This is a genomic window from Sulfitobacter sp. PS-8MA, from assembly GCF_040933935.1.
Lineage (GTDB): Bacteria > Pseudomonadota > Alphaproteobacteria > Rhodobacterales > Rhodobacteraceae > Sulfitobacter.
The window spans coordinates 811,175-867,414 of the sequence record NZ_JBFQYJ010000006.1 but is presented as its reverse complement, the minus strand read 5'-3'; the positions used below and the strand labels follow the sequence as shown (position 1 = coordinate 867,414).

Below are 56,240 nucleotides of genomic sequence, written 5' to 3'. Positions count from 1 at the left end.
CGACCAGAACCACATGCGCTTGCACAATCGAGCCGCGCGCCTCGTCCGGGGCGGCCACCACGCCACATTCGCTGACGAAAGGATGGCTCAGCAGCGCCGCCTCAACCTCCGGCCCGGCGATATTATAGCCGGAACTGATGATCATATCATCGTTGCGCGCGGCAAAATGCAGATAGCCGTCTTCATCCATGGTGAAACTGTCGCCGGTGATGTTCCAGCCGTCCTTCACATAGTCCGCCTGCCTTGGATCGCCGAGATAGCGGCAGCCGGTCGGCCCGCGCACCGCCAGACGGCCCACTTCCCCGCGCGGCACCTCATGGCCCTCGGCGTCAATCACCCGCGCTTCATAGCCGGTGACCGGCCTGCCAGTACAGGCGGCGCGGTGGTCGTCGAAACGGTTGGAAATGAAGATATGCAGCATCTCCGTCGCGCCGATCCCGTCGAGCATCGGCTTGCCGGTCTTCTCCTGCCACTCATGATAGACCGGCGCGGGCAGCGTTTCCCCGGCCGAAACCGCAGCGCGCAGGCTGCTGAGGTCCGCGCCCTCTTCCATCGCCTGCAACATGGCGCGGTAGGCCGTGGGGGCGGTGAAACAGACGGTGGCCTTATACTTCTCGATGATCTCGATCATATTGGGCGGGCTGGCGGTTTCCAGCAGCGTCGCCGCGGCGCCAAAGCGGAGCGGGAAAACCGCAAGACCGCCAAGGCCAAAGGTAAAGGCCAAGGGGGGCGAGCCGACGAAGATGTCTTCGGGTGTCACGCCCAGCACTTCGCGGGCATAGCCATCCGCGATGATCAGAAGATCGCGGTGAAAATGCATTGTTGCCTTGGGGTTGCCTGTCGTTCCTGAAGTGAACCCCAGCAGGGCGACATCGTCCTGCGCGGTCTGAACCGCGTCAAACTGAACCGGCTTTTCCAGCGCCAGACGGTCCAGTTCTGCATCATGGTTGCTGGTGCCGTCAAAGCCCACCACGGTCTTGAGATATTTGGAGGATTTCGCACAGAGCGTCATCTCGTCCATCAAGCGCGTGTCGCAGAAAGCATGGCTGATCTCGGCCTTGTCGACCACCGCCGACAGCTCGCCCGCGCGCAGCATGGGCATGGTATTGACCACCACCGCCCCGGCCTTGGTCGCCGCCAACCAGCAGGCCACCATCGCCGGATTATTGGCCGAGCGGATAAGCACCCGGTTGCCGGGTTTCAACCCAAGGTCTTCGACCATCGCGCTGGCAAGGCGGTTGGTCCAATCCGCCAATTCCTTATAGGTCCGGCGGCGGCCGTTGCCGATCAGGGCGGTCCGGTCACCGAACCCTTTTTCGACCATGGAATCAGTAAGTTCAACGCCGACGTTCAAGCGCTCGGGATAGTCGAAACCGTCAAGGCTGAACTTTGGCCATTGATCCATCGGCGGCAGGTTGTCGCGGGTGAATGTGTCTTCATGTGCACTTTGATAAAGCTTCATCCCATGGCCCCCAAGGTCTGGCGTGCGATGACGACACGTTGCACGTCTGACGCGCCTTCGTAAATGCGCAAGGCCCTGATTTCGCGGTAAAGTCGTTCGACCGCCTCACCATGGCGCACCCCATCGCCGCCGTGTAATTGCACCGCCGTGTCGATCACCTTTTGCGCCTGATCGGTGGCAAAGAGCTTGGCCATGGCCGCTTCCCGCGTGACACGCGGCGCGCCGCTGTCCTTGGTCCAGGCGGCGCGGTAGACGAGCAGCGCAGCCGCGTCGACATTCAGCGCCATATCCGCGATATGGCCCTGAACCAGTTGCAATTCGCTCAGCGGTGCGCCCTGCACCTGCCGGCTGGTCACCCGCTGAAGTGCTTCGTCGAGCGCGCGGCGGGCAAAGCCCAGAGCGGCGGCGGCCACGGTCGAGCGGAAGACATCGAGCACCGACATGGCAATGGCAAAGCCGCGCCCCGCCCCGCCCAAAAGCGCCGAGCCGGGCAGTTTCACCCCATCGAAATGCAAGGTCGCCAGCGGATGCGGCGCCATGACGTCGAGGCGTTCCTCGACCTTCAACCCCGGCGTGTCGGCGGGCACGATAAAGGCCGACAGCCCCTTGGCGCCCGGCGCCTCGCCGGTCCGGGCAAAGACGGTGTAGACGTCGGCAATACCGCCGTTGGAGATCCAGGTCTTGCGCCCGTCGAGCACATAGCCGTCGCCCTCGGGCTTGGCGGTCATGGTGGAATTGGCCACATCCGAACCCGACTGCGGCTCGGTCAGCGCAAAGGCCGAGATCGCCTGCCCCGAACGGGTCTTGGGCAGCCATTCGGCCTTTTGCTCATCACTGCCGAAAAGCGAGATCGCCCCGGTGCCAAGCCCCTGCATCGCAAAGGAAAAATCCGCCAGCCCGTCATGGCGCGCCAAGGTTTCGCGGATCAGGCAAAGGCTGCGCACATCCAGCACCTCGTCGCCCTCCGCGCCGCTGTGGCGCAGCCAGCCGTCTTGACCCATCATGGTTACCAGATCACGGCACGCCCCGTCGGTGTCGCAGTGATCCACATTCTTCAGCTCCTGCCCGGCCCATTTGTCGAGCGCCAGCGCCAACTCCCTGTGGCGCGGCTCGAAAAAGGGCCAGTCGAGAAAACTTTTGTCAGCCATGGTTTATGCCTCCCCGCATAGTTTTCATTTGGCTTATTGTTCTTGGCTCAGTCCCCTTCGAAGACCGGGCGTTCCTTGGCGACGAAAGCGTTATAGGCGCGCTCGAAATCGCCGGTCTGCATGCAGATCGCCTGCGCCTGCGCCTCGGCCTCGATCGCCTGTTCGATCGACATCGCCCATTCCTGCGCCAGCATCGTTTTCGTCATCATATGCGCAAAATTCGGGCCTGCCTGAATTTTCTGCGCCAGCTTCAACGCTTCGTCTTCCAGCGTCTCCGCCGTCACCAGCCGGTTGTAAAAGCCCCAGCGTTCGCCCTCCTCAGCCGTCATGGCGCGGCCGGTATAGAGCAGTTCCGCGGCCCGCGTCTGGCCGATGATCCGCGGCAGGATCGCACAGGCGCCCATGTCGCAGCCGGCGAGGCCAACGCGGGTGAAGAGGAAGGCGGTCTTGGCCTCCGCCGTCGCCAGCCGCAGGTCCGAGGCCATGGCGATGATCGCGCCGGCGCCGACGCAGACACCATCCACGGCGGCGATCACCGGCTTGCCGCAGTTCACGATGGCCTTGACCAGATCACCGGTCATACGGGTGAAACGCAGCAGTTCCTTCATGTTCATCCGGGTCAAAGGCCCAATGATATCATGCACATCTCCGCCGGAGCTAAAGTTGCCGCCATTGGAGCCAAAGACCACCACATCGACGTCATCGGCATAGACCAGATCGCGGAACCAGTCGCGCAGCTCGGCATAGCTGTCGAATGTCAGCGGGTTCTTGCGGTCGGGCCGGTCGAGCCGCACGGTGGCGATCCGGTCTTTGATCTCGCACTGAAAATGTTTGACATCACTGCGCATTGCTATGTTCCTTTTCTTCCGTTTGGGCGGCGAAGGCCTGGAGGCGGTCCGCCATGGCGCGGGCGTCCTCAGCCGAGATGCCGCGCAGTTTTTCGTTGATCCACGCCTCATGGGCCTGCGCCTGACGCGCGAATTGCGCACTGCCCTCAGGCGTCAGCCGCAGCAGCATCGCGCGGCGGTCCCCCGGCACGGCGATACGCTCGACCAGCCCCTCTTCGCTGAGCCGATCCGCGATGCCGGTGACATTGCCATTGGACACGCGCAGCACCCCCGAAAGCTGGCTCATTTTCAGCCCCTCGGGGTGACGTGACAGGGCCGACATCACGTCGAAACGTGGCAGCGTCGTGTTATGCTCGCGACGCAGAATGTCGCGCAGATCCTGCTCCAGACCACGCACGACCTTCAGCAGCCGCAGCCAGAGACGCACACGATCCTTGGCCGCGTTGCTCAAACCTCGCCCCCTGAGAGCGACAGCGCATGGCCGTTCACCGCCGCTGCCGCGTCGGAGAGCAGATAGAGCGCGGCGGCCGCGACTTCGCCGGTGTCGACAAAGCGGTTCTGCGGGCTGGCGCGCTTCAGGATGGCGCGGGCTTCATCGGCGCTCTTGCCGGTGGTCTTAGTGATATTCTCGACCGAGCGGTCCAAGAGCGGGGTGTCGATGAAACCGGGGCAGATCGCGTTGACGGTGATGCCGGTGCGCGCCACTTCCAGCGCCAGCGCACGGGTGAGGCCGACGACACCGTGTTTCGCCGCGACATAGCCTGCCACATAGGGGTAGCCCTTGAGCCCGGCGGTGGAGGCCACGGCGATAAGCCGGCCCTGTTTTGCAGCTTTCATCTCCGCCAAAGCGGCCTGCCAGACGTTGAAGACCCCGGTGACATTGACCGCCAGCATGTCGCTCATGTCCTGCGCGGTGATCTTGTCGAAAGGCGCGGAATGGGCGGCGCCGGCATTGGCAATGACCCCGGTGATCGGGCCGTTCTCGGCCCGTGCGGCGGCAAAGGCCGCCTGCACGGCCTCCGGGTCAGTCACGTCGCAGGTCTGGAACGGCAGCCCCTGTTCGCGCAGCGGTCCCTCGCGGCGGCCCATGATGGTGACCTTTGCGCCGCTCTCGGCCACGGCGCGGGCAATCTCGGCCCCGACGCCGGAGCCGCCGCCGGTGATGACGATATGGCTCATACTTTCTCCATCTCCGCCGCGCGGTCTGCCAAGCGCCATGTCTGATCGCGGCCCGGGCCGTAAGGCAGCGGCCAATCGGCATGGCGGTCACCGATGGCAGCCGCGGCATGCAGCGTCCAATAGGGGTCGGCCAGATGCGGCCGGGCGAGGCAGACCAGATCGGCGCGGCCGGCCATGAGGATCGAATTGACGTGATCGGCCTCATAGATATTGCCCACGGCCATGGTCTTGATCCCGCCGTCGTTGCGGATGCGGTCGCTGAAGGGGGTCTGGAACATGCGGCCATAGACCGGCTTGGCCTGTTTCGAGGTCTGCCCCGCCGACACGTCGATGATATCGGCCCCGGCCGCACTGAACATCCGCGCGATTTCCACGGCTTCTTCGGGGGTTACGCCGTCTTCTTCAACCCAATCCGTGGCCGAGATACGCACCGCCATCGGCTTTTCCTCGGGCCAGGCATCGCGCATCGCTTTGAAGACTTCCAGCGGGTAGCGCATGCGGTTTTCCAGACTGCCGCCATATTCATCCTCGCGCTGGTTCGACAGCGGCGAGATGAAGGATGAGATCAGATAGCCGTGCGCCGCGTGCAATTCGATCATGTCGAAATTCGCGCGGTCCGCCATGCGGGTGGCCTCGACAAATTCATCGCGGATTTGGTCCATGTCCTCGCGGGTGGCGGCCTTGGGCACGGCGTTGCGCTCGGACCACGGGATCGCGGAGGCGGAGATGATCTCCCAATTGCCTGCTTTCAGCGGCGCGTCCATTTCCTCCCAGCCGACCTGCGTCGAGCCTTTGCGGCCCGAATGGCCAATCTGGCAGCAGATTTTGGCGTCGGTCTCGGCATGGACGAAATCGGTCAGGCGCTTCCAGGCGGCCTCATGCTCGGGCGCATAGAGGCCCGGGCAGCCCGGTGTGATGCGGCCCTGCGGTGAGACGCAGGTCATTTCGGTATAGACCAGCCCGGCCCCGCCTTTGGCGCGTTCGGCGTAGTGGATCAGATGCCAATCGGTCGGGCAGCCATCGACCGCCTTGTATTGTGCCATGGGCGAGACGACGATGCGGTTGTTGAGCCGCATGTCGCGCAGTTGAAACGGGGCGAACATCGGCGCGCGGATGGGGCCGTTGGTGTCGGCGCCTGCCTGTTCAAGGAACCATTTCTCGGCCCCTTCCAACCACTTGGGATCACGCTCGCGCAGGTTTTCATGGCTGATGCGTTGGCTGCGGGTCAGCATGGAGTAATTCAACTGCACCGGGTCGAGATCAAGATAGCGCTCCACATCCTCGAACCATTCGACCGAGTTGCGCGCTGCCGATTGCAGGCGCAGCACCTCAAGGCGGCGGGCCTCTTCGTATTTTTCAAAGGCGGTGCTGAGGTTCTTGTCGTCGGTGACATGTTTGGCCAGAGAGATCGCGGATTCCAGCGCCAGTTTCGTGCCCGAGCCGATCGAGAAATGCGCGGTGGCTGAGGCGTCGCCGAGAAGCACGACATTCTCATGGCTCCATTTTTCGCAGAGCACACGGGGGAATTTGATCCAGGCCGAGCCGCGGATATGGCTGGCGTTGGTCATCAGCTTATGCCCGTCGAGGTGGTCTTTGAAGATCTCCTCGCAGATCGCGATGGTCTCTTCCTGGGTCTTTTCGCCAAAGCCGTAGGCGTCAAAAGTGTCCTGGCTGCATTCCACGATGAAGGTCGCGGTGTCCTTGTCGAATTGATAGGCATGGACCCAGATCCAGCCCTTGTCGGTCTTCTCAAAGATGAAGGTGAAGGCGTTGTCGAACTTCTGATGCGTGCCGAGCCAGACAAAGGGGCAGCGGCGCACGTCGATGTCGGGTTTGAAACTGTCTTCGAACTCCATCCGGGTTTTCGAGTTCAACCCGTCGGAGGCGACCACCAGATCATAGTCATCCATATAGTCCGAGGCGGCTTTGACCTCGGTCTCGAATTGCAGGTTCACGCCCAGCTCGCGCGCCCGGTCTTGCAGGATCAGCAAGAGCCGCTTGCGCCCGATGCCGCAGAAACCATGGCCCGAACTGAGGATCGTGTTGCCCTTGTGATGCAGGGCGATGTCGTCCCAATAGGCGAAATGGCTGCGGATTTCGCGGGCCGAGACCGGGTCGTTGGCTTCAAGATTGTCAAGCGTTTCATCCGAGAGCACCACGCCCCAGCCGAATGTGTCATCCGCGCGGTTGCGCTCCAGCACGGTCACATCGGCATCGGGTTGACGCAGTTTCAGCGAGATCGCGAAGTACAGCCCCGCAGGGCCGCCGCCAAGACAGATTGCACGCATCGAAAATCCCTTCTGGTTCGGTTTGGGGGAAGCCTAAAACGGGTTTTGATTTCGTTCAAGGATAAATATTTCATGCTTAAAGCAATTCAGCGAAAGCGGGCTGAGGCGGGCTTGCGCATTGAACCCGGCGCGCCCGCGTCCTATGCCAGCCAGAGGTTTGGAGATGAAAGGCGACAGAATGGCAGAGCTGAGACAGGTAGACTGGCTGGCCGTGGAGTGGTTTGAGCGCCGCCTGTCGGTCTGGGCGATGCAGGGCGGCACGGCCTTGGAGGCCACCAGCGGCATGGTATCGGACGATGGGGAAGCGGGCTTCGACGCCGCGCTGGCCCAGCTTATCGCGCCTTGGGATCTGCCCGCGCGCCTGCCGGTCTTTGCCGCCGGGCTGCCGCTGTGGTCCGGTGCTGCCCCGCGGGCGGTGCCCTGCGATGCGGTGGCGGCAGAGACCGTGGCGCGGGCGACCGCTGCCTTTGATTTGCAGATCATCCCCGGCCTGCGACAGACCGCGCCGAGCGGCCTGCTGCAAGGGGCCGAGACCCGGATCGCGGGTTTCCTGAGCCTGAACAAGGATTGGGACGGGGTGATCTGCCTGCCAGGGGCCACGACCGCTTGGGCGCAGGTGAGCGCGGGCGAAGTGGTGAGCTTTCAGAATTTCCTGACCGGTGAGTTGATCGCGACGCTGGGCGATGGGCCAGCACCGGCTGACACCGCACTGGATGACACGGCCTTTGACGACGCGCTCAGCGATGGGCTGTCGCGGCCCGAGCGTCTGGCGGCGCGTCTGGCCTCGCTGCGCACGGAGCGTATGCTCGACACCCTGCCCGCCCCCACGGCGCAGGCGCAGCTTGCGGGGATATTGATCGGCGCGGAGCTTGCGGCGGCGCGGCCCTATTGGCTGGGTCAGTCCTTGGCGGTGATCGGGCCGGAGGCAGAGGCGCGCCTTTACATGCGGGCCTTGGGCCAACAGGGCGCCATGGTGACCGAGGCCGATGCCGCGCGCATGGCCTTGGCCGGGATTTCTGCGGTGCGCCGGGGGGAAGGCAAGGGCTGACCGCCCTACCCCTCAGTCCTTTTTGCGCATGTCCAGCGCCACGAGGTCTTCGAGCATGTCGAGCAGCTCTTCCATCCGCTCCTTGCCAAAGCGTGCTTCGAAATCCGCGAAAAGCGCGGCGGCGTCCTCGGCGTGGTCCTGCAGAATCTGACAGCCCTTGTCCGTCACCGTCACGATGGATTTGCGCCCGTCTTTCGGATCACTGGCGCGGGTCAGCAGACCTTCCTGCTCCATCGCGCGCAGCATTCGCGTCAGGCTCGGCAGCAGTAGACAGGTCGCCTGTGCCAGCGCGGTCTGCTCCATCGGGCCGGATTCGTCCAACACGCGGATCACCCGGAACTTCTGTTCGGAAATCCCGCTTTCGTTGAGGATTTCGCGGATCGGACCCATCACCCGTTCGCGCGCGCGCAGCAGGGCAATCGGCAGGGAACGGGCCGTGCGGCGCAGTGGGGGTTGGGTGGCCATTCTTGACGGGCTCCTGATCGCTACTTAACAAGTCAAAGGCCGCTCCAGATCGGTGCGGTATCAACAGCATATCCCCTGTGCGCGGAATCTTGAAGAGCAGAAGCGGGCGGCGGGGTCAGGGAGTGAGGGTGAGATGCGCCACGCGCGAGGGATGAACCGGTCTGAGGGGCTGCGATGAATTGGGAAGAGTTTCGCCACTGGGGCCGCCGCGCCGCCGATTGGGCCGCTGACTATCACGCGGGCCTGCGCAAACGCCCGGTGCGGGCGCAGGTGGCGCCCGGGGCGGTGCTCGCTGCCCTGCCCGACGCCCCGCCCGAAAGCGCCGAGGCGATGCAGGCGATTTTCGAGGATTTCGAGCAGACCATCATGCCGGGCATGACCCATTGGCAACACCCCCGCTTCTTTGCCTATTTCCCCGCCAATGCCGCGCCGGTCTCGGTGCTGGCGGAATATTTCGTCTCGGCCATCGCGGCGCAATGCATGCTGTGGCAGACCTCCCCCGCCGCGACCGAGCTGGAAACCCGCGTCTGCGACTGGATGCGTCAGGCGGTGGGGCTGCCGGGCGGCTTTACCGGGGTGATCCAGGACAGCGCCAGTTCCGCCACGCTCTGCGCGGTGCTGACCATGCGCGAACGGGCTTTGGCGTGGCAGGGCAACCAAGCGGGCCTGTCGGGCCAGCCGCGGCTGCGGGTCTATTGTTCGGCTGAGGTGCATACTTCCATCGACCGCGCGATCTGGATCGCGGGGCTTGGCGAAGACAATCTGATCCGCATCCCCACCCAAGGCCCGAACCGCGCCATGGATGTCGAGGCTTTGCGCGCCGCCATCGCCGCCGATCGTGCCGCAGGCCATCTGCCCGCCGGGATCATCGCCTGCACCGGCGGCACCAGTGCCGGAGCCAGCGATGACATTGCCGCGGTGATGGATCTGGCCGAAGCCGAAGGGCTCTACACCCATGTGGACGCCGCCTGGGCCGGGTCTGCCATGATCTGCCCCGAGTTCCGCACCCTTTGGGCCGGGGTGGAGCGGGCCGATTCCGTTGTGCTGAACCCGCATAAATGGCTGGGCGCGCAGTTCGACTGCACCACGCATTTCCTGCGCGCCCCCGAAGATCTGGTGCGCACGCTGGCGATCCAGCCTGAATATCTCAAGACCCATGGCGCGGATGGGATCGTGAATTACTCCGAATGGTCCGTGCCGCTGGGCCGCCGCTTTCGGGCGTTGAAACTGTGGTTCCTGATCCGCGCCCATGGGCTGGAGGGGCTGCGCGAGATGATCCGCAACCATGTGACATGGGCGCAAGCGCTGGCCGCGCGGCTGGAGACAACCGATGGGTTTGAGATCACCACCCCTCCGATGCTCTCGCTCTTTACCTTTCGGCATAGCCCTGCGGACACCCCAGACCTCGATGCGCATAACCAAGCGCTTTTGAACCGCATCAATGCCGACGGCCGCATCTATCTGACCCAGACCCGCATCGACGGCGCGCTGGTGATCCGTTTTCAGGCCGGCGCATTCACCGCCACGGCAGAGGATGTGGCTATGGCCTATGAGGTCATCACGGAACTGGCGGGGGCCGCCCCTAGGGCGTGATCAGCGTCACCCCCGGCATGGCGCGGATAACCTCGACATCCGCGTCATAGGCCGCGGTCATCTCAGCCACCAGATCTTCGGTCCACCCGGGCATGTCGATCTCTTCCTCGATCTCGTCTTCCAGCGCGAATTTATCGAGAAAGGCCGTGATCACCCGGCGTTTTTGCACCTCGGACATGTCCGGATGCGAACGCAGATAGGCCCGAAACCGCTGCATTCCCTCGGCAGACATGATCGCATGCAAGAGGTCAAACGCGCCCTTGATCTTGGTCTCCGAGGCGAGCCCGGCCATCTCGCGGATCAGCTCTGCCCAGATCAACGGGGCGTCTTCATTGCACCAGACGGTGATCGGCATCTCCGGCGCGGTCTCCCGTATCTGGGCGATGGTCTCGGACCAGCGCAGATCCTCCGGCCCCCTATCGCCCCAGCACCCTTCGGGGCTTTGATCGGCGGCTTTTTCAAACAGCATCGGCACCAGCGTCGCCGGGTTGCGGATCGCCATAAAGACGCGGATCTCATCCTCGGGAAACAGCCGTGCCATGCGCCGCATGCGAACCGGGGCGGCCGGATAGAGCATGCCGTGACGCAGGGCCGTGGCGGGCGAGCGAAAGAAGTTGGCGTCCGACAGGATCACCCGCTCGGCCCGCCCCTCATCGAGAATCGCATCCAGCAAAACATCGCGCGCCACTTCCGACGGCTCGGTCTTATGCATCGCGTTCAACGTGTCGCGAAACAGGGTGCGATAGGTGCTCGGCCCCGGCACACGGACCCCGGCTTCGGCAAATTCATCCTGATTGCGCAGCAAACACTTCAGCAGCCGCTCGTCTTCGGTGAAATGAACGCCAGTATGCAAAACGAGCTGCATGATTTTCCGATCAACTGTCCAAACCTGTGGGCTAAATAGCCCGTCGCGCAGCCCGTGTAAAATCCGAAAGAAAAGCGCATTTCCCCTCTTGCACCCCCGCGTGGGTTTCTCTAAATGAGCCCTCAGTGCCCCTATAGCTCAGCTGGTAGAGCAACTGATTTGTAATCAGTAGGTCCGCGGTTCGAGTCCGTGTGGGGGCACCACTTTTTCCACTTATCTATTTATGCAGGCTGGCTTTTTTGCCGCCCGATCTGGCGTGCCGCTGTGTGGCGATGCGCGAGAGAATGGGCCCCAGTGGCAATCCGCGTTTCGCGAAGGGCCGCCGGCAACGACCAGCACAGCCCTCTCAAAGTTCCTTCCAAAGCCCTTCTAAAAACGCCATGAATTCTGCCTCGGGTTGCTGGCGTTTGGGCAGCGACAAAAGCGCGTCGAGCGCGACCTAATAGGCGTCCATCTCAGCTATGGGGCGGGGCTTCCCCACTTCGTCGTTGTCATTGAAGAAGGGACTGCGCCCGGTGACATCGTTTAGATACTCATGGATCGGCACGAACCTCTCCGCCAAAAAGCTGCGCGCCTCCTGACCGAAGACGTTTACCGATTGCAGGCGACGGAATGGTGGGATTGCTCGCTCGAGACGCTGGCAGCCCTCAGCTAGCGCCCGCCCCCGGGCCCGCCGCCCCCCGCATAAAAAATGTCAGAACCCTCTTGACCCTCCAGTGACTGGAAGCCCCACATAGGGGGCAACTTAATGGAAGGGGTCCAAGATGGATGACCGTATATCGCTGACTTTTGGCGTGGAAAACATGAGCTGCGCCTCCTGTGTAGGACGGGTGGAAAAGGTGCTCGGCACCCTTGATGGGGTGCAGGCAGCGCAGGTTAATCTTGCGACGGAAAGCGTGACCCTTCGCGCGGCCCCGGGGTTGGAGACCGCGAGGTTGTCCGACGCCTTGGCGCAGGCCGGCTACCCGGCCCGGCTCGTCACCCGCCGGTTGCAGATCGCTGAGATGAGCTGCGCCTCCTGCGTGGGGCGGGTGGAACGCGCGCTTCTGGCTGTGCCGGGCGTGGTCTCGGCCCATGTGAACCTCGCCACGGAAGAGGCGCAGGTGCAGATGTTTGACCACCCCGATATGCTAAGCGCCGTGCAAGCGGCGGCGGCCAAAGCCGGCTATCCGGCCTCGATCGACAGCGGGGACACGCCGGTCGAGGACAGCGCCGCGCGCAAGGAGGCCGAAACCGCGCATCTGAGGCGCAATACGCTTCTGGCTGCCGTGCTGACCCTGCCGGTTTTCATTCTGGAGATGGGGGGGCATTTGATCCCCGCCTTTCACCATTGGATCGGCGCGACCATCGGGATGGAGACATCCTGGTTCATCCAGTTCATCCTGACCACCGTGGTTCTGGCCGGTCCGGGGCGGCATTTTTATCTCAAGGGTTTTCCCGCCCTGTCCAAAGGCGCGCCGGATATGAATTCGCTGGTGGCGCTTGGCTCGGGCGCGGCATGGCTCTTTTCGGTCACCGCGCTCTTCGCGCCTGCGCTGCTGCCCGAAGGCAGCCGGGTTGTCTATTTCGAAGCCGCGGCGGTGATCGTGACGCTGATCCTGCTCGGGCGCTTTCTTGAGGCCCGCGCCAAGGGCCGCACCGGGGCGGCGATTGCCAAGCTGATCGGCTTGCGCGCGCGCAGTGCACGGGTGGAGCGGGAGGGGGAAATCACCGAAATCCCCGTCGAAGAGATCGTCGCGGGCGACATCATCCATCTGCGCCCGGGTGAGAAGATCGCCACCGATGGGGTGGTGGTGCAAGGTCAGTCCTATGTCGATGAAAGCATGATCACCGGCGAGCCGGTCCCGGTCGAGAAGGCCGAAGGCGCGGATGTGGTCGGCGGCACCGTCAACGGCACCGGCAGCCTGACCTTCCGCGCGACCAAAGTGGGCGGCGATACCATGCTGGCGCAGATCATCCGCATGGTCGAAGAGGCGCAGGGCGCCAAGCTACCGATCCAGGATCTGGTGAACCGCATCACCCTGTGGTTCGTGCCTGTGGTGATTGTCGTGGCGCTGGTGACTTTTGGCGCCTGGCTGGCCTTTGGCCCCTCGCTGAGCCATGCGCTGGTGGCGGCGGTGGCGGTGCTGATCATCGCCTGCCCCTGTGCCATGGGTCTGGCCACGCCGACCTCGATCATGGTCGGTACCGGGCGGGCGGCGCAACTGGGGGTGCTGTTCCGCCGGGGCGATGCTTTGCAGACCCTGCATGAGGTCAAGACCGTGGCCCTCGACAAGACCGGCACGCTGACAAAAGGCCAGCCGGAACTGACCGATATCACCCCTCTGAACGGGTTTACCGAGGCCGAGGTCTTGCCGCTGATCGGCGCGGTTGAGGCGCGTTCAGAACACCCGATCGCGCAGGCGATCCTGCGCCGCGCCGAACGTGCCGGCCCCCTGCCCGACACGCTGAGCGATTTCCAGTCGCACACCGGCTATGGTGTCAGCGCCGTGGTTGCAGGGCGGCAGGTGACCGTGGGGGCCGACCGTCTGATGACCCGCGACGGCATTGATCTGGGCGATGCGGCCCAGATTGGCGCGGGCTTTGGCAAGGCGGGTAAGACGCCGCTCTTTGCCGCGGTGGACGGCAGGCTCGCCGCGGTGATCGCGGTGGCAGACCCGGTGAAACAGGGCACGCCCGAAGCGATCGAGGCGCTGCATGAACTGGGGCTGAAAGTCGCGATGATCACGGGCGACAACCAAGGCACCGCCGATGCCATCGCCGCGGGTCTCGGCATCGACCGGGTGGTGGCCGAAGTCCTGCCCGATGGCAAGGTCGCAGCCATCGACAAGCTGGAGGCCGAAGCGGGCCCCGTGGCCTTTGTCGGCGATGGGATCAACGACGCCCCGGCTCTGGCGCAGGCGGATGTGGGGCTGGCCATCGGCACCGGCACCGATGTCGCAATCGAGGCGGCGGATGTGGTGCTGATGTCGGGCGACCTGCGCGGCGTGGTCAGCGCCATTGACGTGAGCCAGCGCAGTATGCGCAATATTCAGCAGAACCTCTTTTGGGCCTTTGGCTACAATGTGCTGCTGATCCCGGTCGCCGCGGGGGCGTTTTATCCGCTGACCGGCTGGCTGCTGTCACCCGCGCTGGCGGCTGGCGCCATGGCCCTGTCGAGCGTCTTTGTCCTCAGCAACGCGCTGCGCCTGCGCTGGATCACCCCGCCGCTGGCCGAGCGGACCGAGACCCAGCCGGCGCTGCCCGCCACCCCCGTCGCCGCAGAATAGGAGCGTCAGATGAACATCGGAGAAGTTGCAGAGCGCACCGGCCTGCCCCCCAAGACCATCCGCTATTACGAGGATATCGGGTTGGTCAAACCGCTGCGCGACACCAATGGCTACCGCGCCTTCCGGGAAAGCGAAATGCACAAGCTCGCCTTTCTCGGGCGGGCCCGGACCCTGGGGTTCAGCATTGAGGATTGCCGCAACCTGCTGGCGCTCTGGGAAGACAGCAACCGCGCCAGCGCCGATGTGCGGGCGATAGCCAAGGAGCATCTGGCGCAGATCGAAGCGAAGATCCGCGACCTGCAAGAAATGCGCGACACGCTCAGCACTTTGGTCCGGGATTGCGCGGGGGATGATCGGCCAGATTGTCCGATCTTGAAAAGCTTGGGGACCGAATACGCCTCTGAGCGGCGTTCGTAGTCCCCGGGGGGTGGCGCCCCGCATGGAACGCCACCCTGCCCCTTAGGTGTTCGTGTTCAACCGATCCACGATACTATGCGCCGTGACCGTGCCGATCTGGGCGCCCTTTTCCATCACCGCAATCGCCGTCTCCGGGTCGCGCAGCCGGTCCATCAGATCGCGCACCGGGCTTTCCGCCAGCGCCTCGCCCTCGGTCGGGATATCCTCCACCGGGCCCATGACATCGCGGGCGGTTAACACCTCAAGCGGGTTCATATTGGCCACGAATTCCGCCACATATTCCGAGGCCGGGCGCGAGAAAATCTCGCGCGGGGTGCCGATCTGCACGATGCGGCCGCCCTCCATGATGGCGATGCGCCCGCCGAGCTTGAAGGCTTCGTCAAGGTCGTGGCTGACAAAGATGATCGTGCGTTTCAGGTCGCGCTGAAGGGCCAGAAGCTCGTCTTGCAACCTCGTGCGGATCAAAGGGTCGAGCGCCGAAAACGGCTCGTCCATCAGCAGGATCGGCGCTTCGGTGGCAAAGGCACGGGCAAGGCCCACGCGTTGCTGCATCCCGCCTGACAGTTCGCCCACCTTGCGGTCGGCCCAATCGCCCAGCCCGACCAGTTCCAACTGCCGCTCGGCCCGTTCCAACCGCTCGGCTTTCGGCACATTCGACAGCTCCAGCCCAAGCGCCACATTGTCGCGCACCGTCCGCCAGGGCAGCAGACCGAACTGCTGGAACACCATCGAGACGCCCTCGCGCCGGACCCGCCGCAACTCGGCAGCATTGCTGCCGTGGATGTCACACGACCAGCCTTCGGCATGGACATGCACCGTGCCGCGCACCATCGGGTTGAGCCCGTTGACCGCCCGCAGAAGCGTCGATTTGCCGGAGCCGGAGAGGCCCATGAGCACGAGGATCTCGCCATTCTCTACGCTCAGCGAGCAATCATGCACGCCCAGCACCTGCCCGGTCTCGGCTTCGATCTCGGCGCGGCTCTGGCCTTCGTCCATCAGCGGGAGGGCTTTCTCCGGCTTGTCGCCAAAGACGATGGACACATTGTCAAATTCTACTGCTTTACTCATTTCCGCCCCACCCGCAGGATACGGTCGAGCATGATCGCCACGACGACGATCACCAACCCGGATTCAAATCCCAAGCCCGTGTTGACTTGGTTCAAGGCCCGCACCACCGGCACGCCCAGCCCGTCGGCGCCCACCAGCGCCGCGATCACCACCATCGACAGCGACAGCATGATGGTCTGGTTCAGCCCGGTCATGATCTGCGGCAGCGCATAGGGCAGTTCAATCTTCCACAGGGTCTGGCGCGGCTTGGCGCCAAAAGCCTGGGCGGCCTCAAGCAGTGCTTTCGGCGTCGAGGAGATGCCGAGCTGCGTCAGCCGGATCGGCGCGGGCAGCACGAAGATCACCGTGGCGATCAGACCCGGCACCATGCCGATGCCGAAAAACACGATCGCGGGGATCAGATACACAAAAGTCGGCAATGTCTGCATCAGGTCCAGGACCGGGGCCACCCAGGCATAAAGCCGGGGCCGATGCGCCACCGCGATGCCGATGGGAACCCCCACGCCCATGCAGACCACACAGGCCGAAAGCACAAGCGTCAGGCTCTCGGTGGTCTCTTCCCAATAGTCTTGATTGAGGATGAACAAAAACCCCAGCACCACGAAGATAACGGTTTTCAGGTTGCGCTGGATGGCAAAGGTGATCAGGGCGAAAATCGCGATGATGATCAGCGGATGCGGGGTTTGCAGCACCCAGAGGATCGCCTCAATCAGCCATTCCATGGCGTCGGACAGCCCGTCAAAGAACCACGCCCCGTTAATTTGCAGCCAGTCCAGCGCGTCTTCGGCCACATCGGCCACGGGGATCTTGTTTTCGGTCAGCCAGTCCATGTTCGTCCTTCAGGCTAGGAGATTTGGGCATGAGAATGCCCGCCCCAAAGCGCGGGGCGGGCCGATTTCATCATGTCGCGGGGATCACTTCAGCGCAGCGACGGCGTCCATCGCATCGCCGCCGTCCACGGTGGTCACACCGTCAAGCCAAGTGTCGAGCACCTCGGGGTTCTCCTTGATCCAGGCGGCCGCGGCCTCTTCGGCCTCTTCACCGTCGTCAAGGATCGCGCCCATGATCTCGTTTTCCATCTCAAGCGAGAACTCAAGGTTGTTCAGGAATTTGCCAAGGTTCGGGCATTCCTCGACAAAACCGGCGCGGGTGTTGGTATAGACTGTCGCACCGCCCAGATCGGGGCCAAAGTAATCATCGCCACCTTCCAGATAGGTCAGGTCAAAGTTGGCGTTCATCGGATGCGGCTCCCAGCCGAGGAAGACCACAGGCTCTTCCTTGCGCGAGGCCCGCTGCACCTGTGCCAACATGCCCTGCTCGGAGGATTCGACGACCTCGAAGTCCTTAAGGTCAAAGGCATTGTCGTCGATCATCGACTGGATCAGCCGGTTGCCATCGTTGCCCGGCTCGATGCCGTAGATCTTGCCGTCCAGCGCATCGCGGTTGGCGGCGATATCGGCGAAGGTCTTGATGCCCATGTCGGCGGCGGCCTTGTTCACAGCCAGCGTATATTTCGCGCCTTCAAGGTTGGCGCGCACGGTGTCGACGCTGCCTTCTTCGCGGTATTTGGCGATATCGCCTTCCATCGTGGGCATCCAGTTGCCCAGAAAGATGTCAATGTCGCCCGCAGCCATGGAGGTATAGGTGACCGGCACGGCGAGGATCTTGGTCTCTGTGTCATAGCCCAGAGCGTCGAGCACGACGGAAGCGGCGGCGGTGGTGGCCGTGATGTCAGTCCAACCCACGTCGGAGAAAGTGACTTCGCGACACTCGGCGGCAGCGAGCGAGGTCGCGGCGAGCGTCGCCAGAATGGAAGTCGAAAGCAGTTTTTTCATTGATGTTCTCCCCAGAGAAGTTTTTATTGACTGATGGGCCAATCAAAAAGCATCAGCCCCGATATTGCAACCGGATTAATGGTGCCAATCTAAAGCAGCCCATGGGCCAATACCAATAGTTTTGCTCAGATCACTCCCGCCGGGCCTGCGGCGGGCGCAAAACCGGCGTGACGTTTTCATCGGCGCCGGGCTCTGGCGTGGCGTCGGCTGACGGTGGCGCGGCGGCGTCGGGGGCGGGCTCTGCGGGCATCGCATCAGCTGTATCCGCCCCGTCGGCGGCGGGGTCTGCGGCCCCCGCAGCGGCGGTTTCATCCTCTTGCCCGGCCTCGGCCAGCGCAGCCGCAGAGGCGGCGGCGCCGCCATAGGCCGCCCTGATCCCCGCCTGGGTGCCAGGGCCATAGTCGCCGTCGATCGCCCCATCATAGAACCCGTTCTGCGCCAGTTTGCGCTGCAAAGCCTTGCGGGTCTCGCTGTTGAACAGGCCCGGCTCGTCGACCATCAGGTCCAAGAGCGTCGCATCCCCGCCCCGCAGAGCGCGGTAGAGATAAAGCGCAGCATCCGGCGCGCCGCGCTCCGGCACCTTGCCGTCGTCAATCATCGCGGCATAGTTGAACATCGCCGCCGGGTGGCGCCGGTCGGCGGCGCGGCGGAAGTAGTCGCGCGCCAGATCCGCATCCGCCGCCTGCCCCAATTCGCCTTGCAGATAGATAAAGCCCAAATCGTTCAACGCCGGGGCATAGCCCTCTGCCGCCGCCTCTTCATAAAGCGTCAAAGCCCGGTCTGCGTCCTGCGTGACCCCGGTGCCCTCTTCATAGAGCTGCGCCAATAGGTAGCGCGCCTCGGGAGAGCCAGCCTCAGCCGCATCGGCCAGATCGGTGGCGGCGGCGTCCGGGTCGTAGCGGGGATCATCCGGGTCCAGCCGCAGATAGGCCGACGCCAGCAAGGCCCGCGCATCGCCTTGCCGCGCCAAGGCCATGAGCACGGCCCCCTGCCTCTCATCCAAGGCCGACCACTGGCGGCGCGGGTCGCTGTCGATCCGGGAGGGCGGCCCGGCGTCTTCACTGGGGGCAAGGAAGTAGGGCGTGACCTCTAGGTCGCCAAACCGGCGCAGGGCAAGATCGCCGCCGCTGCGGCTGCGCAGATCGGCGCGCAGCGCATCCAGCATCACCGAAATCTCGACATCCGGCTGCGTGAACGCCTCGATCAGCGCCTCGACAAAAACCCCCGGCCCCTCTGCGCCGCTGTCACAGGCCGCCGTACCGCCCGCGGTCAGAACCAGCGTGCCGTCGCGCGGCGCGGGCGGGCTCAGCGGGGCGGCGCTGGCCACAGGCGCGGCGTGGCAATTGTCGAGGATCACCAGCCGCATCTGCCGCGCCTTGCCCGCCGCGCGCAGCACGCGCGGCAGTGCCACGCCCGCGTCGCGCAGGGCCGCTGCCGGGGCCAAGGGGCCATCTGTGGGGATCAGGTAGTTTTCCCCGCCTGCCGACAGCTGATGGCCGGCATAGTAGATCACCGCCATCTCGGCGGTCTCGGCGCGAAAGGCAAAATCGGACAGTGCCTGTTTCAGCGTGGCACCCGGGCTGTCGATCAGCGTGGTCACCTCAAACCCCAGATCCTCCAGCGCCGCGCCAAAGGCCCGCGCATCGCGGCGTGGCCCGTCAAGGTCTGGCGCCTGCGCATAGTCGCCAATGCCAATCACCAGCGCCGCACGCTCCTGCGCCAAGGCCACGAAGGGCAGGCAGCAAAGCAATATGATCGAGGCAAAACGCATAGGCGGGCTCCTTTCATTCTCGCGCGGCGGCGGGGGCATTTCTGCCCGGTCAAAAGTTAACCTATGATATTGCCCAAGGGTTTCCACCATTTGCACAAAGCAATTCGGCCGAGGTTTCCCCCGGCCGTCTGTCATTGCTTGATCTGAACGCGGTGCCGGCGCGGGTCAGGTGTGACGCGCGGTCTCCTCGATCTCGCGGTCTTCCTCGGGCACATTCAGCGTGGCCCACATGTCACCATCCGGCAAGGCGGGGGGCTGCGGCTTGCAATCCCGGCGGTGGATATTGGCCTTGGCCATGAAGTTTGCCGAGACCGGCGCGGTGACAAAGATAAAGCCCATGATGAGCAACTCATGCAGCGAGCCTTCGCCCCCCACGAAAGAATAGATCATCGCGGCCAGAAGATAGGCCCCGATCCCCAGCGTCCCGGCCTTGGTCGGCGCATGCAGGCGGGTCATCGGATCGTTGAGCTTGAGCAGGCCGATGCTTGCCACGATGATAAAGAAACTGCCGATCAGCAAGAGCACGGCAACGGCATAGGTGGCGATAATCTCAAAGCTCATTCGATGATATCTCCGCGCAGGACAAAGCGGGCGTAGGCCACGGTCGAGACAAAGCCCAACATGGCGATGATCAGCGCCGCCTCGAAATAGATCTGCGTGCCCTGCAGCAGCCCGATGAGCACGATCAGACCGATCGCATTGATGAACATCGTATCGAGCGCCAGAATACGGTCCCCGGTGCCGGGGCCGATCCAGAGCCGGATCATCGCCATGAACTGTGCAATGGCCACGAAGACCAGCGCGGCATAGAGCGACAGGGTGAGAAATTCACTCGCTTGGGTCACAGGAAAATCTCCTTCAGGCGGCGTTCATAACGGTCTTTGATCTCATCGCGCACGGCCTCCGGGTCGTCGGTGTCGAGCGCGTGAACCAGCAGGTAGCGCCCGCAATCGGACAGGTCCGCCGAGACGGTGCCGGGGGTCAGGGTGATGGTGCCGGCCAGAATGCTGATGGCTTCCGGCTCTTTCAGGTCCAGCGGAATCACGACCCAGTCGGGTTTCATGCTGGCGTTGGATTTGGTCAGGATGATCCAGGCCACCTGAATATTGGCAATGATAATATCCCACAGCACGATGAAGACATAGGCGATCATGCGCAGCGGGCGGATCCCTTGCGGCCGGTCGGTCCACCAGCGCGCGGTCAGGATCGGGATCACGATGCCAAGGATCAGGCCAAAGACCAGCATCCCGGCGCTCAGCTTGTTTTGCAGCAAGATCCAGACAAGGGTGAGCAGAATGGTCAAAAACGGGTGCGGCAAAAGCCAGCGGATTGGTCGCATCATGTCAATGGGCCTCCTCTTTGCCGTCCGAGAGTTTGCCGGGGGTCTCCAGCACCGTGGTCAGATAGCGCTCCGGGCCAAACAGCTGTTTCGACATCGCCGTGGCATAGGCCGTCGCCGGGCCGGCCAGCAGCGTATGGAGCACAAGCAGGGTCAGCAGACCGCCGACACCGACATAGCATAGCACAGCCGGGGCCGCGGCGGGGGGGGTGTCTTCCCCGGCTTCCACCGCGCGGGCTTTCCAGAACACCGTGCTACCGGCCCGGCCAAAGCCCACGAGGCTGAGCAGGCTCGCGCCCAGGATCACGGCCCAGACCCACGCCATATAGGGGTTCTGCACGGCGGCATCCATGATCAACAGCTTGCCCACAAAGCCCGACAGCGGCGGCACGCCGACCATGGCAATTGCGGCCACGAAGAACATCGCCGAGGTCAGCCGCGCCCCCGCCACCTGGGGCTGGGCGGTGAGGTCAAGGTTCGCCCGCCCAGCCCGCACCAGATCGCAGAGCAGGAACAGGGCCCCGGCGGCCAGCGTCGAATGCACGATGTAATAGAGCGCGGCGGCGATCCCCGCAGGGGTGAAGAGCGCAATCGCCACCATCACCATGCCCATCGAGCCGATGACCGAGAAGGCCACCAGACGGTCCAGCTTTTTCGCCGCCAGCACCCCCACCATGCCGAGCGCCAGCGACACCAGCGCCGCAGGCAGCAGCCATGTGCTGTGCAGATCAGCGGTCACCGCCAGATCGGGCGGAAAGATCAGCGTATAGACCCGGATGATCGCATAGGCGCCGACCTTGGTCATGATCGCGAACAGCGCCGCCACCGGGCCGGGCGCTTCGGCATAGCTCGACGGCAGCCAGAAATGCAGCGGCACCACGGCGGCCTTGATCGCGAAAACCATCAAGAGCAGCACGGCGGCGATGCGAATGCCCACCGTCTCGCCCAGATCGATCAGTGCCACACGCTGCGCCAGATCGGCCATGTTGAGCGTTCCGGTCTCGGCATAGATCGCGCCCAGGGCAAAGAGGAACAGCGTCGAGCCCAAGAGGTTATAGAGCACATATTGCACCCCTGCCCGCAGCCGCACCGTGCCACCTGCGTGGATCATCAGCCCGTAGGAGGCGATCAGCAGCACTTCGAAAAACACAAAGAGGTTGAAAAGGTCGCCGGTCAGGAAAGCGCCCATGATGCCCATGAGCTGGAACTGAAACAGCGCATGAAAATGGCGCCCGCGTTCGTCCCATTTCGACCCGATGACATAGAGCAGCACGAAAAGCGCCAGCACCGCCGTCAGCGTCACCATCAGCGTCGACAGACGGTCCCCCACCAGCACGATGCCAAAGGGCGCGGCCCAATCGCTGAGACGGTAGAGCATGACTTCGCCGCTTGCCGCCTCGATCGAGAGGCCCAGCCCCACGACGACCAGCGCCGCAGCCCCGAAGAGCGAAAACACCCGCTGGATGGTGATGTGATAGCGCGCCGCCAGCACGATGAAAGGGGCAAGGAAGGCAGGCAGCACGATGGGCAGGATCAGCCAATGGATCATGTGCGGTCCTCCGCATCGGCGGCGGGGATCAGATCATCGACGTGATCGTCATTGCCCCCCAGATAAGCGCCAAGTGCCACCATCACCACCACGGCGGTCATGCCGAATGAGATCACGATGGCGGTCAGCACCAGCGCCTGGGGCAGCGGATCGGTATAGCGCGCGGCATCCGTCAGGATCGGCGGCGCGCCCACGGTCAGGCGGCCCGAGGCGAAGAGAAACACATTCACCGCATAGGTCAGCAGCGAGGTGCCCATGATCACCGGAAAGCTCCGCAACCGCAGCACGAGATAGAGGCCAGAGGCGGTGAGAATGCCAATGGCAGAAGCGACGAGAAGTTCCATGTTATGCCTCCGCCTTGGGGGTGTCTTCGCGGGATGGGTCGATGTCCATCGGGTGTTCGGCCTCCGGCACATGGGCGCGGCGGGCAAGACGCGAGAAGCTTTCAAGCGTCAGCATCACCGCGCCGACCACCGCGAGGAAGACCCCAAGGTCAAAGAGCGCCGCCGTGGCCAGTTCGAATTTGTAGAAAGGCGGAATGCGCACATAGGTGAAATCCGAGGTCAGGAAAGGTTTATTGAAGAACCAGGAGCCAATGCCCGTCAGCCCCGCGATCAGCACGCCGGCGCCGATGATCCCGTGGTACGGGTAGCGCAGCCGCGCCGAGGCCCAGGCAAAGCCGCTGGCCATATATTGCATCACCACCGCGATCGAGACGATCAGACCGGCGATGAAGCCCCCGCCCGGCTCGTTATGGCCGCGCAGGAAGATGTAGAAACCCACCATCAGCACCAGCGGCATGATCACGCGGGTCATCACCACCATCATCATCGGGTGCCGGTCCCCTGCCCGGGGTTGGTCCGGCTTGCGGTTCAGCAGCCGCGCGCGCACCGGGCCTGAGAGCAGCGTCTCGGTCAGCGCGTAGATCAGCAGGGCGGCGATGCCGAGCACGATGATCTCGCCATAGGTGTCAAAACCCCGGAAATCGACGAGGATCACGTTGACCACATTGGTGCCGCCGCCGCCCTTGTAGGAGTTGGCGAGGTGGAATTCGGAAATGCTCGGCGCCACCGTGTCGCGCAGCAGATAGTGATAGGAGAGCGCCATGGTCGCGAGCCCGCCCCCGACCGAGATCACCACATCGCGGCTGCGGCGCAGGACGGTGCTTTCGATGGGCGTGCGGTTGGGCAGGAAGTTCAGCGCCAGAAGCAGCAGGATGATCGTCACCACTTCGACGGTGAGCTGCGTCATCGCCAGATCGGGCGCGCTGAAGAAGACGAAACCGGCCGAGACGATCAGCCCGACGATGCCGATGAGGATCAGCGACAACAGGCGGTTGCGGTGCAGGAAAACCAGCCCGCAGGCCGCCGCCACCAGCATCAGCCAGCCCGCGATCTGCACCGCATTGGTCGGCTGCATCGCACGGGTCGCGGCCCCGACGGTGCCGGTGGCCCAGGCGTAGTAGCCCACCGCCACCACCGTCACCGCCATGATCGCTGCATAGCGCGAGAAGGCGCCATTGTGCAGCCGCAGCGCCAGCGCGCGCGACAGGCCGACAGAGGCCGCGATGATCCGGTCAAAGATGCGCTTGGCCTCAGGCCGGGGCGCGGCATCCCACAGCCGCAGCAGCGGGGTGAAAAGCGCCAGCAGGACCAGACCGCCCAGCACCGCGACGATCGACATATAAAGCGCCGGCACCAGCCCGTGCCAGATCTTGATGTATTTGACCTCCAGCTCGGCCACGCCGCCGATCACCGACCGCGCAATCAGGAACACGAAATCCTGCACGAGGAAAGGCGCCACGCCGATCACCACCACGGGAATGATCAGCAGCGCCGGCGGCAACCAAAGCCCGGGTTTGGGGTCATGCGGATGGTCGGGGTAATCGTCGCGCACTTTGCCAAGGAACGTATGGCCAATGAGGCGGAAACTATAGGCCGCCGAGAACAGCGAGCCCAGCACCGCCAGCCCAGCCACCAGCCACGGAATGTCGAAAAGCGTGGTGTTCAGCGTCTCTTCCAGCATCATCTCTTTCGACAGGAAACCGTTCAGCAGCGGAATCCCCGCCATCGACAGCGCCGCCAGCGTGGCGATCACAAAGGTCACCGGCATCAGACGCCGCAGCCCGCCCAAACGACGGATGTCACGGGTGTGCACCGCGTGGTCCACGATCCCCGCCGACATAAAGAGCGCGGCCTTGAAACTCGCGTGGTTCAGAATGTGAAACACCGCCGCCATTGCGCCAAAGGCGGTGCCGGTGCCCAGAAGCATGGTGATCAGGCCAAGGTGGCTGACGGTGGAAAAGGCCAGCAGCGCCTTCAGGTCATGTTTAAACAGCGCAATCACCGCGCCCAGCACCATGGTGATCAGCCCCGCCGTGGTGACGATGACAAACCATTCCGGCGTGCCCGAAAGCACCGGCCACATCCGCGCCATCAGGAAGATCCCCGCCTTCACCATCGTGGCAGAGTGCAGATAGGCCGAGACCGGCGTCGGTGCTGCCATGGCGTGGGGCAGCCAGAAGTGGAAGGGGAATTGCGCGGATTTGGTGAAACAGCCCAGCAGGATGAGGATCAGCGCGGGCAGATAGAGCGGCGAGGCCTGGATCAACTCGCGGTTCTTCAGGATCACGCTCAGGTCATAGCTGCCGACGATCTGCCCCAGCAGCAGCATGCCACCGATCATCGCAAGCCCGCCCATGCCGGTGACGGTCAGGGCCATCCGCGCGCCTTGGCGGCCTTCGGGCAGATGTTTCCAATAGCCGATCAACAGGAAGGACGAGAGTGAGGTCAGCTCCCAGAAAATCAGCAGGACCAAGACGTTGTCGCTCAACACGATGCCGACCATCGCGCCTTGGAACAGCAGCAGATAGGTGAAAAACTCACCCATATGGTCATCGCGCGACAGGTAAGAGCGCGCATAGGCGATGATCAACAACCCGATGCCGAGGATCAGAGAGGCAAAGAAGAACCCCAGCCCATCCAGCATCAGCGTCAGGTTCAGCCCCAGAACCGGGATCCAATCCACCCGCGCGGTCACCAACTCCCCTGCCAGCACCGCCGGCAGATGTGTGAGCAAGCCCACCAGCGCGGCCAGACTGACCATAAAGGTGACACCGGCACAGGCCTGACGGCCCGCAGAATTCATCAGTCCGGGCAGCAAGGCCCCCAGAAAGGGCAGGGCAACGATGAGGAAGAGGGACACGCGAACTCCTGATCTGGCGGACGGAAAGGTGGTCACCTTCTGGAGAAATTTTTCCGGCACCTCAAGCGAAACCGGGCGTTTGCGACCAGATTGTCGCAGCCCCGCGCCCCCTGCCCCTGCTCTTTCTGGCCGAAATTACTTCGGGGGGTCCGGGGGATTGGCCCCCCAGGGTCACATCGCGAAAGGGGCCTAGGCCCGCGGCTGGAACAGATCCGCATAGGTCTCGCGCAGCACGTTCTTTTGCACCTTGCCCATCGTATTGCGCGGCAATTCCGGCAAGACGATCAACCTGCGCGGCTGTTTGAACTTTGCCAGCGACGCGCCCAGATCCGCGGTGATCTGCTCAAGGTCCGGCTCCGCGCCCCGCCGCGCGACCAGCACCGCCACCACGCTTTCGCCAAAATCGGGATGCGGCACGCCGATGACCGCGCTTTCCAGCACGCCGGGCTGGTCGTCGAGCAGCAGTTCGACCTCCTTGGGGTAGATGTTATAGCCGCCCGAGATGATCAGATCCTTGTCGCGCCCGACGATGGTGACATAGCCATCCGCATCGCGATGCCCCAGATCGCCGGTGATAAAGAACCCGTCGGCGCGCAGCTCCTGGGCGGTCTTCTCGGGCATCTGCCAATAGCCTTTGAAGACATTCGGGCCCCGCACTTCGATGCTGCCGATCTCGCCATCGGGCAGGATCTTTCCGGTCTCGGGGTCGGTGATCTTCAATTCCACATCCGGCAGCGGCAGGCCCACGGTCCCTGCCCGGCGCTCGCCGTCATAGGGGTTGGAGGTGTTCATATTGGTCTCGGTCATGCCGTAGCGCTCAAGGATACGGTGGCCGCTGCGGTCTTCGAAGGCGGCATGGGTCTCGGCCAGCAGCGGGGCGGAGCCGGAGATGAAGAGCCGCATATTGGCCGCCACATCGCGGGTGAAACGGGCGTCGTCCAAAAGCCTTGTGTAAAAGGTCGGCACGCCCATCATCGCGGTGGCCTGCGGCATATGCGCGATCAACTGGTCGATGTCGAGCTTGGGTAGAAAGACCATCGCGCCGCCCGCGACCAGCGTCACATTGGTCGCCACGAAAAGCCCATGGGTGTGGAAGATCGGCAGCGCGTGCAGCAGCACATCGTTCGAGGTGAATTGCCACAGGTCCACAAGCGTCTGCGCGTTCGACAGAAGGTTGCCCTGCGTCAGCATCGCGCCTTTCGAGCGCCCGGTGGTGCCGGAGGTATAGAGGAAGGCGGCAAGGTCATCGGCGCTGCGCTCGGCGGTGGTGAAACTGTCGTCGGCCGCATCGGCCTGCGCGGCGAGACTGCCCTCGCCTTCTGCCCCCAATGTTTCCAGCCGCGTGCCTGCCGCTTTGGCCACCGGCGCCATCTCCTCACGCCGCGCGGGCTGGCAGACAAAGGCCGCAGCGCCGCTGTCGGTCACGAAATAGCGGATCTCCTCCGCGGTATAGGCCGGGTTCAGCGGCAGGAAGATCACCCCCGCTTGGGCGCAGGCGGCATAGACGGCCAGCGCATCGGGGGATTTGTCGATCTGCACCGCCAATCGGTCGCCGGGCGCGATCCCCATAGCGCGCAGGACATTGGCGAACCGCGCCGCGCGGGCAACGAACCCCGCATGGGTCAGCGTCACCCCATCCGGCAGATGCAGGAACGGTGTGGTCTTGCCAGCGTGACAGCCGAACAATTGGTCATAAAGGGGGTTTGCCATCCCGGGTGCTCCTCAATCTCTGCCTCGGGCGCGTGGCCCCTTGCAGATGACAAAGCCAATATCGGCCCGACATGCAAGCCGGGTGCGACCGGGGCCCAAATGCGGCCCCGGCCATGATCTTAGCGCCCCATCAGCCCCGGCATCCATGTGGCGATGGCAGGCAGCGCCACGATCAGCGCCAGCACGAAAAGCTTGATCAGCAGGAAGGGCATGACCGCCGCATAGATCTGCGGCATCCGGATCTCCGGCGGGGCGACGCCGCGCATGACGAAGAGCAAAAGCCCGAAGGGCGGCGTCAGCAGGCCGATCTCCATGGTCAGCAGATAGACGACGCCAAGGACCAGCTCATTGATCCCCATGGCATTCGCCAGCGGCACGAAGACCGGGACCGTGACCATGAGCATCGAGACCTGATCGATGAAACAGCCCAGAAACAGCAGGATCGCAATCATCCCCAGAAGCACCATCAGCGGCGTCGGGTCAAAGCTGTTGATCGCGTTGATCAACCCGTTGGTGGCGCCCGAAAAGCTTAGCACCTGCGCGAAGGTCTGGCTGGCCGCGATGATAAAGAGGATCATCACCGACAGCTTCAGCGTCTCCATCAGCGCCTTGCCCATCTTGGCCCAGCTCAGCGACCGGTAGGCCGCACCGATGATCACGGCTGTGATACTGCCAAGCGCGGCGCTCTCGGTAGGGGTGGCGATGCCCATGAGCAGCGAGCCTATGACCACGGCAAAGAGTACCGAGAGCGGCAGCACATAGATCACGAAGGGCGTCCAACGCGCGCGCAGGGACATTTCCTCATAGACATCCGGCGGCGCCACCTTCGGGTCCAGCAGGCTCCGCCCCACCACATAGGCCACGAACAGCAGCGCCAGCAGCAGCGCCGGCAGCACGCCTGCGATCAGCAGACCGGCGATGGAGATGCCCGCAAGCGAGCCCACCAGCACCGCCAGCGCCGAGGGCGGGATCAGCATGGCAATCGCGCCAGAGGCCATGATCGGCCCCATCGCCATCGAGGGGTGATAGCCGCGTTTCAGCATCCCCGGCAGCAGCGTGCCGCCCAGCATCGCGGTATTGGCGATGGTCGAGCCCGAGAGGGCGGCAAAGATCGTCCCGCCAAAGATCGTCACCACCGACATGCGCCCCGGAATACGCGTCACCACGCGCTCGATGGCGTCAATGGCGCGATGCGCGACCCCGGTCTGAAACAGGATCTCCCCCATCAGGATGAACAGCGGTATCGGGGCAAGCTGGAAATTCGCGACGGACTGTGCTGAGTTGCGCGCCAGTTGCAGAATGCCGCGCTCGCCGCCCAGCACGAAATAGGCGCCCACGGTGGTCACGGCGATAAAGGCAAAGGCGACCGGCAGGCCGATCAGCAGCAGAACCGCCAGACCGCCCAGCATCAGGGTCAGGATCAAGGCCCAATCCATGTCAAAGACCACTCAGGCTGCGCTCAGCCGTTTCCGGGTAGAGCAGGCGTCGGATAAAGATGATCGTGCAAAGCGCCAGCGACAGCGGCACAAAGGCCAGCATCCACCACTCGGGGATCACGAAAGAGGTGCGGATCATCGAACCGCGCGCGGCCGAAGCCAGCACCGCCTGCAGCCCGTACCAGCCGAGCACCCCCGCCGTCACCGCGCCGATGGCGCTGGTGATGCGGGTCAGGATCTGGCTCGTCCGGGGCTGCAGCGCACCGGTGATCAGGTCAACTTTCACATGGCCGCCGATGGAGAGCACCCAGGGCGCGCCGAGGAAAGTGGCGATCATCAGCGCATATTGGATGGCATCCAGCGCCCCATAGATCACCGGCAGGCCAAGATTGCGCAGCACCACGTTGAGGGCGATAAACACCGCGATCACCCCGAGGATACCGGCCGAAAGAACGGCCAGCCCCCGGAGTGTCCGGTCAAACAATGTTGAGATCATCAGGCGATTACTTGGTCATGCAAGCGCGCATTTCCTGCGCAAGATCGGCGTCGACCTCCGCCACCGCGGCCCAGCCCGCGTCCCGCGCGGCATTGGTCCAGGTCTCGGCATCGGCCTCACCAAAGGTGATGGTCTCGATCCCGGCCTCGGCCTGTGCGGCATATTCCGCCTTGTTGCGCGCGGCATTGTCGTGGTTCAGCTCTTCCATCCAGGCCGCGCCCTCCTCAAGCTTGGCCCGCTGCTCATCCGTCAGCCCGTTCCATGTGTCGAGGTTCACCAGCAGGTTCACATCGACATTGTAAAAGCTTGGATCGACGCGGTATTTGGTCTGCTCGTCCCAACCCAGATCCAGCACCCCCTGCGAAGGCCAGCCATAGCCGTCAATCGCCCCGCGTTCCAAGGCGCTATAGACTTCGCCCGGCGCGGTGCGCACGAGGTTGGCCCCCAGCTGCGTGAACATCGCCTGATAGACCGGCGTGGTGCGGGATGGTCAGACCGCTCAGATCCGGCCCCTCGACCGGTTGGGTCAGATAGAGGTGATAGCCGATCCCATCGCCGCCATGGCCAAGGTACTTGACGTTCATCTGCTCTTGGTGAATGCGGTCGACCAGCTCGTAACAGCCATTCTCGCGGCTGCTCCTGAATGGTGTTTTCCGCCAGATGTAACGCATCGCCCGTGGGCAGCAGGTTGGGATAGTAGGCGGTGGTGTTATTGGCGATATCGACGACGCCCGACTGCACGGCATTGCCGAGCTCGAAAGGCGGCACGGCCTCCGGCCCGCCGACCAGATTGATCTGCACAACGCCTTTGCCATTGTCGTTGACCCATTCGACAAAGGATTCAAACTCACGGCTGAAGGCGGTGCCGAGGGTAAAGGCCGAGACGGCGCGCAGGGTGACTTCTTCGGCCTGCGCAGGGGCCGTCATGGCGATGGTGCTCGCGGCAAAAAGCGCCGCGCTGAGCGTGGTTGTTGTTTTCATAGTCTGTCCTCCCGGTTGATTGAAAAGCCCGTGATCTCCGCCCCGGTGCCCTCGTATGCATATGCATAATATGTATCTGCATGTAATTCGTAGCGGCAGTTTCGGCATCCGTCAATTTAAACTCTCGCCCCTCCCCGCGCCTCGTCACGGGCGGAACCATGCGCAGATTGTCGCGGCATTAAGATAGTTTAATGACACCGCCTCTGCGAGAACATATATAGAACGCATGGCAAAACAGACACTCGATCAAAAACTGGCGATTCTCAGCGATGCGGCGAAATACGACGCCTCCTGCGCCTCTTCCGGCTCGACCAAACGCGACTCGCGCGATGGCAAGGGCTTGGGCTCCAACGAAGGCAGCGGCATCTGCCACGCCTACGCCCCCGACGGGCGGTGCATCAGCCTGCTGAAGATCCTGATGACCAATTTCTGCATCTACGATTGCAGCTATTGCATCAACCGGGTCTCTTCCAACGTAGAACGCGCCCGCTTCAGCGTAGGCGAGGTGGTGAAGCTCACCATCGAATTCTACCGTCGCAACTATATCGAAGGGCTGTTTCTGTCGTCGGGGGTGATCCGCTCGCCCGATGCCACCATGTCGGACATGGTCCAGATCGCCCGCAAACTGCGGCAGGAGGAGAATTTTCGCGGTTACATCCACCTCAAGACGATCCCCGACGCCTCCCCTGAGTTGATCGAGGAAGCGGGCCGTCTGGCGGACCGTCTGTCGATCAATGTGGAGCTGCCCACCGACAGCGCGGTGCAGCAATATGCGCCCGAGAAAAAGCCCGAGCAGATCCGCCGCGCCATGGCCAATGTGCGGATGACCAAGGACGCTAGCAAAGATAAATCCTTCACCGGCAAACGCCCGCCGCGGTTCGCGCCCGCGGGCCAGTCGACGCAGATGATCATCGGCGCGGATGGATCGAACGATGCCACGGTGCTGGGCCAATCGACGCGGCTTTACTCCAGCTACAAGCTGAAGCGGGTCTATTATTCGGCCTTTTCCCCGATCCCCGACAGTTCGTCGAAACTGCCGCTGATCCGCCCGCCCCTGCAGCGCGAGCACCGGCTCTATCAGGCCGATTGGCTGCTGCGCTTCTACGACTTTCAACTGGACGAGATCACCTCCGTCACCCGCGACGGCAATCTCGATCTGGAGGTCGACCCGAAACTCGCTTGGGCACTGGTGCACCGCGAGCATTTCCCGCTGGATGTGAACCGCGCCAGCCGGGAGATGCTGCTGCGGGTGCCGGGGTTCGGCGTGAAGACCGTCAACCGCATCCTCGCCGCCCGCCGCCATCGCGCCCTGCGCTACGAAGACCTCACCCGCATGGGCGCCTCGATGAAAAAGGCCCGCGCCTTTGTCACCGCGGGCGGCTGGTCCCCCGGGGGCCTCACCGACAGCGCCGATCTGCGCGCGCGTTTCGCGCCGCCGCCCGAGCAATTGACCCTGTTCTGATGCATCGCGTCTCCCTGCCCCCCATCGGCACCGCCAAGGCATGGCGCGAGGCGGCGCGAGGCTTCCTCGCTGCGGGCGTCCCGCCCGAGGATATCCTCTGGGGCGATCATGCCGCCGCTCCCGATCTTTTCGGCGGGGAAGCCGCGCCAGCTACCAAGGGCCGCACCGCCGTGCCGCGCAGCTTCGTGTCGATGGCCGAGACGGCGGTCTGGCACAGCGATCCCGAGCGGTTCGCCCGGCTCTACGCCTTCCTCTGGCGTGTGAAAGACGCGCCGCATCTGATGTCCGACCGCGGCGATGCCGACCTCGCTCTGCTGCGCGGGATGGAGAAGAACGTCCGCCGCTGCCAGCATAAGATGAAGGCCTTCGTCCGCTTCCGCGAGATCGGCGACCCCAACGCCCCGCGCCGCAGTTTCGCGGCATGGTTCGAGCCCACCCATCACACGGTGGAGCCCACGGCGGATTTCTTCGTGCGGCGGTTTTCCGACATGGACTGGCGCATCCTCACGCCGGATGTCTCGGCGATCTTCGAGAATGGCAAACTCACCTTCCAGGAGGGCCACACCAAACCCGATCTGCCCGAGGACGCGGGCGAGCAGCTCTGGATCACCTACTTCCAGAACATCTTTAACCCCGCCCGCCTGATGGTGAAGGCGATGCAATCCGAGATGCCCAAGAAATACTGGAAGAACATGCCCGAGGCCGCCTTCATCCCCCAGATGATCGCCGAAGCCCCCGCCCGCGCCCGCGCCATGGCGGAGGCCGCGCCGACCCTGCCGCCCGTCCGGATGGACCGCGTGCAGGCGCAGCTTTCGGCCTTCTCATCCGCCTGGGACGGCCCGATGGAGGAACTCCCCGCCGCGATCCGCGCCTGCACCCGCTGCCCGCTGCATTGCCACGCGACCCAAGCCGTGCCGGGCGAAGGGCCGCGCGACGCCGATCTGATGGTGGTGGGCGAACAGCCCGGCGATCAGGAAGATCTGGCGGGTCGCCCCTTCGTCGGGCCGGCGGGGCAGATGTTCGACCGCATCGCCGGGGAAGCGGGGCTGGATCGCGAGGCGGCCTTCGTTACCAATGCCGTCAAACATTTCAAATTCACCGCCCGCGGCAAGCGCCGCATCCACCAGCGCCCCGAGACGCCCGAGATCGACCAGTGCCGCTGGTGGATGAATGCCGAGGTGGCGCAGGTGCAGCCCAAGCTCATCCTCGCCATGGGCGCCACCGCGGCGCAGAGTCTCACCGGCAAGGGCACGGGCATCCTGAAACGCCGCGGCACGATCGAGGCGGGGCCGGAAGGCATCCCGGTGCTGATCACCCTGCACCCCTCCTACCTCTTGCGCGTGCCCGATCCCCGCGTGCGCGAGGAGGCCGAGGCGCAGTTCCGCTCGGACCTCGCGATGGCGGCGCGGATGATGGTGGAGGCGGCTTAATCCTCAGGGTCGATGACCTGCAAGGCACCGTCGGGCAGCGGACGTTGCAGCGCGGGCAGATCGGCGGTTTCGGCGCTGAGCCAGGTCTGCACCTCGTCAGGCGTGGTGAGGATCACCGGCATCGCCTTGGGGTGCACGGCCCCGACCTCGGCATTGGCCTCGGTGGTCAGAAAGCCATAGAGGTTATCGGTGGTCTCCCCGTCCTTCAGCTTGCGGACGGAGGTCCATTGCGTCCAGACGCCTGCGAAGAAGGCCAGCGGGCGGTCCTCGCCAAGCGCGAACCAGATCGGGCGCGAGCGTTCCCTGGGTCGGTTCAGCGGCTCGGAAAAACTAGTGAAGGGCACGACGCAGCGGTGCGCAGGCCCCAGCCAGCGCCGCCAATGCGGTGAGGCGATGTTGCGGATGTTGGTGACGCCGCGGTCGGTCTTCTTGCCCTTCAGCGCGAAGGCCGGGGACGGCATCCCCCACCGCATCATCTGCAGGACCGGGCCGCTGTCGCTGCTGCGCACCACCGGGGCCGGGTAATCGGGGTAGATCCCGGGCATTGGCGGCAGATTGCCCGCTTGGTCCTCGATCCCGTCGAACCAGCCGCGGATCGCGTCCTGCCCCTTGGTCAGGGAATAAAGATTGCACATCGGTTGGCCCCCTTGCCGCCATCGTCGGCTTATTAGATGCGGTTTTTCCGCGCCCCGGCAAGGGCTTCGCCGCACCGCTCAAATCTTTGACAGCAGCGCAGTTCATCGTTTATAAATAGAACAAAATGTGAACATATGGAGTCGTGCATGACAACCGATTCTACATATGGGCAGGTCCTTACCCTGCCGCGGCGCAGGCCGTCACCACCCCCCGAACCGGGGGTTCTGGCGACGCATGCGCCGCTCACGGATGTCTTTCCGCAGGCCTTTGCCAGTGCTCCGGCCAGTGGCTTCGTGCTGTCGCTGCTGCCGCGCGGCAAGGGGCCGGTGCTTTGGGTGCAGGACTTCCTGTCGCGGCGCGAGAACGGCGCGCCCTATACGCCCAGCCTCGCGGCTTTCGGGTTGGAGCAACCGGTGCTTCTGGTCACCGCCAGCCATCCGCGCGACGTGCTCTGGACGATGGAGGAAGGCGCGGCCTGCGCGGGTCTTTCAGCCGTGGTGGGCGAGGTGCATGGCGGGCCGGAGGTGTTGGATTTCACTGCCACCAAGCGGCTGTCGCTCCGGGCCGAAGCCTCGGGCGTGCCGCTCTACCTCATCCGCAGCGGCGATCCGGGGGGCCTGAGTGCGGCGCGGATGCGTTGGCGCATCGCGTCTCTACCCTCGCAGGCGCATCCCGACGATCCACAGGCACCGGGTGCCGCGCGGTGGGATCTGGAGCTGTTTCGCGCGCGCGGCCATGCCCCCGGCCGATGGGTGGCCGACCATGAGCCCGACAAGCGACAAAGCCCCCGCGCAGCGGATCGTCTCCGTCTGGTTCCCCGACCTGACGATGGAGCGCTGGCGCCGGGTGATCAGCCAATACCGCAGCGTTCCCGGCGATGAGGTGCCCGTCGTCCTGTCGCGCGACGGGACGCATGGACCGGTGGTCCATGGGCTGAGCACCGCCGCCCGCGCCCGCGGCATCGAGGCGGGCGCGCGGGTGGTCGATGTGCAGGCCATCCACCCCGATCTGCATGTCGAGTCTGCCGATCTGGAGGGTGACGAAGCGCTGATCCAACGGCTGGTGCATTGGGCGCGGCGCTGGTGCCCCTGGACGGCGCGGGATCAGGACCATGGGTTGCTCTTGGACGTCACCGGCTGCACGCATCTCTTCGGCGGCGAGGCGGCGATGCTGCGCGACATCCGCAGCCGTTTCGCCCTGCAAGGCCTGACCGCGCGCTGCGCCATGGCCCCCACCCCCGGCGCCGCGCAGGCGCTGGCGCGCTTCGGCTCTGGCGCGCAGATCTGCACCTCCGATGATGTGGCCACCGCCCTCGCCCCCCTGCCCGTCGCCGCCCTGCGGCTCGACGCGCAGACCACGCGGCTCTTGGACCGGCTCGGCCTCAAAACCATCGGCGCGCTCTCCGATCTGCCCCGCGCCGCCCTCATGCGCCGCTTTGCCAGCCTGAAGCCCGATCGCAACCCGCTGATCCTGCTCGACAAAGCGCTTGGCCAAGCCCCCGACCCGCTCAACGCCCCGCCTGACCGCCGCCATTTCATGGCCCGCAGCCGCCTGCCCGAACCGGTGCTCGACCCCGCCCCGCATCTGCCCGCGCTGGTCGCGGACCTCTGCGCGCAACTGGCCCGGGCCGAGCTGGGCGCGCGGCGGCTGCGGTTGACGGTCTACCGCATCGACGGCGATTGGCGCGGCCTCGACGTCGCCACCGCCCGCGCCAGCCGCGACGCCGCGCATCTGCGCCGGCTTTTCGACGGCAAGCTGGAGAATATCGACAGCGGCTTCGGCTTCGACCTGCTGACGCTGGAGGCGCTGGCCAGCGAGCCGCTGCCGCTGATCCAAGACCACCTCGACGGCAAGCGCGACCCTTCGGCGGATGTGGCCGGGCTGCTTGACCGTCTGGGGGCCAAACTGGGCAGCGACAAAGTGAGTTGGCCCGCTTGGCGCGAGACCCACAAACCCGAACGGGTGGAGCAGCGCGTCGACGCCCTGCAAGGCACCCCCGCCGCCGCCCCCACCCTGCTGCGCGAACGCCCCCTGCGCCTCTTGACCCCGCCCGAGGAGGTCCGCGTGATCTACGCCGTGCCCGAAGGCCCGCCCTCGCAGTTCAACTGGCGGCGCGTGACCTACAAAACCACGCGCCACGCCGGCCCCGAACGGATCGCCCCCGAATGGTGGCGCGACCGCCCCGGCACCCGTCTGCGCGATTACTACAAGGTCGAGGTCGAGGGCGGCCAACGCTTCTGGCTCTACCGCGAGGGGGTGATCCACGATGGCCGCGGCGCCGAGCCGCGCTGGTTCCTGCATGGGATATTCGCCTGATGCCCGAGCAGGAGGGACATAAGCGCCGCACCTTGGGCGAAGACGGGTTCACCGCCCCACCCCGCGCGGACTATGTCGAGTTCGGGCTGGCGAGCTGTTTTTCCTTCCTCCGCGCCGCCTCGGATGCCGTCGATCTGGTCGAGACGGCGCATTACCATGACTACGACAGTATCGGCATCGCCGATCACAACACGCTGGCGGGCGTGGTGCGGCTGCATATGGAGGCCGAGAAGGCCCATATCCGCCCCCTGATCGGCGCCCGTCTGGTGCTGCTCTGCGGGACCGAGATCCTCGCCTACCCGCAGGACCGCGCCGCCTATGCAAGGCTCTCGACGCTGCTCTCGGCGGGCAAGATGCAATCGGTCGATGGCGAATGGCAGCAAAAGGGCGAGACCCATTTGACGCTGGAAATGCTGGCGCAACATGCCGAAGGGCTGCACCTCATCGTCATGCCGCAAGAGAACCTCGAGGTCTTCGCCGCCGGTCTGCCGCGTCTGATCAAGGCCCTGCCGGACATGCGATATCTGGGGGCGAGCTTCCTCTACCGCGGCGACGATCGCGCCCGGATCAACCGGCTCGACGCGCTGGCCCGCGCCCATGGGCTGACGCTCATGGCGACCAATGACGTGCTCTACCACGCGCGCCACCGGCGGCCCCTGCAGGACGTGATGGTAGCGATCCGCGAAGGCGTGATCGTGCCCAAGGCGGGCTATCTGCTGGCCGCCAACGCCGAACGGCATCTGAAATCGCCTGAGGCCATGGCCCGTCTCTTTGCCGACTGGCCCCATGCCATCGCCGCGACGCGTCGTCTGGCGGACCGCATCACCTTCCGCCTCACCGATCTGGCCTATGAATACCCGCATGAGATCGTCCCCGAGGGCCGCAGCCCGATGGCGGAACTGGCGCGGCTCACATGGGAGGGTGCCGCGCGGCGCTACCCGCAGGGCGTGCCCGAGACGGTGAAAAAGACCATCGAGAAGGAGTTCGCCCTGATCGAAACCAAGAAGATCGCCCGCTATTTCCTGACCATCTACGACATCGTCCGCTTCGCCCGCGAAGAAGCGCAGCCGCCGATCCTCTGTCAGGGGCGCGGCTCGGCGGCCAATTCGGCGGTCTGTTTCTGCCTCGGCATCACCTCGGTCGACCCGGCGGTGCATGACCTGCTCTTCGAGCGCTTCCTTAGCGAAGAACGCGACGAGCCGCCCGACATCGACGTCGATTTCGAACATGAGCGCCGCGAGGAAGTCATCCAGTATATGTACGGTAAATATGGTCGCCACCGCGCCGGGCTCTGTGCCACGGTGATCCACTACCGCCCGCGCTCGGCCATCCGCGAGGTCGGCAAGGCGATGGGGCTGTCCGAAGACGTGACCTCGAAACTCGCGGGCACGATCTGGGGCAGTTTCGAAGGCGAGATGGACGACGCCCGCGCCCGCGAGGCGGGGCTGGACCTCTCGGACCCCTATCTGCGCATGGTGCTGAAACTGGCCAGCCAGATGATCGGCATGCCGCGGCACCTCAGCCAACACGTCGGCGGCTTCATCCTGACCGAACGCCCCCTGACCGAGATCGTGCCCATCGGCAACGGCGCCATGCCCGAGCGCAGTTTCATCGAATGGGACAAGGACGACATCGACGCGTTGCAAATCTTCAAGGTCGATATTCTGGCCCTCGGCATGCTGACCTGTATCGCCAAATGCTTCGACCTGATCGAGGCGCATTACGACCGCCCGCTGGAACTGGCCACGGTCCCGGTGGAGGATCACGAGGACGACGCCACCGGGCGGCCCACCTACGACATGCTCTGCCGGGGCGACAGCCTTGGCGTCTTTCAGGTCGAAAGCCGTGCGCAGATGGCGATGCTGCCGAAACTGCGGCCCCGCGTCTTCTACGATCTGGTGATCGAGGTCGCCATCGTCCGCCCCGGCCCCATTCAGGGCGACATGGTCCACCCCTATCTGCGCCGCCGTCAGGGGCAGGAAAGCGTCGTCTACCCCGCCCCCGGCCCGGCCTATCCGCAGGATGAGCTGTTCAGCATCCTCAGCCGGACCCTGGGCGTGCCGATCTTTCAGGAACAGGCGATGAAAATCTCCATCGACGCGGCACAGTTTTCCCCGACCGAGGCCAATGAGCTGCGCAAGGCCATGGCCACCTTCCGCTCGCGTGGGACGATCGAGAAGCTACAGGACAAGATGGTGGGCCGCATGACCAAACGCGGCTATGATCCGGTCTTCGCGCAGCGCTGCTTCGACCAGATCAAGGGGTTCGGCGAATACGGTTTTCCCGAAAGCCATGCGGCGAGTTTCGCGAAGCTGGTCTATGTCTCCTCATGGATGAAATGCCATTACCCGGCGGCCTTCGCCTGCGCGCTGCTGAACTCGCAGCCGATGGGGTTTTACGCGCCGGCGCAGATCGTGCGCGACGCGCGGGAACATCAGGTCGAGGTGCGTCCCGTGGACGTGAACCTCTCGGACTGGAACTGCACTTTGGAGCCCTGCGGCGAGGGCTTCGCCCTGCGGCTGGGGCTGCGCATGGTGGACGGGCTGCAGGAGAAAGCCGCCGCGCGGATCATGGACCGGCGCGAGACGCCGTTTGTGGATGTCGAAGACCTCAAGAGCCGCGCGGGGCTGGACGCCAAGGCGATCCGCCAGCTCGCCGCCGCCGACACGATGCGGAGCATGGGGATCGACCGGCGCCAAGCGCTCTGGCAGGCGCAGGGGCTGCGCGATGCGCCTGCCTTGCCGATCTTTGACCATGCCGAAGCCGCCGCCCAAGGGCCGGAGCCGGAGGTGCATTTGCCAGTGATGCCGAAGGCCGAACAGGTCGTGGCCGATTACCAAACCTTGCGACTCTCGCTGAAGGCGCATCCGATGTCCTTCTACCGTGCCAGCCTCGCCGCACAGGGGTTTTCCTCAGCCCGGGACCTCGCGCGCATGGGGCATGGGCGGCGGGTGAAACTCGCCGGGCTGGTGCTGGTGCGCCAAAAACCGGGCAGCGCCAAGGGCGTCTGTTTCATCACGCTGGAGGATGAATGCGGGGTCGCCAACCTCGTGATCTGGCCCAATATGTTCAAGCTCTACCGCCCCACGATCATGGCCGCGCGGCTGCTGGTCGTGGAGGGGCGTGTGCAGACCGACGGGCGGGTGATCCATGTGGTGGCCGACCGGCTGGAGGACCGTTCCGACAGGCTTGCGTCGCTATCGGAGGCACCGATGCCGGGGATCACCACGCGGGGCGATCACCCGACCCATCCGCTGCCCGGTCAGGTGGCGATGCATAGCCATCCGCGCGATACGCGGGTGATCCCGAAATCGCGGGATTTTCATTAATGAATCCTCATGTGATGCATGAGGTTCGAGCCACATACCACTGAAATAAATCAATAATAAATAATTCCACCAACTGCTGTTGACCCTATGAGCGCCCCTCGCTAGCCTGCCGGCAATCCGTTGGGGTGCCGCAAGGCTGAGAGGTGAAAACCGACCCATCGAACCTGATCCGGGTCGTACCGGCGTAGGGAACGGAAGCAAGCATCGGCCCCCTGTGGGCGATCGTTTACCCCCGTATCCCCATGCCCTTGGCCCATCTGACGAATGGGGGCCATATGGCGTTTCAAGCACTGACGATTGCGGGGTCCGACAGCGGCGGCGGGGCGGGCATTCAGGCCGATCTGAAGACCTTCAGCGCGCTTGGCGTTTACGGCGCCAGCGTGCTCACCGCCGTGACCGCGCAGAACACCCGCGCGGTGACCGGGGTTGCGATGATCGCGCCCGAGATGATCCGCGCACAGATGGCAGCGGTCTTTGACGATCTGGCCATCGGCGCGGTCAAGATCGGCATGTTGGGCGATCCTGAGACGATCAATGCCGTGGCCGATGGGCTGACGGATTGCGCCGCGCCCGTCGTGCTCGACCCGGTGATGGTGGCGAAATCCGGCGATGCGCTGCTCTCAGCTGAAGCGGTTGCGACATTGCGCGACCGGATGCTGCCCCGCGCCCATGTGCTGACGCCGAACCTGCCCGAGGCCGCACGGCTGCTGGACGGGGCAGAAGCCACCGACGAGGCTACGATGCTGGCACAGGGCCGCGCGCTTCTCTCGCTCGGCCCCCGCGCAGTGCTGATGAAGGGCGGCCATGGCAAGGGCGAGACCTGTGTCGATCTGCTGATCTCAGAGGACGAAACCCTCCGCCTTTCCGCGCCCCGCCAGCAGACCGCGAACACCCACGGCACCGGCTGCACGCTCTCTGCCGCCATCGCCGCCGGGCTGGCGCGAGCTCTGCCTTTACCGCAGGCCGCGGAGGCCGCCCATGCCTATCTGCAACGCGCCATTGCCGCGGCGGATGCCCTCAACATCGGCCATGGCCACGGGCCGGTACATCATTTTCACGGCGTTTGGTCCCATGAGTGACGTCACCATCATCGGCGCAGGGGTTGCGGGACTCTGGGCCGCACGGGCCTGTCTGGCGCAGGGGCTGCGGCCAAGGCTCGTCGACCGCAAAGGCACGCCCGGGCCGCATGGCTGTTCGTGGTGGGCGGGCGGTATGCTGGCGCCCTTTTGCGAAGGGGCGGTGAGCGAGCCTGCCGTGGTGACCCACGGGCGGCGTGCCGCGGCGCTGTGGGGGGAGGTCACCGAGGTCACTCACAGGGGCACGCTGGTTCTCGCCCCCGAGCGGGACCGGGCGGAATTGCAGCGCTTCGCCGCCCGGACCGAGGGCCATAGCTCCTGCGATGCCGAGGCCATTGCAGTGTGTGAGCCGGATCTCGCCGGGCGTCACCGGCGCGGGTTGTTCTTTGCCGAGGAGGCGCATCTGACCCCGCGCCAAGCCTTGCATGATCTGACCCAGGTGCTCGCCGCCCAAGGGGTGGAGGTCGAGACCACGACCCTCGCCCCATCGAAGATCACAGGCCCGGTGATCGACTGCCGCGGCATGGCCGCAAGCGACGCGCTGCCCGGTCTGCGCGCGGTGCGCGGTGAGATGATCCTGCTGCGCGCGCCCGAGATTGCCCTCACCCGCCCGATCCGCCTGCTGCACCCGCGCCACCCGCTCTACGTCGTGCCGCGTGGTGACGGGGTCTACATGCTGGGCGCCACCCAGATCGAAAGCGCCAGCCGCGCCAGAATGACCGCTCGCTCGGCGCTGGAACTGCTTTCGGCGGCCTATGCGCTCGACCCGCGCTTTGCCGAAGGCGAGATCATCGAGATGGGCGCCGACCTGCGCCCCGCCTTTGCCGACAACCTACCCGGCATCGTGCAACGCGGCGCGGTGCTGCACCTTAACGGATTGTTCCGGCACGGCTTTCTCATGGCACCCACTCTGGCGGAACAGGCGGCAGAGTTTCTAGCAACAGCGACAACGGGGGATTTATTCCGTGAAGATTGAAGTGAACGGCGAGACGCGTGAGGTCACCGCAGCGCAGCTTGACGCAGCCTTGGCAGAGCTTGGCTGGGGCGCTGCGAAAGTCGCCACGGCGCTCAACGGCAGTTTCGTCCCCGCAGGCGCGCGGGGCGAGACGATGCTCCGCGACGGTGACCGGCTCGAAGTGCTCAGCGCCATGCAGGGGGGCTGAGCGATGCGCGATTTCTACGGCACCGCCCTGCCCCTGCCGCTGATGCTGGGCACCGCGCGCTACCCGTCGCCCGCGGTGATGGAGGCCGCATTCCGTCAAAGCGCCGCGCCGGTCGCCACGGTTTCCCTGCGCCGCGAACAGGGCGCGGGACAGGCGTTTTGGGACATGGTGCGCGGGCTGGACGTGCATCTGCTGCCCAATACCGCCGGCTGCCATTCCGCGCGGGAGGCGATCACCACGGCGCAGATGGCGCGGGAGTATTTCGGCACCAATTGGATCAAGCTGGAGGTGATCGGCCATGCCGACACGCTGCAACCCGATCCTTTCGGGTTGGTCGAGGCCGCCGAGGCGCTTTGTGCCGATGGGTTCGAGGTCTTCCCCTATACCACCGAGGATCAGGTGCTGGCCGCGCGGCTGGTCGATGCGGGCTGCCGGGTGCTGATGCCTTGGGGCGCACCGATTGGGTCGGGGCTGGGGCTGAACAACTTGCACGGGCTGCGCAATCTGCGGGCGGCCTTTCCCGATGTGGCCATGGTGATCGATGCGGGCCTCGGCCTGCCCAGCCATGCCGCGCAGGCGTTGGAGATGGGGTTTGACGCGGTGCTGCTGAATACCGCCGTGGCCGAGGCCCGCGACCCCGTGGCCATGGCCGAAGCCTTTGCACAGGCCTGCCGCGCCGGCGCGCTTGCCGCCGCCTCCGGCCCCATGGGCCAGCGCGATATGGCCGTGCCCTCCACCCCCGTGATCGGAAAGGCTTGGCTATGATGCTGCCGCGTTTCTACCCCGTTTTCGATAGTGCTGCATGGATTGCGCGGGCGGTGCCCTTGGGCGTGAAGCTGGTGCAGCTGCGCATCAAGGGCGCGCCGGAAGAGGTGCTGCGGACCGAGATTACCACCGCTTTGGACCTCTGTCGCCAGCACGGCGCGCTCTTGGTGGTGAATGACCATTGGGAACTGGCGATTGAACTGGGGGCCGACTGGCTGCATCTGGGGCAAGAGGATTTGGAGGTGGCCGACATTCCCGCGATCCGCCGGGCGGGTCTGAAGCTGGGCCTGTCGACCCATGACCACGCCGAACTTGACCGCGCGCTGGCTCTCGCCCCCGATTACATCGCCCTTGGTCCCGTCTATCCGACCATCCTGAAAAAGATGAAATGGACCGAACAGGGGCTTGACCGGCTGACCGAATGGAAGGCGCGGATCGGGGATATCCCGCTTTGCGCCATCGGCGGCATGACACCCGCCCGCGCGCCGGGGGCTTTTGCTGCGGGGGCCGATACGGTGGCGGCGGTGACAGATATCACGCTGAACCCCGACCCCGATGCCCGGATGCGCGACTGGCTCAAGGTGACGGCATGAGCCGCTATGCCCGCCAGACCATCCTGCCGGAAGTGGGCGTCGAGGGCCAAGCACGGCTGGCGGCGGCGCGGGTGCTGGTTGTGGGGGCCGGAGCGCTGGCGGTGCCGGTGTTGCAATATCTTGTGGGGGCTGGCGTGGGGCAGATCACGCTGGTTGACGGTGACGTGGTGGCGGTAAGCAACCTGCACCGCCAGCCGCTTTACCGAATGGATGATGTCGGCCGGCCCAAGGTCAGCGCGGCTGCCGATGCAATGGCGGCGCTGAACCCCGAAGTCACCGTCACCCCCCGCGCCGAATGGCTCACCCCGGCCAATGCGCCCGAATTGATTGCGGGCTGCGATATCGTCCTCGACTGCGCCGACACTTTCGCCGCCAGCCTCACCCTGTCGGACGAAGCCTTGGCGGCAGGCAAACCCCTGATCTCGGCCTCGGCCCTCGGGCTTTCGGGCTATGTCGGCGGGTTCTGCGCCGCTGCGCCGTCGCTGCGGGCGGTCTTTTCCGACCTGCCGCAGTCGGCGGCGACCTGCGAGACGGCGGGGGTCTTGGGACCGGTGGTGGCAACCCTTGGCGCGATGCAGGCGCAGATGACACTCTCGGTCCTGCTGGACCATGCGCCATCGCCTCTGGGGTTGATGATGATCTGGAACGCCGCGACATGGCGCATGTCCCGCTTTCGTTTCGACGCCGCGCCCGAACCGCCGCCCCCGGCGCGCTTCATCGCGCAGAGCCAGATCACCCCGCGCGATCTGGTCATCGACCTGCGGGCCGAGGCCCCCGCCCCCTTCTGCGCAGAGGCGCGCCATGTCCCGCCTGATGCGCTGGATGAGCTGCGCATCCCCCCCGACACGTCGCGCATCGTGCTGGCCTGCCGCACCGGGCTGCGCGCCCATCACGCGGCGCAGAGCCTCGGCCCCCGCTGGCCGGGTGATATCGCCCTGCTGGCCCTGCCCGGCGTCTGACCCTTTTTTAACACCCTATCGGAGACTGCTTTGAAACATATCCTCGCCCCCCTCGCCCTGACGCTGATCGCCGCCCCGGCGCTGGCGCAAGACAAGATGACCGTGATGCTGGATTGGTTCATCAACCCGGACCATGGGCCGATCATTCTGGCCGAAGAGCGCGGCTATTTCGCCGATGCCGGGTTGGAGGTGAAGATCGTCACCCCATCTGACCCAAATGCCCCGCCACGTATGGTGGCGGCCGGGCGGGTAGATCTCGCGGTCTCCTATCAGCCCGAGCTGCATCTGGCGCAGCGCGAGGGGCTGGATCTGCGCCGCGTCGGCACGCTGGTCGAGACCCCGCTGACCTGCCTTGTGGTCCGCGCCGACGGTCCGGTGCAAGAGCTGTCCGATCTGGCCGGACGCAAGGTGGGTTTCGCCGTGGCGGGGGTGCAGGAAATGCTGCTGGACGCCATGTTGAGCAACAGTGGTGTCGCGCCAAGCGAGGTCGAGCAGATCAACATCGGCTGGTCGATCTCACCCGCCTTGATGTCGGGCCAGGTCGACGGGGTGATCGGCGCGTTTCGCAATTTTGAGCTGAACCAGATGGCACTAGAGGGCCATGAGGGCCGCTGCTTTTACCCCGAGGCCCAAGGCGTGCCGGCCTATGACGAGTTGATCTATATCGCCGATGCCAAGCGCATGGACCGCGCCCTGATCGCGCGGTTCTTGCAAGCCACCGAACGGGCGGCGGCGGATATCGTCAATGATCCCGCGGGCAGTGCCGAGAGCTTCTTTGCCTCTGATGCGGAGTTGCGCAATGCGCTCAACACCCGCGCCTGGGACGACACCTGGCCCCGCTTTGCCACCCGCCCGGCGGCGGTCGATCAGGGCCGCTATGACCGGTTCGAAGCCTTCTTGCTGTCAAGCGGCGCCGTTACGGCCAGCATCCCGGCCACCGATCTGGTGGTGGATGTGACCGCAGAGGTGGCGAAATGACGCCCCCCGATTACGGCAAAGCCTTCGCCCGCTGGCGCGCTGCGGCCGGGGCGGACTGGCAGCGCTACATCACCCATCCCTTCGTCGAAGCGCTGCGCGACGGCTCTCTGCCGCAGGCCAGCTATCTGCATTATCTCGCGCAGGACTATGTCTTTCTGATCCATTTCGCCCGCGCATGGGCTTTGGCCGCGGCCAAGGCCGACACCTTGGAAGAGATGGCCGCCGCCAGTGCCACCGTTCATGCGCTGGTCCATGTGGAAATGCCGCTGCACATCAAGACCTGCGCCGCCCAGGGCATTGACGAGCCCGCCCTGCAAGCGACCAAGGAGGCGCCGAACAACCTCGCCTATACCCGCTATGTGCTGGAGGCCGGCTATTCAGGCGATTTCCTTGATCTCATGGCGGCCCTCGCCCCCTGTGTACTGGGCTATGGCGAAATCGGCCTGCGGCTCAGGGGGACGGACGGGCCCTATGCGGATTGGGCCGCGGTTTACGGGGGCGCGGAATATCAGACGCTCTGCCGCGACGTGGGCGCGTTGATCGATGCCGCGCTGCTGCGGCGTTTGGGGGCGGGCTGGAGCAGCCTCCCCCGGGCCGCAACGCTGCAATCCCGCTTTAACACCGCCACCCGCTTGGAGATCGGCTTTTGGGACATGGCCAGCGCGCCCGAGAGCAGATGACCGCACCGGCGCTTCATCTTGCCGGAGGGTTGAACGGTCCGACTGGCCCTTTGATCGCGGACTTTGACCTCACCCTGCCGGCGGGGCGTTGGAGCGTTCTTCTCGGCCCGTCCGGCGTTGGGAAAACCTCGCTGCTGCGGCGCATCGCGGGCCTGCCCTCTGCCGCGCGTTTGGCGGGGCAGATGACAGCTTCGGATGGCGCGCCGCTCCCCCCGCGGGTCGCGATGATGGCGCAGGATGATCACCTGCTGCCCTGGGCCGATGCGCTGGCCAATGTGGTGATCGGCACGCGGCTGCGCGGTGCGCGGCCCGACCTTGCGCGGGCCCGCGCACTGCTGGAGCAGGTCGGGCTTGGCGCTCAGGCAGCGCGCCGCCCGCCCTCGCTCTCAGCCGGTCAACGCCAGCGCGTGGCATTGGCCCGAACCCTCTTTGAGGACCGCCCCGTCGTGCTGCTGGATGAGCCTTTCTCCGCCCTGGATGTGCTGACACGCCACCGCATGCAGGATCTCGCCGCGCGTCTGCTGGCGGGGCGGACCGTGGTTCTCATCACCCATGATCCGGCCGAGGCCGCCCGGCTTGCGCATCACGCCTGGATCGCGACGCCGGACGGGATTGCCCCCTGTGCCCTGCCCCCCGATCCGCCCCCCCGCAGGGCCGAGGCGCCGGGCACGCTTGCCGCACAGGCGGCTCTTTCGCGCGATCTGAAACAGCGTGTGACAGGGGGGGCGATTTGATGCCCCGCGCAACTCAGCACTTGCGGCGCGGCGCGATCAGCCTCGCGGTGGCGCTGCTGTTTTGGCAGGCGCTGGTGAGCCTTAGCGGCGTGCCGCCCTTCATCCTCCCCGGCCCGCTCCGCGTCGGGGAGGCCCTTTGGTCTGAGGCCGATCTGCTGTGGCAAAACGCGCTCTGGTCGGCGGGGAATCTGGGGCTGGGTCTGGCGATTGGCCTGGCCCTCGGTGTCGAGACAGCGCTGCTGCTGACCATATCCCCCCGGGCACGCTGGCTGCTGCGCCCGGTCTTGGTGACAGCCCAAGCGGTGCCGATCTTTGCACTGGCCCCGGTGCTGACCCTCTGGCTCGGCTACGGCATGCCCTCGAAAATCGTCACCATCGCGCTGGTGACCTATTTCCCCATCGCATCGGCGCTTTTCGACCGGCTCACCGCCCTGCCCCAAGGTTTGGAGGACCTGGCCCGCCTGAGCGGCGCAGACCGCCTGCGCGAAACCTTCCTTCTGCGCCTGCCCCATGCGGTGCCGGGGCTCATCTCCGGCCTGCGGCTGGCGGTGGTCTACGGGCCTTTGGCGGTGCTGATCGGCGAATGGGTCGGCTCATCGCGCGGTCTGGGACATCTGATGCTGATGGCGAACGGCCGGGGGCAGACGGATCTGATGTTCGCGAGCCTGGTCGTGCTGGCGATGCTGTCGCTGGGGCTTTGGGGGGCGGTTGAGGCGCTGGCGCGTCGGGTTGGGGGGCGGTTTTGAGGGAGGGGTGGCGGAGGAGGTGTCCGCCTATGTGCATTCTAACCCATTCTATTACGGTCTACTTTTCAGTGGCTTGGCCTTTTTCTAGGTCTTGTTTATTCCAGCTACGTCCCCCATATTCCAGATATGAATGGGGGACGGAATGGTGGACGCGAACGCAACAAACGAACCGGCCAAGCGCAAGGAGAAGGCGCTTTCAGCTGCATTTGTTCGGTCGGTCACTACCCCCGGCAAGTACACAGACGGTCATGGCCTGTTTCTCAAGGTAGACAAGTCAGGCGCGAAACGCTGGGTGCAGCGCATTATCATTCGCGGCAAGCGCACTGAGATAGGCATGGGTAGCGCCTCACTTGTTAGCTTGGCAGAGGCGCGAGAGCGGGCGCTAGAGAACCGCAAGCTAGCGCGGGCGGGCGGAGACCCTTTGCACGCCAAGCGCGCCTTTAAGGCGTTACTCACGTTCGAAGAAGCCGCCCGCAAGGTCCACCAGATACATGAACCGGCTTGGCGCAATAAGAAACACGCAGCGCAGTTCATCTCGACCCTTGAAACCTACACTTCCCCCGCATCGGCAAGTTGAAAGTGTCAGAGGTTACTACGGCTGACGTGCTGGCCGTGCTGCAACCCATTTGGCTCGAAAAGCCCGAAACAGCGCGCCGAGTGCGCCAGCGTATCGGCACGGTGATGAAGTGGGCTGTGGCAAACGGATGGCGGCAGGACAACCCAGCAGACGCCATTGCACAGGCCCTCCCTAAGCAGGACAAAACACAAGCGCACCGCAAAGCCCTGCCCTATGACAAAGTGGCAGAGTTTCTGACCACGCTTAAAGCGTCAGACGCAGGAACTGCGACCAAGCTGGCATTAGAACTGGTTATTTTGACAGCGTCACGTTCTGGCGAAGTGCGCTTAGCTGAATGGTCAGAGTTTGATCTACAGGCGGGCATATGGACCCGCCCAGCGCATCGGATGAAGCCAAAGAAGGTACATCGCGTCCCCCTCTCGCCGCGCGCGGTCGAAGTGCTAACAGAAGCACGAAAGCTGGGGAGCGGCGAGGGACTAGTATTTCCCGGCGCTAAGTACGGCAAACCGCTTTCTGACATGACGCTGTCAAAGCTAACCAAAGCGCTCGGCTATGACGTGGACGTGCATGGGTTCCGCACCTCATTTAAAACTTGGGCGCAGGAGCGTACCAATACGCCGCGCGATGTATCAGAGTCGGCACTGGCCCATACCGTGAAAGACAAGGCAGAGGCTGCTTATGCCCGGTCAGATTTTTTTGAGAAGCGACGTAGGCTTATGGAACGATGGGCCAACTTTGTATCTGCTGAATTTTCAGAGGTTCTAAATGTACGCTTTTGAAGCTGGGTGGCATGTAGGTAAAATTTACTCAACCCAATTCGATCATACGCACCTTGCACATGAAGCCTTTATTCGGGGCGAACTGCCATGCACCAATGGTGCAGAACTTCACACTCTCAGGGCCAGATTAGCAGCCGAATTGACTTGGGACATACTCGCAGAGGTCGACTCCGTTTTCGCCATTACCGCAAGTGGAGCAAAGCTTCCTCTAGGCTATGAAGTTTTTACGGTAGATGACACAGCGCTGCCTCAGGGGGACTACCTCAACCTACCTTCTGGCACATTGCGACCTAAATCTGATGAAGGCACTCAATTGTCTGGTGCGCGATACGCTGAAATAATCGGACCTTTCGCAGGAATCCCAGTGTTCGTTCAAATTGACGAAGCGGATTCAGAACTGTGGGAAGTCCTTTTGTATGACATTGAACCGAGCCAGATTAAGCACGCCATACGCCGACACGCAAAAGTTCTGAAAATGGAGCATGATCTAAAGGAATTCGACAGTTACCAGCTTCAAAGGCATTTTGATGCGCTAGACGCGTCAGAAGAACTAGCCTTGCAAGCCAGCGCTGAAGGCGTGCAGCGCAAGTCTATGCGCTATGCTAAGAGGGATTTAGAAAAAAAGGTCGCTAAGAAAATCGTTGAGCATTTCGACAGCGGGCAGCAAGTGCGAAAAGATGATGCGAAGATTCTATTCGCCTCAAACCTCGGCACGAGAAGCTTTCTTCGGGCTTGGGAAATCGCCACGGTGTCACGCCCAGAATTATCCAAGCCTAGAAAAAGACCTAAAGGTCAGTAACTTGACCGTATCGAAACAGTTTTTACTATTGTGACGTCTATTTAGATGCCTCAGCTCTGTTAGATTCCTATGTACTCCAAAGTAGAAGGAAGAGAGCTAAAATGGCAGAACAGCACCTCAGGCGACCTGCGGTCGAAACACTAACAGGTCTTAGCAGATCAAGTCTCTACGCAATGATGGAAGCGGGCGCTTTTCCCCGTCCTGTCCGCATCAGAAAGCGAGCTGTCGCATGGCCCGAAAGCACAGTCGCAGCATGGCTCGCAGCACGACCTAGCGCTGGCAAATGCGGGTAAAGCAACGCCCACGCTGTAATCATACAGGCGCGGGCGCTGGGTAGCCTAGACAGCTAATCCCTATCGCTTCGCGCCTCATAATTCAATGAGGTTGAAATGAAGATAAGAGCAACGCTCACTCTGGGCGAACAATGCCGCACGCTTGATCTAAATGGCCGCTTAGGCTGGGCGGTGGCGCAACTAGCAGAGGCAGGCTCGAAAGGGGTCACTCCCATCACACGCCCAGCGCCCCGATGGTCTGGATACGTGTTCGACCTCCGTGAACTAGGGGTCTCGATAGATACCATCATGGAGCCGCATGAAGGCAGCTATCCCGGCCAGCATGCCCGCTACGTCCTTACCTGTGATGCAAGCATTCAGCTATTGGATGGAGAGTTGTGAATATGAAGTTACATCACAACGCGCAGTTCAGCATCCCGCTCACTCCCTTCGAGCGCCATTTGGCTCGCAAGCACAGCCTGCCCAGTCATTGGGTCCGAACGCTAAACGAATTGCGCGGAGGGCATCGCTAATGGCGAAAGGCAAGCGCAGGGATAGCGAAGGGCAGTACATCACCCTGCCCTATGCTCAACTGAAGTCTGAAGCATGGCGGTCCCTTTCGGGGGCCGCTGTCAAAGTCTGGCTCGAACTGCACACCCGTTTCAACGGCAGCAACAACGGCAGTGTACGGCTCTCCATGAATGAAGCAGTTAGTGCGCTGGGCATATCAAAGGGGACCGCCCAGCGCGCGTTTATCGAACTGGAGGAAAAGGGCTTCATCGCTCTGCACAATCCCGGCAATTGGTATCATCGGAAAGCCCACGAATGGCGTCTAACCACGAAGCGAATGCAAACCCGTAGCGGCGCTCAACTTGCCACGAACGATTGGCGACACTGGCAGAAAAAAACAAAAGACGGTCAGCCTGAGTACCCGTCACCGCCGCCGATGGGTCCACCACGAAACCCAAGGCCCGCTTCTGGGTCCACCAGAGAACCCGTCGAGGCCGTTTCGTCGCGGCGCTTGGGTACTCAGGTGGGACACTAATACTAACCACTCACAGGGAAGGAACGCCCCATGACTGACCACACCGAACTGAAAGCAACAGGCCAAGCATATTACGTCGTCCGCCCCACGTTCGAAACCGCCGATGACGGAACCGTTCAAATTGTAGCAGATGATCCAAACACGCTTATAAACCTCTTCAATGTTCAGACTTACGAAGCCGCATCTGGCTTGATGACCTCAGCCATAAATGCGCTGGGCCGTAGCGGCGAACCCTACCGCGACATGATGGCTGCGATGCAAGCTGAACTCGGACCGCGTGACGCAGTCGAAGCCATGCTCATTACACAGATGGCAGCGACACACGTCGCTATGACTACGCTCTCTCAAAAGATGATGGATGCTGGCAGCGGACAAATGCGAGAAAGCTGCGAACGGTCAGTTACCCGCCTAAGCCGTACTTATCTGGCTCAGGTGGATGCACTAAAGAAGTACCGCGCAAAGGCACAGCAGACGGTGCGTGTTGAGCGTGTAACCGTCAATGAAGGCGGCCAAGCTATCGTAGGCGATGTTTCTCACGGGGGGCGGCATGACAATGAAAAATGACGGTAACCCCATAGACCCTACGAAGCGCCTCAGAGATGCGCCGAGATGCACTGCAACAGCCAAGAGGACGCGGCAGCAATGTCAGTGTCCTTCTAAGCATGGTTGGAACGTTTGCCGTCTACATGGCGCAGGAGGCGGTGCGCCATCTGGAGCGGCGCACCCCAATTATCGGCATGGAACACGCACCAAGGAAATGGACAGAATTAGGCGTCTGGTATCGATGATGCATAAGTTGATCTAATAGAGTGGGGTTAATCGCTTACTCATTCTGTACAGGGCTTCACACCCTTTTTAACTATCTCTGCCCAGTTTGCGCCAAGTGTTTGCTTAGCATCGATTCCTTGTTCAAAACCCTGTTCGCCGGGCTTCAACATCAACACCCGCAAGTCCGCGTCTCGCGAGCCAATCACCATTGGACCACCTCCACCAAACGAAGTGGTAGAATTTCCATAAATTTGGTTCCCGTAGACAGAATAGTTGCTGGTCGTTGCGGCATATGTCGGTGAGCGATTAATCACAGATACATTGTTTTCGCTGTTAGCGCCCAGCACTACGTACCTTGGATAGCCGCGCCGAATAGTCTCCACAGCAGCCATTTGTGACGCTACTCTCGCCGCCCCGGCTTTACCACATGCTGGAGCGGCGCTAGCGGATAGCAAGAACTGGTTGTTTGAGATTGGAGTGACAGAGGTTTTCGCACATGCCGTTAAAGCCGCGACTGTCAGCAGAGCTGAAATTAATGTCGACTTCGCCACAATAATAAAGAATCCTTATACAAATTTCGTAGGGTGCTAACCTTTTGTAGGATGTACAGAACCCTCCTCCATGTCTATCTGTTTTAGCTCAAGCATCGTTAGCGATGTCTTTTCATCGTTATCTCGTCGCCAGAATTATTGTCTAATGAATTTCAATTTCGAAGCTAAAGGCAAAAATATGTCAGACCCGACCGTATGGGGTGTCCACATGGGTCACCATGTCAGCGACCGACCAGTAGAAAATGGCTATGTCGCAATCGGCTGGCCAAAGATGGGTGATATAACCAAACTCGCCCCCACTCGTGACGCATTCAAAGACGCACTAGCTCTAGCCTATCCTGACAAGAAGAAAGGCGCGATACCCATCGATGCCGGTTCTATGTTCAAATTCCTACACGAGATCAAGGCTGGTGATATTGTTGTGTATCCGTCTAAAGCGGACCGCATGGTAAACATTGGACGTTTCAAAGGAATTACCCAGCATCACGCAGGTGATCCAGACGACTATCCTACGCGCCAGCTTGTCGACTGGCTAGGCCACTTCCCCCGCGATGAATTTAGTCAAAGCGCGCTGAATGAGATTGGTTCATTTCTCACCATGTTCCGCGTCAAACGGCACGCGCTCGAATTTTTAAGCAAAGTTGACCCGACCGTCGAAGCCCCCTCGCCCAGCTCTGCGGTGGACCAAGATACCGCAGAGGACGCCACAGACGACGACACAGCTACCGTTGCTGTCTCAGTGCAAGCAGAAGCCAATACTACCGACTTTGTCATTAAGCGGCTTATGACGCAGCTCACAGGTCACCAATTCGAGGACTTCATGGCGCATTTGATGGAGTGCATGGGCTACACCGCTCGCGTCACTCCGAAGAGCGGCGATGGTGGGGTTGACGTTATCGCTCACATGGACCCGCTTGGGTTCCAACCGCCCATCGTAAAAGTACAATGCAAACGAACCACAGGGCAAACACCGCGCCCGGACGTCGATCAACTCTTGGGGACACTAGGGGATGGGGAATACGGTCTATTCGTTAATCTAGGTTCGTTCGCACGCGGCGCTGTAGAGTTGGAGCGCAACCGAGCCAAGCTGAGGCTTATCAATGGTGAACAATTTGTAGAGCTAATTTTCGAACACTACGCCCAGCTCGCTCCGCGTTACCGCTCTATGATACCGCTCAAACAGATATTTGTCCCAGACCTACCGCAAGAGTAGCGCTGCCATGAAACCGCTTGTTTTACGCGCCCACATCCGCCCACTGCCAGAGTATCTTCCCCGCACCCGCGCGATGGAGGAAACGATAGGTGTTGGTGCTGGGTTTGACGGTGCTTGGTATCGTTCGCAAAAAGAGCATTGGTTGGGATGGCTGTCCGAATACAGTGGACCGGGCGCGTATGGCAGGTCTGAAAAGACAAAGCGTTCTGCAGAATATGCCTACAACCATATCCAATGCGCCCCCATGCTTTTTTGGCTGGCTGAGGCGCTGGATGCAAAGGAGCGTTGCTTAGCGGCTGGCTTCGAAGCTGTCTTGGACGTCCCCCAAAAAGGCGCGCGCCAATGTGCAGCCTTGCGGCGCTGCATCCCCTGGACTGTGATAGAGAACGCTTTGGGTAACTGGCGGTACAATCGAATTGACCGATGCAAAATCAAACTTGCCCACCTTAGTAGATAGGGGGAGCTGAAAACTTAGAGCGCTTAACGTCGAGACCGCAGAGTTTCGCCAAGGTTATGAGCTGTCAGAACAGACAACAAAAGCTGCACATGCCAATCCAGACTGGGGGACGAATTGGGGGACACCGGACCGCACCCCCCCTATAAGATGCTGATAAATATCAACTATACCGAAAAAGCTGGCGGAGGAGGTGGGATTCGAACCCACGGTACGCTCTCACGCACGCCGGTTTTCAAGACCGGTGCATTCGACCACTCTGCCACTCCTCCGCAGCCCGCTCCTCCTAGAACGCTGCGGTTGATTCGGCAAATGCCGATTTCGCGTCACCCGCCCGGGCAGACACATGGGGAATTTTCGCCGATCCGGGCCGCGCAGTCTTTGCAAAGCCGCGGCTGGCGGGTTACTGTGCCGCAAAACCCCTTTCAGAGGGGTCTGGGGCGTGCCGAACCAACGGCGCGGCATTCTCGCGGGAACGGGTCGCGATGGCGCGACGACAGCAGGCAAGGACAGCATGGGCATGAGCAGGGACAAACAAGTGTTGCGCTTTAACAAAGGTCGCGCAGCGCTCATCGGCGTGGGCATTCTGGCAATCACCGGCCTGGCGGGCTGCGAAGGCGGTGATTTCGCCCTGCCCTTCGGCGGCAGTGACAGCTCCGAGGCCGCGCGCAGCACCTCGACCAAATTGGTGGAGCGCGATGTCGAAGCGCCCGAGGTCTTTTCTGCCACCGATGAGGGGCTTTGGGACGGGCGGCCTTCGCTCGGCGGGGTCTGGGTGGCGCATCCTGATGTGACCGAGCCGGAGCGGGTGATCATGCGCAATGAGGCGAATGGCAAATTCGTCATCGGCGCGCTGTTCCGCCGCGAGCGGGAACTGCCTGGGCCGAAATTGCAAATCTCCTCTGATGCCGCCGCGGCTCTGGGCATTCTGGCGGGCGCGCCGACGCCGCTCAATGTCACGGCCCTGCGCCGCGAGGAGACGGCTGCCCCTGCCGAAACCGTGGATGAGGCCACCGTGGACAGCAGCGAGGCAGACGGGCTTTCGGCCCCGGCGCCGGTCACCGCGACAGCGCTTGAGCCGGTGGTAAAGCCAAGCACCGCACCGGTCGCCACGCCAAAGGCCCCCGCCGCGCCAAAACCCGCGCGGCCTGCGGTGGCCAAACTTGCCAAACCCTATATCCAGCTGGGTATCTTCAGCGTGGAGGCCAATGCGACGCGCACCGCAAAACAGATGCGCGGTGCCGGCATGATCCCCACGGTGAAACGCAGCGAGATTAACAACAAACCCTTCTGGCGCGTCGTTATCGGCCCCGCCACCAGCAAATCCGAACTCGACAGCCTGCTGAAAGCGGTCAAAGCCGAAGGCTTTACCGATGCCTATGCCGTGTCGAATTGATCCTACCGGAGGAAACGCCATGATCCGCCTTTTTGCCGCCGCCGTGGCGCTGATACTGACACTCCAGCCTGCCGCCGCTTTCGACACCCGCGCCACCGCGGCCTATGTGCTCGACCAAACCACCGGCACCGTCTTGCTGGCGAAAAACGCCGATGAGCCGCTGCCACCGGCCTCAATGTCCAAGCTGATGACGCTCTATATGGCCTTTGAGGCGGTGGAACGCGGCAAGCAGAACGGCGGGCTTGATCTGGTCGAAAAACTGCCTGTCTCGGAACATGCGATGTCCTATGGCGGCTCGACGATGTTTCTGGACACCACGGATCGTGTCTCGGTCGAGGATCTGATCCGCGGCATTATCGTGCTCTCGGGCAACGACGCCAGCGCCGTGATCGCCGAGGCGCTGAGCCCCGATGGCACGGAATATGGTTTCGCGCGGCTGATGACACAGCGCGCCCAGCAGATGGGGATGACCAATTCGACCTTTGCCAATTCCAATGGCTGGCCGCAGGCGGGGCATCTGATGTCGGTGCGCGATCTGGGGCTGCTGGCGAACCGGATCATCACCGACTTTCCGCAGTTCTACCCGCTTTTCGCCGAACGCGAGTTCGCCTTTGACGGGCGCGCGCCGCAGAACAAATCCAACCGCAACCCGCTCCTGGGCCTCGGCATTGGCGCAGATGGGCTCAAGACCGGCCATACGGCGGAAGCGGGCTATGGGCTTGTGGGCTCCGCCAAACAGGGCGACCGCCGGGTGATCTTTGTGCTCTCTGGTCTCGACAGCGCGGCCGTCCGCGCGCAGGAGGCTGAATCCGTGGTCAACTGGGCCTTCCGCCAGTTCACGCAGCGCGAATTGGGCAAGGCAGGCACGCAGATTGCCGAAGCGCCGGTGGCACTTGGCACGGCGCAGTCGGTGGGGCTGGAGTTGAAAGAGGATCTGGAGATGCTGGTGCCGGTCACCGGCGGTGATGCGGTCGAGGCCGAGGTGATCTATACCGGGCCATTCCAGGCGCCGATCAGCAAGGGGGCCGAACTGGCCGAACTGGTCGTGGACCGGGGTGAACTGCCCGCGCTGCGGGTGCCGCTGGTGGCCTCGGCCTCTGTTGCGCCGGGCGGCTTCATGGTCAAGATGACCGCTGCTGCGATGCATCTGATGAACCGGTTGAACGCCGGTCCACAGGACAGCGCCCCGGCCCCTGAAGCAGAAGCCGAAGCTGCTTCGTGACCGGAGAGCCAGAGGCGCGCCAGACGGGCCTGTTCATCACTTTCGAAGGCATCGACGGTTCCGGTAAATCCACCCAGGCGCGGCTCTTGGCAGACCATCTGACCGCGCAGGGCCATGACGTTGTGCTGACCCGCGAGCCGGGCGGCAGCCCCGGCGCCGAGGAAATCCGCGCGCTGGTCTTGCAGGGCGACCCCGACCGCTGGTCGGCGCAGACCGAGATCCTGCTTTTCACCGCCGCCCGCCGCGACCATCTGGAACGCACCATTCGCCCGGCGCTCGACGCCGGGAAAGTGGTGATCTGTGACCGGTTTGCCGATAGCACCCGG

Annotated in this window: 54 protein-coding genes, 2 tRNA genes and 1 riboswitch (2 of these 57 running past the window's edge); of the genes, 31 read left to right on the top strand and 25 right to left on the bottom strand. The window is 63.6% G+C overall.

Annotated features, from left to right (window positions below; translation table 11 throughout):
- The 6 genes in view from AB4M76_RS08140 to AB4M76_RS08115 are tightly spaced (at most 47 nt apart) and all read right to left on the bottom strand, a layout consistent with a single transcriptional unit that may run on beyond the window.
- Nucleotides 1-1,462: the 5' portion of an AMP-binding protein gene (locus tag AB4M76_RS08140; RefSeq protein ID WP_368441313.1), read on the bottom strand. Its footprint begins 161 nt before the window's first position; the window shows 1,462 of its 1,623 coding nt (coding positions 1-1,462); it begins with the start codon at nt 1,460-1,462; its stop codon lies off the left edge, out of view.
- Nucleotides 1,459-2,610, bottom strand: a complete 1,152-nt coding sequence (locus AB4M76_RS08135; RefSeq protein WP_368441312.1) for an acyl-CoA dehydrogenase family protein — start codon at nt 2,608-2,610, stop codon at nt 1,459-1,461. The genes AB4M76_RS08140 and AB4M76_RS08135 overlap by 4 nt, the downstream gene beginning before the upstream one ends.
- Before the next feature lie 47 nt (nt 2,611-2,657).
- Nucleotides 2,658-3,458: an enoyl-CoA hydratase family protein gene (locus AB4M76_RS08130; protein WP_368441311.1), complete on the bottom strand. Its 801-nt coding sequence runs from the start codon at nt 3,456-3,458 to the stop codon at nt 2,658-2,660.
- Nucleotides 3,448-3,909 carry a MarR family winged helix-turn-helix transcriptional regulator gene (locus AB4M76_RS08125; protein WP_368441310.1) on the bottom strand — a complete coding sequence of 154 codons (462 nt, stop codon included), beginning with the start codon at nt 3,907-3,909 and terminating at the stop codon, nt 3,448-3,450. Before AB4M76_RS08125 ends, AB4M76_RS08130 begins: the two co-directional genes overlap by 11 nt.
- Complete coding sequence (locus tag AB4M76_RS08120; RefSeq protein ID WP_368441309.1) at nt 3,906-4,637, bottom strand: SDR family NAD(P)-dependent oxidoreductase; 732 nt, start codon at nt 4,635-4,637, stop codon at nt 3,906-3,908. Before AB4M76_RS08120 ends, AB4M76_RS08125 begins: the two co-directional genes overlap by 4 nt.
- A complete protein-coding gene (locus AB4M76_RS08115) occupies nt 4,634-6,925 on the bottom strand; it encodes a bifunctional salicylyl-CoA 5-hydroxylase/oxidoreductase (protein WP_368441308.1) in 2,292 nt (763 codons plus the stop codon). The genes AB4M76_RS08120 and AB4M76_RS08115 overlap by 4 nt, the downstream gene beginning before the upstream one ends.
- Before the next feature lie 178 nt (nt 6,926-7,103).
- Here AB4M76_RS08115 and AB4M76_RS08110 point away from each other — a divergent pair, with 178 nt between their 5' ends.
- On the top strand, nt 7,104-7,973 hold the full coding sequence (locus tag AB4M76_RS08110; RefSeq protein WP_368441307.1) for a 2-dehydro-3-deoxygalactonokinase: 870 nt from the start codon (nt 7,104-7,106) through the stop codon (nt 7,971-7,973).
- A 12-nt stretch (nt 7,974-7,985) separates the two neighbouring features.
- On the opposite strand, the gene hpaR is transcribed toward AB4M76_RS08110, so the two are convergent.
- On the bottom strand, nt 7,986-8,438 hold the full coding sequence (gene hpaR / locus AB4M76_RS08105; protein ID WP_368441306.1) for a homoprotocatechuate degradation operon regulator HpaR: 453 nt from the start codon (nt 8,436-8,438) through the stop codon (nt 7,986-7,988).
- Between the two features lie 174 nt (nt 8,439-8,612).
- Here hpaR and AB4M76_RS08100 point away from each other — a divergent pair, with 174 nt between their 5' ends.
- Nucleotides 8,613-10,031 (top strand): aspartate aminotransferase family protein, encoded by a 1,419-nt coding sequence (locus AB4M76_RS08100; RefSeq protein WP_368441305.1) that lies wholly within the window; start codon nt 8,613-8,615, stop codon nt 10,029-10,031.
- Here the strand turns inward: AB4M76_RS08100 and AB4M76_RS08095 are convergent.
- Complete coding sequence (locus AB4M76_RS08095) at nt 10,021-10,896, bottom strand: hypothetical protein (protein WP_368441304.1); 876 nt, start codon at nt 10,894-10,896, stop codon at nt 10,021-10,023. The two genes, AB4M76_RS08100 and AB4M76_RS08095, sit on opposite strands and share 11 nt — an antisense overlap.
- A 127-nt stretch (nt 10,897-11,023) precedes the next feature.
- Here AB4M76_RS08095 and AB4M76_RS08090 point away from each other — a divergent pair.
- The 3 genes from AB4M76_RS08090 to cueR all read left to right on the top strand — a co-directional run bounded on the left by AB4M76_RS08090 (nt 11,024) and on the right by cueR (nt 14,582).
- Nucleotides 11,024-11,099, top strand: a tRNA-Thr gene (locus AB4M76_RS08090).
- A 561-nt stretch (nt 11,100-11,660) separates the two neighbouring features.
- Nucleotides 11,661-14,165, top strand: coding sequence for a heavy metal translocating P-type ATPase (locus AB4M76_RS08085; RefSeq protein ID WP_368441303.1), 2,505 nt, complete (start codon nt 11,661-11,663; stop codon nt 14,163-14,165).
- Between the two features lie 9 nt (nt 14,166-14,174).
- Entirely contained in the window at nt 14,175-14,582 is a 408-nt protein-coding gene (gene cueR / locus AB4M76_RS08080) for a Cu(I)-responsive transcriptional regulator (RefSeq protein ID WP_368441302.1), read from the top strand.
- 42 nt (nt 14,583-14,624) lie between these two features.
- On the opposite strand, the gene choV is transcribed toward cueR, so the two are convergent.
- From choV to dctP, 14 genes are all read right to left on the bottom strand, one after another.
- On the bottom strand, nt 14,625-15,650 hold the full coding sequence (gene choV / locus AB4M76_RS08075; protein WP_368441301.1) for a choline ABC transporter ATP-binding protein: 1,026 nt from the start codon (nt 15,648-15,650) through the stop codon (nt 14,625-14,627).
- Nucleotides 15,647-16,480: a choline ABC transporter permease subunit gene (gene choW / locus AB4M76_RS08070; protein ID WP_368441300.1), complete on the bottom strand. Its 834-nt coding sequence runs from the start codon at nt 16,478-16,480 to the stop codon at nt 15,647-15,649. The genes choV and choW overlap by 4 nt, the downstream gene beginning before the upstream one ends.
- A gap of 84 nt (nt 16,481-16,564) precedes the next feature.
- Nucleotides 16,565-17,485 carry a choline ABC transporter substrate-binding protein gene (locus AB4M76_RS08065; protein ID WP_368441299.1) on the bottom strand — a complete coding sequence of 307 codons (921 nt, stop codon included), beginning with the start codon at nt 17,483-17,485 and terminating at the stop codon, nt 16,565-16,567.
- 130 nt (nt 17,486-17,615) lie between these two features.
- Nucleotides 17,616-19,256 carry a caspase family protein gene (locus tag AB4M76_RS08060; RefSeq protein ID WP_368441298.1) on the bottom strand — a complete coding sequence of 547 codons (1,641 nt, stop codon included), beginning with the start codon at nt 19,254-19,256 and terminating at the stop codon, nt 17,616-17,618.
- Between the two features lie 165 nt (nt 19,257-19,421).
- Nucleotides 19,422-19,817, bottom strand: coding sequence for a Na+/H+ antiporter subunit G (locus AB4M76_RS08055; protein WP_368441297.1), 396 nt, complete (start codon nt 19,815-19,817; stop codon nt 19,422-19,424).
- A complete protein-coding gene (locus AB4M76_RS08050; protein WP_368441296.1) occupies nt 19,814-20,101 on the bottom strand; it encodes a K+/H+ antiporter subunit F in 288 nt (95 codons plus the stop codon). Before AB4M76_RS08050 ends, AB4M76_RS08055 begins: the two co-directional genes overlap by 4 nt.
- On the bottom strand, nt 20,098-20,598 hold the full coding sequence (locus AB4M76_RS08045; RefSeq protein WP_368441295.1) for a Na+/H+ antiporter subunit E: 501 nt from the start codon (nt 20,596-20,598) through the stop codon (nt 20,098-20,100). Before AB4M76_RS08045 ends, AB4M76_RS08050 begins: the two co-directional genes overlap by 4 nt.
- Nucleotide 20,599: 1 nt before the next feature.
- Nucleotides 20,600-22,144, bottom strand: coding sequence for a monovalent cation/H+ antiporter subunit D (locus tag AB4M76_RS08040; protein ID WP_368441294.1), 1,545 nt, complete (start codon nt 22,142-22,144; stop codon nt 20,600-20,602).
- Nucleotides 22,141-22,488 carry a Na+/H+ antiporter subunit C gene (locus AB4M76_RS08035; RefSeq protein WP_368441293.1) on the bottom strand — a complete coding sequence of 116 codons (348 nt, stop codon included), beginning with the start codon at nt 22,486-22,488 and terminating at the stop codon, nt 22,141-22,143. Before AB4M76_RS08035 ends, AB4M76_RS08040 begins: the two co-directional genes overlap by 4 nt.
- Before the next feature lies 1 nt (nt 22,489).
- The gene (locus tag AB4M76_RS08030) at nt 22,490-25,348 is read right to left on the bottom strand and encodes a monovalent cation/H+ antiporter subunit A (protein WP_368441292.1); all 2,859 of its coding nucleotides are present in this window, start codon (nt 25,346-25,348) and stop codon (nt 22,490-22,492) included.
- Nucleotides 25,349-25,537: 189 nt separating this feature from the next.
- Nucleotides 25,538-27,058 (bottom strand): malonyl-CoA synthase, encoded by a 1,521-nt coding sequence (locus tag AB4M76_RS08025; RefSeq protein WP_368441291.1) that lies wholly within the window; start codon nt 27,056-27,058, stop codon nt 25,538-25,540.
- Nucleotides 27,059-27,177: 119 nt separating this feature from the next.
- Nucleotides 27,178-28,482: a TRAP transporter large permease subunit gene (locus AB4M76_RS08020; protein WP_368441290.1), complete on the bottom strand. Its 1,305-nt coding sequence runs from the start codon at nt 28,480-28,482 to the stop codon at nt 27,178-27,180.
- A gap of 13 nt (nt 28,483-28,495) precedes the next feature.
- The gene (locus AB4M76_RS08015; protein ID WP_368441289.1) at nt 28,496-28,990 is read right to left on the bottom strand and encodes a TRAP transporter small permease; all 495 of its coding nucleotides are present in this window, start codon (nt 28,988-28,990) and stop codon (nt 28,496-28,498) included.
- Nucleotides 28,991-28,997: 7 nt separating this feature from the next.
- Nucleotides 28,998-29,450: a TRAP transporter substrate-binding protein DctP gene (gene dctP, locus AB4M76_RS08010; protein ID WP_368441288.1), complete on the bottom strand. Its 453-nt coding sequence runs from the start codon at nt 29,448-29,450 to the stop codon at nt 28,998-29,000.
- Between the two features lie 747 nt (nt 29,451-30,197).
- On the opposite strand from dctP, the gene AB4M76_RS08005 reads away from it, so the two are divergent.
- Together AB4M76_RS08005 and AB4M76_RS08000 are read left to right on the top strand one after the other, a co-directional pair.
- Complete coding sequence (locus AB4M76_RS08005) at nt 30,198-31,433, top strand: putative DNA modification/repair radical SAM protein (protein ID WP_368441286.1); 1,236 nt, start codon at nt 30,198-30,200, stop codon at nt 31,431-31,433.
- Nucleotides 31,433-32,863, top strand: a complete 1,431-nt coding sequence (locus AB4M76_RS08000; protein WP_368441285.1) for a UdgX family uracil-DNA binding protein — start codon at nt 31,433-31,435, stop codon at nt 32,861-32,863. Before AB4M76_RS08005 ends, AB4M76_RS08000 begins: the two co-directional genes overlap by 1 nt.
- On the opposite strand, the gene AB4M76_RS07995 is transcribed toward AB4M76_RS08000, so the two are convergent.
- Nucleotides 32,860-33,498: an SOS response-associated peptidase gene (locus AB4M76_RS07995; RefSeq protein ID WP_368441284.1), complete on the bottom strand. Its 639-nt coding sequence runs from the start codon at nt 33,496-33,498 to the stop codon at nt 32,860-32,862. The two genes, AB4M76_RS08000 and AB4M76_RS07995, sit on opposite strands and share 4 nt — an antisense overlap.
- A gap of 147 nt (nt 33,499-33,645) precedes the next feature.
- On the opposite strand from AB4M76_RS07995, the gene AB4M76_RS07990 reads away from it, so the two are divergent.
- From AB4M76_RS07990 to AB4M76_RS07900, 19 genes are all read left to right on the top strand, one after another.
- Nucleotides 33,646-34,380 carry an ImuA family protein gene (locus AB4M76_RS07990; RefSeq protein WP_368441283.1) on the top strand — a complete coding sequence of 245 codons (735 nt, stop codon included), beginning with the start codon at nt 33,646-33,648 and terminating at the stop codon, nt 34,378-34,380.
- Nucleotides 34,328-35,815 (top strand): DNA polymerase Y family protein, encoded by a 1,488-nt coding sequence (locus AB4M76_RS07985; protein ID WP_368442402.1) that lies wholly within the window; start codon nt 34,328-34,330, stop codon nt 35,813-35,815. Before AB4M76_RS07990 ends, AB4M76_RS07985 begins: the two co-directional genes overlap by 53 nt.
- The gene (locus AB4M76_RS07980; protein WP_368441282.1) at nt 35,815-39,144 is read left to right on the top strand and encodes an error-prone DNA polymerase; all 3,330 of its coding nucleotides are present in this window, start codon (nt 35,815-35,817) and stop codon (nt 39,142-39,144) included. The genes AB4M76_RS07985 and AB4M76_RS07980 overlap by 1 nt, the downstream gene beginning before the upstream one ends.
- 111 nt (nt 39,145-39,255) lie before the next feature.
- Nucleotides 39,256-39,352: riboswitch (TPP riboswitch) on the top strand.
- 67 nt (nt 39,353-39,419) lie between these two features.
- On the top strand, nt 39,420-40,223 hold the full coding sequence (gene thiD / locus AB4M76_RS07975) for a bifunctional hydroxymethylpyrimidine kinase/phosphomethylpyrimidine kinase (protein WP_368441281.1): 804 nt from the start codon (nt 39,420-39,422) through the stop codon (nt 40,221-40,223).
- On the top strand, nt 40,216-41,196 hold the full coding sequence (locus AB4M76_RS07970; protein ID WP_368441280.1) for an FAD-dependent oxidoreductase: 981 nt from the start codon (nt 40,216-40,218) through the stop codon (nt 41,194-41,196). Before thiD ends, AB4M76_RS07970 begins: the two co-directional genes overlap by 8 nt.
- On the top strand, nt 41,186-41,383 hold the full coding sequence (thiS, locus tag AB4M76_RS07965; RefSeq protein WP_368441279.1) for a sulfur carrier protein ThiS: 198 nt from the start codon (nt 41,186-41,188) through the stop codon (nt 41,381-41,383). The genes AB4M76_RS07970 and thiS overlap by 11 nt, the downstream gene beginning before the upstream one ends.
- A gap of 3 nt (nt 41,384-41,386) precedes the next feature.
- Nucleotides 41,387-42,148 (top strand): thiazole synthase, encoded by a 762-nt coding sequence (locus tag AB4M76_RS07960; protein ID WP_368441278.1) that lies wholly within the window; start codon nt 41,387-41,389, stop codon nt 42,146-42,148.
- The gene (locus AB4M76_RS07955; RefSeq protein ID WP_368441277.1) at nt 42,145-42,741 is read left to right on the top strand and encodes a thiamine phosphate synthase; all 597 of its coding nucleotides are present in this window, start codon (nt 42,145-42,147) and stop codon (nt 42,739-42,741) included. Before AB4M76_RS07960 ends, AB4M76_RS07955 begins: the two co-directional genes overlap by 4 nt.
- Nucleotides 42,738-43,700 carry a ThiF family adenylyltransferase gene (locus AB4M76_RS07950; RefSeq protein ID WP_368441276.1) on the top strand — a complete coding sequence of 321 codons (963 nt, stop codon included), beginning with the start codon at nt 42,738-42,740 and terminating at the stop codon, nt 43,698-43,700. The genes AB4M76_RS07955 and AB4M76_RS07950 overlap by 4 nt, the downstream gene beginning before the upstream one ends.
- Before the next feature lie 30 nt (nt 43,701-43,730).
- Nucleotides 43,731-44,678, top strand: coding sequence for an ABC transporter substrate-binding protein (locus AB4M76_RS07945; protein WP_368441275.1), 948 nt, complete (start codon nt 43,731-43,733; stop codon nt 44,676-44,678).
- Nucleotides 44,675-45,358 carry a TenA family protein gene (locus AB4M76_RS07940; protein ID WP_368441274.1) on the top strand — a complete coding sequence of 228 codons (684 nt, stop codon included), beginning with the start codon at nt 44,675-44,677 and terminating at the stop codon, nt 45,356-45,358. The genes AB4M76_RS07945 and AB4M76_RS07940 overlap by 4 nt, the downstream gene beginning before the upstream one ends.
- A complete protein-coding gene (locus AB4M76_RS07935; RefSeq protein ID WP_368441273.1) occupies nt 45,355-46,092 on the top strand; it encodes an ABC transporter ATP-binding protein in 738 nt (245 codons plus the stop codon). Before AB4M76_RS07940 ends, AB4M76_RS07935 begins: the two co-directional genes overlap by 4 nt.
- Entirely contained in the window at nt 46,092-46,838 is a 747-nt protein-coding gene (locus AB4M76_RS07930; RefSeq protein ID WP_368441272.1) for an ABC transporter permease, read from the top strand. Before AB4M76_RS07935 ends, AB4M76_RS07930 begins: the two co-directional genes overlap by 1 nt.
- 142 nt (nt 46,839-46,980) lie before the next feature.
- Nucleotides 46,981-47,415, top strand: a complete 435-nt coding sequence (locus tag AB4M76_RS07925) for an Arm DNA-binding domain-containing protein (RefSeq protein WP_368441271.1) — start codon at nt 46,981-46,983, stop codon at nt 47,413-47,415.
- A gap of 26 nt (nt 47,416-47,441) precedes the next feature.
- On the top strand, nt 47,442-48,194 hold the full coding sequence (locus tag AB4M76_RS07920; RefSeq protein ID WP_368441270.1) for a tyrosine-type recombinase/integrase: 753 nt from the start codon (nt 47,442-47,444) through the stop codon (nt 48,192-48,194).
- A complete protein-coding gene (locus AB4M76_RS07915) occupies nt 48,181-48,993 on the top strand; it encodes a hypothetical protein (RefSeq protein ID WP_368441269.1) in 813 nt (270 codons plus the stop codon). The genes AB4M76_RS07920 and AB4M76_RS07915 overlap by 14 nt, the downstream gene beginning before the upstream one ends.
- Before the next feature lie 101 nt (nt 48,994-49,094).
- On the top strand, nt 49,095-49,286 hold the full coding sequence (locus AB4M76_RS07910) for a helix-turn-helix transcriptional regulator (protein WP_368441268.1): 192 nt from the start codon (nt 49,095-49,097) through the stop codon (nt 49,284-49,286).
- Between the two features lie 511 nt (nt 49,287-49,797).
- Nucleotides 49,798-50,310: a helix-turn-helix domain-containing protein gene (locus AB4M76_RS07905; RefSeq protein WP_368441267.1), complete on the top strand. Its 513-nt coding sequence runs from the start codon at nt 49,798-49,800 to the stop codon at nt 50,308-50,310.
- Between the two features lie 30 nt (nt 50,311-50,340).
- Nucleotides 50,341-50,874 (top strand): hypothetical protein, encoded by a 534-nt coding sequence (locus AB4M76_RS07900; protein ID WP_368441266.1) that lies wholly within the window; start codon nt 50,341-50,343, stop codon nt 50,872-50,874.
- Nucleotides 50,875-51,137: 263 nt separating this feature from the next.
- Here the strand turns inward: AB4M76_RS07900 and AB4M76_RS07895 are convergent, their stop codons facing one another.
- Nucleotides 51,138-51,629, bottom strand: coding sequence for a hypothetical protein (locus AB4M76_RS07895; RefSeq protein ID WP_368441265.1), 492 nt, complete (start codon nt 51,627-51,629; stop codon nt 51,138-51,140).
- A gap of 145 nt (nt 51,630-51,774) precedes the next feature.
- Here AB4M76_RS07895 and AB4M76_RS07890 point away from each other — a divergent pair, with 145 nt between their 5' ends.
- Entirely contained in the window at nt 51,775-52,842 is a 1,068-nt protein-coding gene (locus AB4M76_RS07890) for a restriction endonuclease (protein WP_368441264.1), read from the top strand.
- A gap of 7 nt (nt 52,843-52,849) precedes the next feature.
- Nucleotides 52,850-53,299: a hypothetical protein gene (locus AB4M76_RS07885; RefSeq protein ID WP_368441263.1), complete on the top strand. Its 450-nt coding sequence runs from the start codon at nt 52,850-52,852 to the stop codon at nt 53,297-53,299.
- Nucleotides 53,300-53,478: 179 nt separating this feature from the next.
- Here AB4M76_RS07885 and AB4M76_RS07880 read toward each other — a convergent pair.
- Nucleotides 53,479-53,568, bottom strand: a tRNA-Ser gene (locus AB4M76_RS07880).
- Between the two features lie 248 nt (nt 53,569-53,816).
- Here AB4M76_RS07880 and AB4M76_RS07875 point away from each other — a divergent pair.
- The 3 genes in view from AB4M76_RS07875 to tmk are tightly spaced (at most 19 nt apart) and all read left to right on the top strand, a layout consistent with a single transcriptional unit that may run on beyond the window.
- The gene (locus tag AB4M76_RS07875) at nt 53,817-54,692 is read left to right on the top strand and encodes an SPOR domain-containing protein (protein ID WP_368441262.1); all 876 of its coding nucleotides are present in this window, start codon (nt 53,817-53,819) and stop codon (nt 54,690-54,692) included.
- A 19-nt stretch (nt 54,693-54,711) separates the two neighbouring features.
- Complete coding sequence (locus tag AB4M76_RS07870; protein ID WP_368441261.1) at nt 54,712-55,914, top strand: D-alanyl-D-alanine carboxypeptidase family protein; 1,203 nt, start codon at nt 54,712-54,714, stop codon at nt 55,912-55,914.
- Nucleotides 55,911-56,240: the 5' portion of a dTMP kinase gene (tmk, locus tag AB4M76_RS07865; RefSeq protein ID WP_368441260.1), read on the top strand. The gene runs 315 nt beyond the window's last position; only the first 330 of its 645 coding nucleotides appear in the window; its start codon is at nt 55,911-55,913; its stop codon lies off the right edge, out of view. Before AB4M76_RS07870 ends, tmk begins: the two co-directional genes overlap by 4 nt.

Coding starts and splice junctions, on each gene's coding strand:
- AB4M76_RS08135 (WP_368441312.1), bottom strand. CDS start 2,610: ATGGCTGACAAAAGTTTTCTCGACTGGCCCTTTTTCGAGCCGCGCCAC.
- AB4M76_RS08130 (WP_368441311.1), bottom strand. CDS start 3,458: ATGCGCAGTGATGTCAAACATTTTCAGTGCGAGATCAAAGACCGGATC.
- AB4M76_RS08120 (WP_368441309.1), bottom strand. CDS start 4,637: ATGAGCCATATCGTCATCACCGGCGGCGGCTCCGGCGTCGGGGCCGAG.
- AB4M76_RS08115 (WP_368441308.1), bottom strand. CDS start 6,925: ATGCGTGCAATCTGTCTTGGCGGCGGCCCTGCGGGGCTGTACTTCGCG.
- AB4M76_RS08110 (WP_368441307.1), top strand. CDS start 7,104: ATGGCAGAGCTGAGACAGGTAGACTGGCTGGCCGTGGAGTGGTTTGAG.
- hpaR (WP_368441306.1), bottom strand. CDS start 8,438: ATGGCCACCCAACCCCCACTGCGCCGCACGGCCCGTTCCCTGCCGATT.
- AB4M76_RS08100 (WP_368441305.1), top strand. CDS start 8,613: ATGAATTGGGAAGAGTTTCGCCACTGGGGCCGCCGCGCCGCCGATTGG.
- AB4M76_RS08095 (WP_368441304.1), bottom strand. CDS start 10,896: ATGCAGCTCGTTTTGCATACTGGCGTTCATTTCACCGAAGACGAGCGG.
- AB4M76_RS08085 (WP_368441303.1), top strand. CDS start 11,661: ATGGATGACCGTATATCGCTGACTTTTGGCGTGGAAAACATGAGCTGC.
- cueR (WP_368441302.1), top strand. CDS start 14,175: ATGAACATCGGAGAAGTTGCAGAGCGCACCGGCCTGCCCCCCAAGACC.
- choV (WP_368441301.1), bottom strand. CDS start 15,650: ATGAGTAAAGCAGTAGAATTTGACAATGTGTCCATCGTCTTTGGCGAC.
- choW (WP_368441300.1), bottom strand. CDS start 16,480: ATGGACTGGCTGACCGAAAACAAGATCCCCGTGGCCGATGTGGCCGAA.
- AB4M76_RS08065 (WP_368441299.1), bottom strand. CDS start 17,485: ATGAAAAAACTGCTTTCGACTTCCATTCTGGCGACGCTCGCCGCGACC.
- AB4M76_RS08060 (WP_368441298.1), bottom strand. CDS start 19,256: ATGCGTTTTGCCTCGATCATATTGCTTTGCTGCCTGCCCTTCGTGGCC.
- AB4M76_RS08055 (WP_368441297.1), bottom strand. CDS start 19,817: ATGAGCTTTGAGATTATCGCCACCTATGCCGTTGCCGTGCTCTTGCTG.
- AB4M76_RS08045 (WP_368441295.1), bottom strand. CDS start 20,598: ATGATGCGACCAATCCGCTGGCTTTTGCCGCACCCGTTTTTGACCATT.
- AB4M76_RS08040 (WP_368441294.1), bottom strand. CDS start 22,144: ATGATCCATTGGCTGATCCTGCCCATCGTGCTGCCTGCCTTCCTTGCC.
- AB4M76_RS08035 (WP_368441293.1), bottom strand. CDS start 22,488: ATGGAACTTCTCGTCGCTTCTGCCATTGGCATTCTCACCGCCTCTGGC.
- AB4M76_RS08025 (WP_368441291.1), bottom strand. CDS start 27,058: ATGGCAAACCCCCTTTATGACCAATTGTTCGGCTGTCACGCTGGCAAG.
- AB4M76_RS08015 (WP_368441289.1), bottom strand. CDS start 28,990: ATGATCTCAACATTGTTTGACCGGACACTCCGGGGGCTGGCCGTTCTT.
- dctP (WP_368441288.1), bottom strand. CDS start 29,450: ATGTTCACGCAGCTGGGGGCCAACCTCGTGCGCACCGCGCCGGGCGAA.
- AB4M76_RS08005 (WP_368441286.1), top strand. CDS start 30,198: ATGGCAAAACAGACACTCGATCAAAAACTGGCGATTCTCAGCGATGCG.
- AB4M76_RS08000 (WP_368441285.1), top strand. CDS start 31,433: ATGCATCGCGTCTCCCTGCCCCCCATCGGCACCGCCAAGGCATGGCGC.
- AB4M76_RS07995 (WP_368441284.1), bottom strand. CDS start 33,498: ATGTGCAATCTTTATTCCCTGACCAAGGGGCAGGACGCGATCCGCGGC.
- AB4M76_RS07990 (WP_368441283.1), top strand. CDS start 33,646: ATGACAACCGATTCTACATATGGGCAGGTCCTTACCCTGCCGCGGCGC.
- AB4M76_RS07985 (WP_368442402.1), top strand. CDS start 34,328: ATGGAGCGCTGGCGCCGGGTGATCAGCCAATACCGCAGCGTTCCCGGC.
- AB4M76_RS07980 (WP_368441282.1), top strand. CDS start 35,815: ATGCCCGAGCAGGAGGGACATAAGCGCCGCACCTTGGGCGAAGACGGG.
- thiD (WP_368441281.1), top strand. CDS start 39,420: ATGGCGTTTCAAGCACTGACGATTGCGGGGTCCGACAGCGGCGGCGGG.
- AB4M76_RS07970 (WP_368441280.1), top strand. CDS start 40,216: ATGAGTGACGTCACCATCATCGGCGCAGGGGTTGCGGGACTCTGGGCC.
- AB4M76_RS07960 (WP_368441278.1), top strand. CDS start 41,387: ATGCGCGATTTCTACGGCACCGCCCTGCCCCTGCCGCTGATGCTGGGC.
- AB4M76_RS07955 (WP_368441277.1), top strand. CDS start 42,145: ATGATGCTGCCGCGTTTCTACCCCGTTTTCGATAGTGCTGCATGGATT.
- AB4M76_RS07950 (WP_368441276.1), top strand. CDS start 42,738: ATGAGCCGCTATGCCCGCCAGACCATCCTGCCGGAAGTGGGCGTCGAG.
- AB4M76_RS07940 (WP_368441274.1), top strand. CDS start 44,675: ATGACGCCCCCCGATTACGGCAAAGCCTTCGCCCGCTGGCGCGCTGCG.
- AB4M76_RS07935 (WP_368441273.1), top strand. CDS start 45,355: ATGACCGCACCGGCGCTTCATCTTGCCGGAGGGTTGAACGGTCCGACT.
- AB4M76_RS07930 (WP_368441272.1), top strand. CDS start 46,092: ATGCCCCGCGCAACTCAGCACTTGCGGCGCGGCGCGATCAGCCTCGCG.
- AB4M76_RS07925 (WP_368441271.1), top strand. CDS start 46,981: ATGGTGGACGCGAACGCAACAAACGAACCGGCCAAGCGCAAGGAGAAG.
- AB4M76_RS07915 (WP_368441269.1), top strand. CDS start 48,181: ATGTACGCTTTTGAAGCTGGGTGGCATGTAGGTAAAATTTACTCAACC.
- AB4M76_RS07910 (WP_368441268.1), top strand. CDS start 49,095: ATGGCAGAACAGCACCTCAGGCGACCTGCGGTCGAAACACTAACAGGT.
- AB4M76_RS07905 (WP_368441267.1), top strand. CDS start 49,798: ATGGCGAAAGGCAAGCGCAGGGATAGCGAAGGGCAGTACATCACCCTG.
- AB4M76_RS07900 (WP_368441266.1), top strand. CDS start 50,341: ATGACTGACCACACCGAACTGAAAGCAACAGGCCAAGCATATTACGTC.
- AB4M76_RS07890 (WP_368441264.1), top strand. CDS start 51,775: ATGAATTTCAATTTCGAAGCTAAAGGCAAAAATATGTCAGACCCGACC.
- AB4M76_RS07885 (WP_368441263.1), top strand. CDS start 52,850: ATGAAACCGCTTGTTTTACGCGCCCACATCCGCCCACTGCCAGAGTAT.
- AB4M76_RS07875 (WP_368441262.1), top strand. CDS start 53,817: ATGAGCAGGGACAAACAAGTGTTGCGCTTTAACAAAGGTCGCGCAGCG.
- AB4M76_RS07870 (WP_368441261.1), top strand. CDS start 54,712: ATGATCCGCCTTTTTGCCGCCGCCGTGGCGCTGATACTGACACTCCAG.